Consider the following 43,883-nt stretch of genomic DNA (forward strand, 5'->3'; position numbering starts at 1 on the left):
TGACGAGACCGGACGAAAAGACACCTCCGACTCGCGCGATTTCGCTCGGTGTTCCAAGGATTGAGACTTCGAGGGCGGAGATGAAGCTGCCGGAGGGTTGGGGCGTTGAGTTGCCAGAGGCGGTCCATCAGAAGTCAGCCTATGCGACGTATGACGAGACGTACCGGTTTGAAAAAGGAACTCTGTATACGGAGCGGCGAATCGAGGTGCTGCAGGAAAAGGTTCCGGTCAGTGATTGGAAGAGTTACAAGAAGTGGGCGGATACGGTTGATCTGGGAAATGATCAGTATGTGCAGCTGACCGGGATGGCGGGTAAGGCAGTGGTGGATGCTTCGGCCGGATCGGCCCCTGGAAATGAGGAGGCGCAGAAGTTGGTGGAGGAAGCCTATAACGAGATTCAGATGGGCCATCCGGATGCTGCAAAGACCAAGTTGGATAAAGCTAAGGAGCTGAACGGAAGGCAGGTGTGGTTGTGGAGGACCTATGGATTTCTGGCATACTCCCACGGTGATGTTTCTGCTGCAATTGAAGACTTTCAACAAGAGGTGAAATTGCATCCGGAGCAGCACGCGATGTATGGGCCTCTTGCGGAGGCAGAGATTAGGTCGGGTCGGGTCGCAGAGGCAAAAGAGACACTGAAAAGTTGGGCCGCCGTCGATAAAAGCAATTCGCTACCTTCGGTGAGGTTGGTACAAGTGCTCTTAGACGAGAAAGATGCGAAGGCGGCAGTGACGGAGGCAGAATCGGCTATTACCAAGCTTCCAGCCGAAAATAAGAACGATGGAGCTCTTCAGTTGGAGTTGGGTCGCGCAGAGCTACAGGCTGGAATGAAAGATAAAGGTCGTGTGACACTCCTTGCGCTAATGCGCAGTACAGAGGATCCGCTGATGATGAACAACAGCGCCTATGAGTTGGCAGACGCTGGTTTAGAGCTTGAGGCCTCCGAAGCAGCTACCCGGACTGCACTAGCGAAGATGGAGGAGGAGAGTAAGACTTGGACGCTTGATGAAAGCCCACAGATGCTGGCTGCCAAGTCGCGATTGATTGCTGCGACGTGGGACACTATGGGATGGGTTCTTTATCGCCAAGGGAAGACGGAAGAGGCGGAGAGCTATCTTGGAGCGTCTTGGAGGAATGATCAGAGTGCAGATGAAGGAAAGCATCTGGCGGTGCTTCTAGAGAAGAAGGGTGACAAAACCGCGGCTTTGAATATGTACGAACTGGCGGCCGCAACAATTTCGGACTATGACGCGACGGGCGCGAAGAAAGCTCCAGGGGAGCAGAAGATCGAGTTACAGAAGGACGCGGAGGCGCTGAGGAAGATAGGCGTGATTTCGTCGACGCATGACGCGCATAAAACTCTCCAGGAACAAAGGACTCTCCCGCTGGGCGCGGCGAAGGGCCTTTCTGGGAGGGCTGAATATCGCTTGTTGATGAACGATGGCAAGGTGGTTCTAGCAAAAGCGGTGAGGAGTTACGGTTTGAGTGGTGGAGAAGAGCGGTTGAAGGCGTTGCCGGTAGTAGGGTTTATGCCGGCGGGTTCGCAAGCCAACCTTGTGCGGACGGGGATGATGGACTGCCATGCAAATGTCTGTGAGGTGGTGCTGGAGCCTTAAGCCGCGGTGGATACGTTTGGGCTGGGTGTCGGTCGTTCTATCAGATGGGTGGATGCTGGTATCATCAAGCGCAATTGTATGAGTGAAGATACTGAAGTTCGGAAGCCGAAGTTTCGCGAAAAGGGCAGGCTGATGTCGGCCTCGGAGATCGAGCGTACGCTGGTGCGGCTGGCGCATGAGATCGTGGAAAAACATGGCGGCAGCAAGAATGTCGGCCTGGTGGGGATCAAGCGGAGAGGCGTTCCGCTGGCGCGGAGGCTGGGAGGGCTCATCGAGAAGATCGAGAAGCATCCGGTGGATGTGGGCGTGCTCGATATCAGCTTTTATCGCGATGATCTTTCGACGGATGGGCCGCGGCCGAAGGTGACGCCGGGGGCGATCGGGTTCGATGTGACGGGGCGCGACATTATCCTGATGGACGATGTGTTGTATACGGGGCGGACGATTCGGGCGGCGCTGGATGCACTGTTTGATTATGGCCGGCCGAAGAGTGTTCGGCTGCTGGTGCTGATTGACCGTGGGCATCGCGAGCTGCCGATCGAGGCGACGTATGTGGGACGGCTGATTCCTACCTCGAAGCGGGAGATTATCGAGGTAAAGCTGAACGAGATCGATGGGCAGGAGCAGGTGCTGCTGGTTGAGCTGGTGGATTGAGTTCTGCCGGACAGAGATTCGCTCCAGGCCTTAAGATGAATTCGATGACGATATTAGATGCGGGCACGGTTGCGGCAGGGTCGTTACTGACGGTGGCGGGGTTGTCGGTGGAGGAGGTTGCTGCGATTCTGACGGCGACGGACCGGCTGGAGCGGATGGCTGCGGCGGAGCGAGTGAAGATACTCGCGGGGCGGCGGATTGCGCTGCTGTTTTATGAGTCGAGTACGCGGACCAGGACTTCGTTTGAGTTGGCGGCGAAGTCGCTGGGTGCGATGACTACGCTGGTGAGCGATAAGTCTTCGTCGATTGAGAAGGGCGAGAGCCTGAAGGACACGGGGCTGACGCTGCGGGCGCTGGGGGCGGAGTGCATCGTGCTTCGGCACGCGAACTCGGGGGCGCCGTATCTGCTGGCGAAGATGACGGGGCTGCCGGTGTTGAATGCTGGAGATGGGATGCATGAGCATCCTTCGCAGGCGCTGCTGGATCTGCGGACGATGCTGGCGCGGCTGCCCGGGATGAGTGGGCGGCTGGTGAATGCGAAGACGCTGGATGGCGTGACGGTGGTGATTACAGGGGATATTTTGCACAGCCGGGTGGCGCGGTCGAACGCGATGCTGCTGCCGAGGCTGGGCGCGAGGGTGGTGTTGTGCGGGCCGAAGGAGTTGCTGCCGGAGGATGCTCTGGGGCTCGGTGCGGGGGTTGAGATTGAACGGGATTTTGATAAGGCTTTGAAGCAGGCTGCTTCGCAGGGTGCGGCGGTTGCGATGATGCTGAGGATTCAACGGGAGCGGCTGGCGGGGTTGGAGCTGGATCTGGGTGACTATATCTCGCGGTACCAGTTGGACCAGGAGCGGCTGACGGCGAAGGCGCCGGAGGCGCTGGTAATGCATCCGGGGCCGATGATTCGCGGGTTGGAGATAGCGGGTGAGGTGGCGGATGGGCCCAACTCGGCGATTGAAGACCAGGTGCGGCATGGGTTGGGGGTGCGGACGGCTTTGCTGGCGAGGGCGTTGGGTGCGGGTGGATTCGAGAGTGTAACGATATGAGTGACGTATTGATTTTGAACGGACGGCTGGTGGATCCGGCGAATGGTATGGACGTTGAGCGGGATCTCCTGTTGCGGCATGGACGGGTGGCCGCGGTGGAAAAACCGGGGGAGCTGCGCGCGATCAAGGGCAAGGAGATCCTTGATGCGAAGGGGATGATCGTCGCGCCGGGGCTGGTGGATGTGCATGTGCATCTGCGGGAGCCGGGACAGACTTACAAGGAGTCGATCAAGACGGGGACGACTGCTGCTGCCGCCGGCGGATTTACCAGCGTGGTGGCGATGCCGAATACGGTGCCGGTCAATGATTCCGTTGCGGGCCTGGAGTGGATGCTGGATGCTGCGCGTGGGGCCGTGGTGAAGCTGTTCGCTATGCCGGCGGCTACGTTTGGAAGCATGGGTGAGGAGATTACGGATTATCACGAGCTGCAGCGGGCGGGGGCTGTAGGGTTTACCGATGATGGCAAGCCGGTACTGCATGATCGGGTGATGAGAGCGGCGCTGGTGGCGGCTGCTGGGATTGGGGTGCCGATCTCGCAGCACGCGGAGGATACGCGGCTGACGGGGGGATGCAGCATGAATGCCGGGCCGGTGGCGTTTCGGCTGGGGCTGCGCGGGATGACGGTGGAGGCGGAGTCGAAGATTGTGGAGCGGGATATCCGGTTGTTGCGGGATATCGAGCGGCATGATGGGTTGCGGCCGCATCTGCATGTGCAGCATGTGTCGACGGCGAAGGCGATGTCCCTGATACGCACTGCAAAGGCAGACGGTCTGCATGTGACGTGCGAGGTGGCACCGCACCACTTCGCGCTGACCGAAGAGGCTGTGGGCGAGTACAACACGAATGCAAAGATGAATCCACCGTTGAGGAATGATGCGGACCGGCTGGCGATGATCGATGGCTTGATGGACGGGACAGTGGACTGTATTGCGACCGATCACGCTCCGCACGCGCTGTTTGAGAAGGAGCAGGAGTTTGAGCGGGCACCGAATGGGATTACGGGGCTGGAGACGGCTCTGGGGCTTGCGCTGCGGGTGTTGCATCAAGGGCGCGGGATGTCGATCTCGCGGGTGATTGAGTTGATGAGCGCGCAGCCTGCGGGGATTGTTTCGCTCGAGGGACGTGGCGCGTTGAGCGTGGGTAGCTTTGCGGATGTGGTGATTTTTGATCCGGCAGCGGAGTGGAGTTTTGCGGTGAAGGACTCGCGATCGAAGTCGCGTAATACGCCGTTCGACGGGGCTTCGATGCTGGGCCGGGTAATGGCTACGATTAGCGACGGACGGGTTGTGTTCAAGGGGTAAGAACGCAGATGCGGCTGCATCGGAAGAGCGCGCTGTGAGATCTAAAAGCTAAAAGAAGAGTTGTTTGCGAGGTACGTTTATGCCGGATTACACGAAGAGTGAAGAGGCCATCTCCCGGCTATCTCCTGAGGAGTTCCAGGTCACCCAGAAGAACGGAACCGAGCGGCCTTTCGAGAACGCTTACTGGGACCATGACGAGCCGGGACTGTACGTGGACATCGTCTCGGGTGAGCCTTTGTTCACGTCCCTGGACAAGTTTGACAGCGACTGCGGTTGGCCAAGCTTTACCAAACCAGTGGCGCCAGAGCATGTGGAGGAGCGGTCCGACAGCACCTACGGGATGAACCGTACCGAGGTGCGATCCGTTCACGGCGACAGCCATCTCGGACATGTCTTCGATGATGGGCCGAAGGAGGCTGGCGGCCTGCGCTATTGCATCAACTCCGCTTCGCTGCGTTTTATTCCTCTCGATGAGCTGGAGAGCGAGGGCTACGGAAAGTTTCTCGATCTGTTTGAGAAGAAGGATAAGGAGTAATCAGATGGCGACATCGAATGAGCGTGCAGTACTTGCGGGTGGTTGTTTTTGGGGGATGCAGGACCTTTTGCGCCGCTACCCAGGCGTGATCTCTACGCGGGTGGGATATACGGGTGGTGAGGTGCGGAACGCGACGTATCGCAATCATGAAGGACATGCTGAAGCGATTGAGATTGTCTTCAATCCTCAGCAGATCAGTTATCGCAAGATTCTGGAGTTTTTCTTTCAGGTCCATGATCCGACGACGTTGAACCGCCAGGGGAACGATACAGGGACAAGCTACCGTTCGGCGATCTTTTATGCGACCGACGAACAGAAGAAGATTGCGGAAGATACTATCGCCGACGTGAACGCTTCTGGATTGTGGCCCGGCAAAGTGGTGACTAAGGTGGTGCCAGAGGGTGATTTCTGGGAGGCCGAGCCGGAGCATCAGGATTACCTGGAGCGCATTCCCAATGGATATACGTGCCACTTCATTCGTCCGAACTGGGTTCTTCCCAAGCGAGCTGTCTAAAGAGGCTCTTCGCATCGCTTCGGCAGCATCTCAACTGCCGAAGCGATGCGGCTAACTGACGATCTTCGTGCCGACGGTGAGGGAGTCCTGGCGTTTTATCAGCAGGAAGTAAGCTGCGATGGCCACCAGCATGAATCCTGCTCCGGAGAGTGCTTTGGAGACTCCGAAGATGGGGATGAGTCTTCCCAAGGCCAGAGCGCCCAGGGGTATTCCGCCACGGAACGCTAGGTTGTAGACGCTCATGACTCTTCCGCGCATCTCGTCGGTTGCGATGAGCTGCGCGAGAGAGACCATGAGGGACGCGGAGGCCATGATGGCCGCTCCTCCCAGGAAGATGAACAGGCAGGAGAGAGGAAGCCATTTCGAGAGAGCAAAGCCGACGGTAACGAAGCCGAGGGAGATGAGAATCAGCAGGGTGATGCGGCCCTGACCTTTTAGCTTTTCCATAGCGGCTACGGTGAGGGCACCGCATATGGAACCTGCTCCTGAGCAAACTAACAGCAGGGTGTAGGTCTTCGGGCCTTGATGGAAGACGTTCTGCACGAAGACGGGCAGGAATCCATTGAGTGAAAAGCCGAACAGAGTGGTGCAGAAGGCAAGCACCACCAGTGCGCTCATCCCGTCGCGCTGTCGTATGAACTGGATGCCCTCCTTCATGCTAGTAAGGACGCGCACCCGGGTTTTGGGCGGGACGAATTTGAAGTGGATCATGAAGAGCGAGATGATGACCGCGAGGTAAGAGACGCCATTGAGCGCGAAACACCAGGTTGCGCCGAGCGTGCTGTAGGCGATGCCGCCGATGGTCGGGCCGAGGATTCGAGCCAGGTTGAACTGGATGGAGTTCATGGCGATGGCGTTGGCGAGGTCTTCCGTCGGGACCAGGGTGGGGAGAATCGCAGAGTAGGCCGGGCCGCCGAAGGACTGTCCTAATCCCACGACGAAAGAGAGGGTGAGGATGTGCCACACCTTGACCAAATGAGTAAAGAAGAGAGCTGCGAGGAGGAAGGCGCATGCCATCTGGATGTACTGGGAGGCGAGCAACATCTTTCGCCGGTCCAGACGGTCTGCGAAGACTCCGCCGAAGAGCGAGAACATCATGATGGGGAGTTGCCCGAGGAAGAGATCGAGGCCGAGATAGAAGGGGTCTTTGGTGAGATCGTAGACCAGCCAGCTTTGCGCAAACTGCTGTACGAAGGTGCCGATGGTGGAGGCGCATGCCCCCATCCACATCAGGCGGAAGTCGCGATACCGGAAGGCTCTGAAGATACGTGCAAGAAATGGAGGGAGTTGAGCCATTAGAGCAATGGCTCCTTGCTTCGATCGGTATTACACGAGGCTTTTGTTCGCAAAGAAAAGGCACCTTCAATTCGCTTGGACAGGGAGTCTGTACTTAGGTACAGATGAGTTGCGTTTCACGCGGTCGCACTTTCTCCGTTTGGAGAGGAGATCCGCCTGCTTGGTGGGGCGCGAGATGAAAGTTCATAGGCTTGCGTTCAGTGGGGAGATAAGACGTCCAGTCTTCTTCTGATTATCTCTGATCCTTCACTGGGGAGCGAAAGATGAGATGGCTGCCTGCTCTTCGTCAAACACCTCAAATAACGGCAAAAGATTGCACATTTTTAAAACCTGCGTTACCTGTTTAGACGGATTCACGAGCTTTAGGGAGCCGCCTGCTTCTTTGGTGGAGCTGAGAATCATGACCAAGAGGCCAACACCGCTGGAATCCATTCTGGTAACGCCGGTAAGGTTGAGCACGAACTGGCGTCCCCCGTGAGCGGCGAGATTTTCCATCTTGGCTCTGAGAGCGTTGACTGAAGCTCCGAGGAGCAGGGGACCGTTCAGTGTGATCGCTTCCACTTCGCCGTATTTCAGGACGTTCATCGCAAAATCGCTCAACGTCGACTCCTTAGGCATTGATTGCCATCGGCGCGTGACCTGCAGCAAAAGACCGGTATTTTGGCTTGTCTCTTGCAAAAAAATCAACACACCAGCCTGCGGCAGGATAACATCTAGCGACACTACAAGACACTGCTGGATGGGGACATTGGTGAACGACTCGGCTGGTGCGTCTCTGCTGGAAAGGTTTTCAGCCTCTCTGCTCGCTGAACTAGAGAGCGGCCCCAGAGCGCGCATTCTGGCATCGGGTATCTCCGATCTGCTGCAGGAGTCATCCGTTCTGGTGTATCTGCTCGACGAGAGGATATCGGCGTGGCTGCTGAAGGCGGCGATCGGCGATGTATCTGTTGACCGAGGTGGCGTTCCGATGGATTCGGGCGGACTTGGTGCGGTAGCGGCGGAGCGGACGGTGTTGCACTTCGACGGCGAAGGGCTGAGTCGCGAAGACTTTGCGCATCTCGATATTCGTCAAAGCTTCAACTCGCTTACTTATGTTCCTCTTCTTCTTGGCGAGCAGTTACTTGGCTGCGTAGAGATTGTGAGTTTCTCCGAACCGCCTACGACATCTGCGATGGAGACCATTGTCGAGATGGCCGATTGCGCCGCTGTTGCCCTGGGCACGGCGCTGCTGTATGAGTCGGAGCGCAATGCCGGGCTGTCGTCTGTGCTGCGGCTTACACAGCTCTACGATATTGAAAAAGTGTTCAACGCGACGCTTGAGATGCGGGAGCTGCTGCCTGTGATCACTTCAAAGGTGCAGGACCTGACGGGCGCTACCGGGGTGAATCTGTGGATGGTGGATCAAGACGATCTGCTGCTGGTGCAACAGGCTGGAGAGGATCCTGCGGTTGCGGTGGGAGACCGGCAGGGAGCCGGCGATGGCATCGTAGGAGACGTCGGTGAGACGGGCGAAGCTGTTGTGGTGCAGGCGGAGGACGAGGCGCTGCAGAGGCGGAGTTCTGTTACTGAAGTTGCAGCTGTTTCGCTGATGGCCGCGCCTTTATTGAAAGACGAGACGCTAACGGGTGTTCTGGAGGTGGTGAGCTACGATCCGGATTTTATCTTTAGCGAAGATGATCTTTTCACCCTGACGCAGGTGGCTGACTCGGCTGCGCAGGCACTTCACAACTCTTCGCTTTTGCAGGCGGAGCGCAAGATCGAGGTTCTCCAGACCCTGGTCAGTATTAGCCAGGAGATCACCTCCACTTTGAATCTGCAACGAGTGCTGCAGGCGATTGTGAATCAACCGCAACTGGTGATTCCTTACGAGCGTGCGGCGATTGCGCTGGAGCAGAGAAACAAGATCAATGTGCAGGCGATCTCGGGTGTGACGAAGCTCGATGCTTCGAGCCCGGAGGTCGGGGCGCTGAACGGAGTGTTGAACTGGGTTGCGGGGCTGGAGACGGAGATTTATGTCACGCAGCAAGGCGATGAGATCAGCGATACACGGCCGGAGACACGCGAGAAGTTTCGCCGCTACTTTGAGACGACGGGCTCGCGGAGCTTCTATGCGATTCCTCTGGGGGATGACGAAGGAAGACTGGGGATTCTTTCGTTTGAGAGCCCCGATGCAGAGTTTCTGACCACGCTGCATTTCGAAATTATCAAGATTCTGGCGAGCCAGGCGACGCTGGCTTTGAGGAATGCTTCGCTTTATAAAGAAGTTCCCTTTATCGGAATTCTGGAGCCGCTGATAGAGAAGCGGCGCCGTTTTATGGCGATTGAGAGGCGCCGCCGCGGGCTGATTCTGGCGTCGGTTGCTGCGGTGTTGCTTGCGCTGATCGCAGTTCCCTTCCCGATGCGCGTTGTGGGGCAGGCACAGGTGAGCCCAGCGCAGACCGAGTATGTCCATGCGGAAGAGGACAGTGTGGTGCAGAAGGTTTTTGTTCACGAGGGGGATGCGGTGGTTCGTGGAACGCCACTGCTTCAGATGACCGATTGGGGCCAGAGGGCGAGTCTTGCTGCGGCGCAGGCAAAGTACAACACGGCCATGGCAGAGATGACTCGCGCACTTACGAATAACGATGCGACGACTGCGGGGCAACGACAGGTGGAGGCGGATTCGATGCGTGGCGAGGTGACGCGGTTGAGCGACAGACTCTCCCGCACGACGCTACATGCGGAGATAGCAGGTGTTGTTGCTACACCTCACGTTGAAGACCTTGTGGGGAAGAAGCTATCGAGCGGCGACCCGTTGATCGAGCTGGTGAGTACAGAGAGCGTGGTGGTGGATGTTGCCGTGCTGGAGCGAGATGTTGAACTGCTCAAGACTGGAGCATCAGCCAACATCAAACTTGAGTCGTTCCCGACTGCGACTTTTCATGGGACGGTGAGTGTGATCAGCCCGTCGGGTAAGACCGTGGGCGAGGACCATGTCTTCTTTGCGCGAGTCGCTGTGCCTAATCCAAAGGGAGATATCAGGCCAGGGATGCAGGGTCTGGGAAAGATTCGCATTGGGGCGCGCCCCTTGGGATATGTGCTGTTTCGCGACGCTGCGTTGTGGATATGGTCAAAGCTGTGGAACTGGTTTAGCTAGTGAGGATCGGGATGAAGCATCTCTTTGCGGTTGCGATTGCGGCGGTTCTCTTGTCGGCGAGTGTTGGTTGCTCGCCGAGTAAAGCACAGCTTGCCGCCCCGCCGGTGCAGGCAGCGCGTCCGATGCAGGTATCCGATGCTCAACCTAAGAGGGATGTGCGCCCGTCGCGCGAGCTCGTCGTCAGCGGTCCTATAACGGTAGAGCAGCAGCTGGATATCGTGGCCCTCCGACCTGGGGTGATCGTGGCGCTGCCGGTGGATGTAGATTCGGTGCTTCAGAGAGATGAGGTGATGGCCCGGCTGGATGCGCGCCAGTTGGAGGCCGACCGCAATACTGCCAAGTACAAGATGGAGAGTCTTGAAGCAGACCTCAAGAACTGGCAGTCGGAGCTTCAGGTTCGCGAGACGGATATGCGGCGCGCGGAGGAGATGCACAAAGAGGGCATCAATACGCAGGAGGCGTACGACCATAGCAAGTACGAGGTGGCCGCAAGCCAGTTTGAAGTGGAGCGACAACGCGGAGAGATGCTGAGTGCGAAGGCTAATCTGCAATCCATCGAACTGGAGCTGGAGAAGACGAGGATTGTGGCGCCGTTCAAAGGAGTGGTAGCGCAACGCTATGTGCGGCTTGGTCAATACGTGGCGACCGGCGATAAGCTTTTTCGCGTGATGGGGGCGTCACCGCTCGAAGTGCGGTTCACGCTGCCAGGGGGCGAGGTAGCTCTTTTAAAGAGGGGAGAGTTGATCACGGTGTCGCCAACGGCTGAGTTTGAGCAGACTACGACTGCGACGGTGACGCACATCAGTCCCGTGGTTGATCCGGGCAGCGGCACGATCGAAGTGACAGCCGTTTTGAAACAGAGGCTGCCGGGACTGATCCCCGGCACCATCGCTTCCGTGCGGATTGCGAGATGAATCTTGCCGAAGCGTTTAATGCAGCGCTTCCAGACCTGCCTGCACGCAGGAGCCGAAGTACGTATCCGAAGCTCGATCCAGCGCTGGTAGCTCGGGAAAATATCGAAGATGGTCAGCCGGTGATTGCCGCGCTGATTCGCGGGACCGATAAGATCTTCCGCTTCACTTACGAGCAGTGGCAGATTATTGAGTTGTTCGATGGGACGCGCTCTTATGAGGAGGTTGCTGCTCTGCATACGGAGCAGTACGGCGTGGCTTACAGCGCCGATGATCTAAGAGAGTTTGCCGGCACGCTGGACGATATCGACTTCTGGTACAAGACACCGCTGGAAAAGAATATTGCGCTTCGGCAGAAGCTTGAGAGCGGGCGGCATCAGCATGCTCATCGCAAGTCGAAGTGGGGCGATATCTCGCACATGCAGTTTTCGGCGTGGGATCCCGACAAGTATTTCAACCGCATCTATCCTTACGCCCGATGGATTTACACCCGATGGTTTACAACGCTCACGCTTCTGGTCTTCGCGTTTATGCTGGCTTTATTTGTGGCGAACTGGGACCAGATTGGGCGAGATACGGTGCAGTTTTATACCTTTACGGAGAAGAGCGCAGGCGATCTGGCGGAGTTCTGGATCTTGTTTTTGATTCTCGGCTTTTTTCACGAATCCGCGCATGGACTGACCTGCAAGCACTACGGGGCCGAGGTCCACGCGATGGGGTTTCATCTTATCTTTCTGACGCCTGCATTTTTCGTTGATGTGAGCGAGGCCTGGGTCTACGCCAGCCGTTGGCAGCGATTGGTTACGATCATCGCGGGCATATGGGTTGAGATGATCTTCTGCGCGATCGCGACGGTGGTGTGGTGGGGAACTCCGGTGGGAAGCAGCGCGCACGATCTTGCCTACAAGATTATGTTGCTGACCGGGATTGCTGTGATCGTCGTGAATATGAACCCACTGATCAAGCTCGATGGGTACTATGCCTTCTCGGAGATTCTGGGATTCTCGGATATCAAGGAGAAGTCGACGGCGTATCTGTCGGGGCTGGTGCGGGGGAAGATCTTTCGACTTCCGGTTGAGGTGGAGTATGTGCCGAAGCGCAGACGGCCGGGATACCTGCTGTATGCCGTTCTCTCTGGGATCTATAGCTACAGTCTCCTCTATACGGTGATACGGTTCACTCACAACGTTTTTTTCAGGTACAGCCCCGACTGGGCGTTTCTGCCCTCCCTGGCGTTGGCGCTGGTGGTGTTTCGTTCTCGAATTCGTACCCTGTTGAGGTTTGCCCGGACTGTGATTCTGGATAAAAAAGACCGAGTTCTTTCGTGGCTGACAGCTACCCGCGTGGCCGTTGTCGCGGCTGTGCTTCTGGTTCTGCTGTTCGTTCCTTTTTTGCATGAGACGGTGACCGCCAGGTTTGTGTTGGAGCCCAGCCGACGGGAGACAGTTCGAAACCTTGTGCGTGGCCGTGTTGCGGCGGTGCTTGTTCATGAGGGACAGGCCGTTTCCGCTGGAGAGCCGCTGGTCATAATGCAAAATACACAGCTGGAGTCCGGGCGTGCGAGGGCGCAGCAGGAGTTTGCTCTCACCGATGCGGAGCGTGTGCAGGCTCAACTGACTCAGACAGATCTGGGCCTCGCCTCTCAGGAACATGCTCGCGCTGGAATCGAGCGGACGATTGCGCAGGAGGAGACCGGGCAGCTTGCGCCGCGCGCTCCGATGGCGGGTGTGGTGATGACCTCGCGTGTGCAGGATCTCGCGGGAAGTTATCTGGACGAGGGGGCAACGATCGCGGAGATCGGTGAAACCGCGAAGATGCGAGCCCGGATGTTCGTTCGAGAGTACATCGTGCCTCGAGTGCAGCCTGGCGCGAAGGTTCATCTGCTGGTGGATGGGCGGTTTTCCTCGACGTACGCGAAGGTTGAGGATCTGCAGCCGGCACCGGAGGCCCTGGCGCCTGCGCTAGAGATGATTCAGAGTGCAAAGAGCGTGAAAGAAGATGGCGTGCTTCGCTATTACGTGGTCGATGCGTTGATCCCGAATGACGGCTCGCTGCACGATGGCATGACCGGGACCGCGCGGATCACAGTACAAAGTCGAAGCGTTGCGGGCCTTCTGGGCAGAGAGATGCGCGAGTTTTTTGATCGCAAGATCTGGTGATGGAGAGGCTTTAAGCAGAAGAGGAAGAGCCGAAGCTCTTCCTCTTCTGTGCGGATGGAATACCGCGATACGAGAACCAAGACGACTGCCAAACGAAACAACGCGGTACCCGCCACAGGCCAATAAACTTCGCGAAACTTACTAAAGGGCGATGTTCTTCGAGAGCGCCCGCTTGGAAAGCGAGATGTTCTTGGACAAGGACATGTTCTTTGACAAGGAGATGTTCTTCGACAAGGACGCCTGCTTGGAGAGCGAGATATTCTTCGAAAGAGCAGCCTGCTTGGAAAGCGAGATGTTCTTTGAGAGAGCCGCGTTCTTGGATACGGCTACGCGACTGGCAACCGGGCTGCTCGAAACCGAGACGCCAGAGTTTGCGGTCTTGTTGACTGCGGGAGACTTCTTGGTCGACTCAAGATTGCTGATCAATGATTTCTTCTGGATCGCCATGATATTTATCCTTTGAATGCTTGAATCAGCTTGAGAGATTCGCCAGTAAGCTGTTGCTTTTGATAAGGCAATCTGCATGCCAAACTCTGGAAGACCTTACGGTAGCGGAAAATTCAAAGAATTGGCTGCTTTTTGCGCTGAGGGTAGGTTAGCGGAGACAGGGACTGGGATGTAATGTGTGCGAAAGAGTTAAAATTTAACCTGATGAGGGGTTAAATATCTACCCCTCAAGACCGATCTGGTACTTGCGGCAGAGGTACTTCATCTTTTCTTTGGGGATCTGCAGCAGGGCGGCGGCTCCGTTCTTGGTTCCTGCCCGGCGTAGAGCTGCCATCAGATAAGCGACCTCGATGCGAGCCAGCTCGTCGTCGAGATCAAGTCCGCCGGCAGGCACAAGAATTTCGTCGTGATTCGCGGTGTTCTCGTAGATCACTTTTTCAGGGAGATGCTGTACTTCGATCAGCTCTCCATCGACCATCAGGGCGAGGCGCTGAGCCAGATTTTCCAGCTCTCGGACGTTTCCCGGCCAGGTGCTCGTCTCCAAGACCTGGAGGGCCTCGGGGGAAAAGTACTTCTGGGGCAGATCTCCTGCGGTGCAGTACATCCTTAAATAATGGTCGAGCAGCAGAGGCACATCGCCTGTTCGCTCCCGTAGAGGTGGGAGAAAGACGGGAATGACGCAGATACGGTAGTAGAGATCCTCGCGAAACTGGCCCGCTTTTACCATCTGATCCAGGTTGTCGTTGGTGGCCGCGATGAGCCTGAAGTCGATCTTTCGCGGACTCTTGCCGCCGATGCGTTGGACCACCTTCTCCTGGAGTACGCGCAGAAGCTTGCTCTGGAGGGGCAGGCTGAGAGAGCCAATCTCGTCGAGGAAGAGCGTGCCGCCGTCGGCCAGTTCGATCTGTCCGGGGTGCGCAGCGTGGGCCCCGGTGAAGGATCCTTTTTCATGGCCAAAGAGTTCGGACTCCATCAGTGTTTCAGGCAATGCAGCGCAGTTGACACTGATGATGGGTCGATTGCATCGAGGGCTTAGCGAGACGATGGCGCGCGCCGCAAGCTCTTTTCCTGTTCCGCTCTCGCCGCGCAACATGACGGTGCTGTTGCTGGAAGCCACGCGGCGGAGGATCTCATAGACGCGCTGCATGGCTTCGCTGCCACCGATCATCTCGCAGAAGCTGTTCTTCCGCGCAATTTCGCCACGTAGCTGGTTTGTTTTGAGCCGTTCGCGATGCCTGGCACCCTCTTCCAGCAAATACTCGCGAAGTTCAGGAAAGTCCACCGGGGCCAGGAGGAACTCATCTCCTCCCGCTTTTTTTGTACGCTGGCGCGCGTTTCGCAAGGGGGTGCGTGAGATGGCGAGGCACAGGATCTGTGGCGCTGCCGTGCGCACCGACTCGATATAAGTAAAGACATCGGTTTCATCGGGGACTATGGTGTCGAGATCGATGACGACGATTTCGGGGGTATGCTCTGCCAGGCTTTGAAAGAGGGAGGTCGAGTCCGGTGCGATACGGATGAAGAAGGCAGGAGCCAACTCCAGGCCGATGTCGACAAGGGCCGCATCGTCGCTTGTTGCAAACAGCAACTTGATCGCTTCATGGGATGCTGCTGCAGTTGCAATCGTCGCCACGCACAGCCTCAGTTGGAAGAGTTGTCTGGAGATTATATGAAAGCTGGGCTCATTATGGGGTTCTCATGAGATTTTGTCTCGATCCTTCGGGCAGGCCATTGCGGCAAATGCCGTAAAAGCCAATCTTGAGAGTCGGAACAGAACTGTATCCGGTTTCGTATAGTGGCGCATGAGAGTTCTTCGACAGGCTGCTGCTGTGATCCTGGTGTTGCTCGGGATAGTGGGGATGCGGGCTAGTTTTGCCTCAATCACCTATGAGGTGGGAGCGCGTGCGCGTGTGTTCAAGCCGGGACATGCGCGGAACTGGCGAGGCGCGAAGACTGAAGCGCTGGTGACAACGATCTGGTATCCGGTGAGCGCAGTTGCGAGGCTGCACGAAGAGCCGCAGGTGATTGGGCCGTCTGATAAACCGCTGTTTTTTGCCGGTGCTGCGGCGGTGGATGCTCCGATTGCAGAGGTGCCGGAGAAGTTTCCGGTGGTGATGTTGTCGCACGGGACGGGTGGGTCGGCGATGCAGATGGCGTGGCTAGGCACGGTATTGGCGCGGCATGGATATATTGCGGTGGCGGTGAATCATCCTGGCAATAATGCGCTAGAGCCATATACGGCGGAAGGCTTCGCGCTGTGGTGGGAGAGAGCAATCGATATCAGCGATGCGGTGGATGCGCTGCTGAAGGACTCTACGTTTGGGCCGCGAGTAGATGCGACACGGATCGGTGCGGCAGGCTTTTCGATTGGGGGATATACGGTTCTGGAACTGGCGGGGGCGCGGACGACGCAGGCTGATTTTCTTGCGGCCTGTGCGGCAGAGCCTACGCTGCCGACCTGCAGGGTGCCGGAGATGAAGAACTTTGGCAGCCCGGAGGACATAACGGCGCGGGTGAAGGCTACGAGTGCGGAGTCGCTGGCACGGGGCGGGGATAGCTATCGAGATCCACGGATACGGGCGGTGTTTGCAGTGGCTCCGGCAGTGGGGCAGGCGTTTCGGGAGGATGCATTTCGGGAGGTAGGTATTCCCGTGGCGATGGTGGTGGGGGCTGCGGACCCGATCGCGCCTGCGGCTGCGAATGCGGCGAAGTTCAAGAAGCTGATGCCGAGGTCAGAGCTGACGATTTTACCTGGAGAGGTGAGCCACTATACGTTCCTCGATACCTGCACGGATGCTGGCAAGGCGAAGCTGGGAGTGTACTGTGCGGATGCTGCTGGAGTGGACAGAGAGAAGGTCCACGCGACAGTGACGAGTATGGCGGTGAAGTTCTTTGACCAGAACCTGCGCTAGTGCGTTGCTGGTGTCTAGTGGGTGTGAAAGATGCGCTTGTTGACGTCGGGCCAGAACTCTTTATAGAAGAAGTTGAAGCCGTCGATGATGTCGCTGGTAAGCCACTTTTGACCGACTTTGGTCCATGTTCGGTACTTGGTCGGGTAGTAGAGGCTGGAGATTCCAGACGCTGCGCCGGAGCCAATAATTTCGGCGAAGTTGAAGGTAGCGTCTCCGTCATCTTTGCGGGAGATGACGACGCGAGAGACGGCATAGAGGGCGCGTTTGCGGAAGCCGCCGTGGCCGAGAGTGTAGAAGCGGTTGTCCTGTTTGAAGATGATAGGGCCAAGGCCGCCGACCCAAAAGTTTTCGTCCGCAGTGTCGGCCAGTGTGTGCCAGTAGTAACGACCGTATCCCTTGAGGCCCTGATGGAACTCCGGGTAGGAGGCGCTATTCATGGCGAAGCCTGCCTGAATACCGGCGATGAAGAAAGAGGAGTAGTCGAAGGTGTCTTTGCCGGCGATGAGGAACTTTTCCTTCGGGGTCATAGGCGGCAGCTTCGTATCGGCAGAGACGGACCGAAAGTTGGGGACGATGCCAAGGATGCGTTTGGTCTGCTGGGTGCCATTGGGGCTGACGGCGTTGGGGTCGGTTGTCTCAATGGGCTTCGAAGGAACAGTTGATTGCGTGGATTGCGGGTAGAGCAGGGCGCTCGGTGCATCTGGAAGATCGGCGGTGGTGAGGGTTGATGGCTCGGCGGGCTCGGATGGTGCGGCAATGCTTGAGGACTCTGGGGCTGGAGCGGGTGCTGAGGCTACGAGTGTGGGCTGCTGTGCGTTCAAAGCCACGGGTGTCCCGGCAATCGCTATGCAGAGAGCGATGCCAAGCTGCAGGCCAGTCAGCCTGAGCTGGTCGATAGTACAAGAGAACATACCGTTTTGACGCATTCTTTGAGGATAGTCCTTTTGCGGGGCCGTGGAGGCGGAAATCGGCTCGCGGCTTCATGTAAGGGCCTGGATCGACAACGGAGACCGGCTAGAGAATACCCGCTTTTTTAGCGACGGAGGTGAAGGTTTCCAGAGCCTGATCGATCTGCTCGCGGGTGTGTTCGCTGGTCATGATGGTGCGGATGCGGGCTTTACCTTCCGGGACGGTGGGGAAGGCTATGCCTGTTGCCATCACACCGGCGTCGAAGAGGGCGCGGGAGAAGTCCATGGTGCGGCGGCCATCGCCGATGATGATTGGGGTGATGGGGGTTTCGCTTTTTGGGGTGGTGTTGCCGCCTACATCGAAGCCTGCGTCGGTGAGCTGCTGTTTGAAGTACGCGGTGTTGGCCCAGAGGCGGTCGATGCGTTCGGGCTCGGCTTCGAGGATATCGAAGGCGGCGATGCAGGTGGCGGCGACTGAGGGCGGGTGCGAGGTGGAGAAGAGGAAGGGGCGGGCGCGGTGGTAGAGGTAGTCGATGAGATCACGGCTGCCGCAGACGTAGCCGCCAAGAGCTCCGATGGCTTTGGATAGCGTGCCGACCTGCACGTCAACTTTGTCGGTGGCGTGAAAGTGATCCACGGAGCCGCGGCCGTTGCGACCCAGGACACCTGAGGCGTGGGCGTCGTCGACCATCATGATGGCGCCGTACTTCTCGCAGAGGTCTGCGAGTTTGTCGACGGGGCCGATGTCACCGTCCATGGAGAAGACGCCGTCGGTGATGAGGAGCTTGCGGCCGGGTTCGTTTTGGACTTCCTGGAGGAGCTGTTCGGCGTGGGCGATGTCTTTGTGGCGGAAGACTTTGATCTTGGCTTTGGAGAGACGGGCACCGTCGATGATGCTGGCGTGGTTGAGCTCGTCGGAGAGGATGAAGTCTTCTTTGCCGAGGATGCTGGAGACGGTTCCTGCATTGGCGGCAAAGCCGGACTGGAAGACGACGCAGGCTTCGACACCTTTAAAGGCGGCGATCTTTTCTTCGAGCTCCATGTGGATGTGCATGGTGCCTGCGATGGTGCGGACGGCACCGGAGCCTACGCCATACTTTTTTGTTGCGGCGATGGCGGCCTCTTCGAGGCGTGGGTCGTTGCAGAGGCCGAGGTAGTTATTGGAGGCAAGGTTGATGACGCGCTTGCTGTCGTAGGTGCAGACGGGGGCTTGCTGATCGTCGAGCACGCGCAGCTTGAAGAAGGTGCCGCGCTGGCGGAGGTCGTCAAGCTGGGCGGTGAGATGGGCAAGCTGGGGGCGTCTAGCTGCAACGGTAGTCATGAAATTATCTTAAACCTTTTCGGGCTGGGCGGTCTTAGGCCCCGAATGAGCATCTTACGAGCTGAATTGCTGCGCAAGGTTCTATTTTGCGGCAGTAAATTATTCGAACAAGACTCTTGAACCAAGATCGAGGACACTGATGAAGAACGTTCACCCTTCAGAAAAGATTGCCGCAGCGATGATGCTGGCGCTTGTGATGCTGGCCGGCTGCAAGTCGAAAGAGAACGCTGCGATTGATCAGGCGAAGAAGCAGGCAGCGGCTTCGGGACAGGCTCAGCAGGTGATATCGACCGACGGTAACGGCAATGTAACGACGACGACGGTGCAGCCGCCAGCGCCTGGACAGACGGCGCAGTCCGTAACGGCGACTACGACACCAGCAGCTGCGGCAGGGGCGGTGCCGGCGAATACGCCTGCTACTGCGCCCGGAAGTGCTGCTCCTGGGGATGTGGCTACTGGAGCAGCGGTGGCGCCGGGTCAGACGGATGCGTCGGGACAGCCTGTGGCTGCGCCTGCTCCTGGGGGTGCGCCGATTGTGCGTCCGGCGGATGTGAATATTGCTGCGGGGACCAGCTTGACGATTCGGATCAATCAGCACATCAGTGTGAAGACGAGCCGCGCAGGTGATCGGTTTACCGGAGAGGTTGAGGAGCCGGTGGTGGGAAGAGGCGATCACGTGGTGATTCCGCGAGGTACGCCGGTGAGCGGCGTAGTGGTGGCTTCGCATCGGAGAGGACACTTCAAGGGGTCTTCGATTCTGGAGCTTCGGCTGACTTACCTGACGCTGAATGGGTCGCGATATGCGCTGGATACAAGCGATTTGACGCGAACAAAGAAGGGGAAGGGCAAGCGGTCGGCAGCGATTATCGGCGGCGGGGCTGGGGCTGGAATGCTGGTTGGCGGCATCGCTACGGGTGGGGTTGGGCTGTTGGTTGGTGGGCTTGTGGGTGGGGGCGGCGGGACTTTGCTGAGCGGCTTGACGGGGAATCGGGATATTGAGATTCCTGCTGAGTCGATTGTGCGGTTCAAGCTGGCGGATAATCTGGTGGTTCAGCCTTCCTGATTTTTTGAAAAAAAGTTGAGCCCCGGGACGACCCGGGGCTTTGCTGTTTTTGTTGAGTTTTTGAGGGGTGTTTTGGGAAAAGAGGGTGTTTGGAGGTGGTTTTTCGGTGGTGTGAACGTGGTGGAGTGCGTGGTGGATGTGGTGTTTTGGCAGCGTGTTTTCTGGTGCTAAAAGATGCGCCAACTTTTCTTGATTTTTTTTGCGTCTATTTGGTTGAGCTCAGATGTTGCGAGACCAGGGTGCTTGCCTGGTGGATGATGTCGGCGTCGCCGCCGCAGCCGGGGAGCCAGTGCATGTTTGGCTCGCGGCGGAACCAGGTGAGCTGGCGCTTGGCGTAGTTGCGATGGCCTTGCTGGGCCTGGGCGATGGCCTGCTCGCGGGTGAGTTCGTTGCGCAGGACGGCGGCGGCCTCTGCGTAGCCGAGTGAGGTGAGGGGACGGCAGGCTTCGCCGTAGCGGGCGATGAGGCGCTCAGTCTCTTCGACGAGGCCGCGATCAAACATGGCGGCGGCGCGATAGTTGATGCGCTCGTAGAGGAGCGGGCGGGGCGGGTTGAGGCCGAGGCGGAGAATGCGGTAACCGGTGAGGGCGTCGCGACCCTGCTGCCACTGGGCTGTCATGGGGGTGCGCTTGTTGGTGCTGTGGCTTTGAGCGGTTGCGAGGGAGACTTCGATGGCGCGGACGACCTTGGGGACGTCGTTGGCATGGATGGCGGCGGCGGCAGTGGGGTCGAGGCGCGTGAGGATGCGGTGGAGGTAGGCGGGGCCGCGGGTGGAGGCAGTCTTGCGGAGGCGGTCGCGCTGGCCGGGTTTTTGCGGGGGCTCGGGGAAGAGGCCGTCGATGAGTGCGCGGAGGTAGAGGCCGGTGCCTCCGGCGACGATGGGGATGCGGCCGCGTTCGGTGATGCCGGTGAGGGCTTCGCGGGCGAGGCGGCTGTAGTCGCCTGCGGTGCAGGCCTCATCGGGCCAAGCGATGTCGATCATGTGGTGGGGGACGAGGGCGCGCTCCTCGTGCGAGGGCTTGGCGGTGCCGATCTCCATCTCGCGGTAGACGGCGACCGAGTCGCAACTGACGATCTCGCCGTTGAAGTGCTGGGCGAGATGGAGAGCAAGGGAGGTTTTGCCGCTGGCGGTGGGGCCGATCAGAACGATGAGGGGATGGTCAGGCGGGTTCACCATAGGCGCCACCAGCCTGGGTGGAAGATCGTGTGCACGCCTGCACGAAGGATGCTGAAGAGGAGGACGACTGCGGCCAGCATGAGAAGGCCGCGAATCTGGCGACGGCGTTCGTGTTGGAGTGGAGTTGCGATGGGGATGGCCGTCTTTTTCGATGATAGATGATGATGGGTTTTTGGTCAGGGTGGAGGCGGATCGCGCGTGGAGGGGATTGGCACCCGGTGGGTAAAGGATGTGGGAGAGGAGTACGGTTCGCGCGCTGCGCGAATGCCCACATCTCAAAATCGAGATATGGGGCACCCAGTCTTCGTCTCAGGATCGGGATATGGGGCACCCGGTTTACTTCTCCGGCATCGAGGATTGGCCAGCCTGGCGTGCGGGCTGTAGTTGCTCAAAGGAGAGGTTGGGTGGGATGCTTGAGAGATGATGCGGAAGAAGATGGTTGGCGCGATCGCTGGGTTGGTGATGGGTTGCTGTATCGGTGTGGCTGCGCAGCAGGAAAAAGGGTACTGGCGCGCGGAGAGTTCTACGGCGCAGTCCATTACCGGTGATATTGGCTTCGGTGGGGAGAAGATATCGATCAACTTCACCGGCTTTGTGATCGCCCAGATACGGGCGCTGGAGCCGGGTGAGGTGAGCGCTGTGTTCGATGCGGACAGCAGCGCCGCCGGCAGTGGCAATCTCTACAGGCTGGACATCCCGGCTACGAAGAAGTTTCTGCATAAGAACAACCTGTGCGGCACTGAGGATGTGCAGTGGATGGCTACGTTCGTTGCCGGGCGCTCGTTGAAGGTTGCGTTTTTCTCGGGTGCGAAGATGCCGGTGTTCGCGTTGAATGAGATCGCGAATTCGACGGATCTGTGCGGCACGTTTTCTTATGTGCGGTAGTTGGTTCGGATATTCATTCCGTTGGGCCTGCCGGACGGGCGTCCTCCGCGGACGGCGGTCACTTCGTGACTTTTATACCTTTTCCGGTGATTAGGGGAGAGGCTTGTTGGTGAGGAAGTCGATGCGGAGCTCGAGGTTGGGGCCGTGGAAGCTGGCGGGCAGCGCAGGGAACTGGCCCTCGCCTGTGATGGCACCCCAGCAGGCTTTATCGATGGATTGATCCTGGCTGGAGCCGTCGAGGTTCATGGCGGCGATGCGTCCATCCGGGAGGATGGTGAAGCGGATGAGGGTTTCGCCCTGCTTGTTAAGAGGCGGACGGGCCTCTTCGGGGATGAGGGGGATCCAGTTGCGCTTGATGTCGCTAAGGATGCGGCGGATGTAGGGGCCGAAGTCTACGCCTTGGGTGTCGGAGAGGATCTCTGCGCCGGTGCCCATGCCGGCGTGACTACCGGAGGGGGCGCTGCCGTAGTCGCCGCCACCGGTGCCCCGGGATGCGTTTTGTGCGGCCTGACGGATGGCGTCACCCGCGGACTGGTTGGGATTGCCGAAGTTGGGCCGGGTGGGGGCGGGCTTTGGCGCTTCAACGAGAGCTTGCTGAGCCGGCTGCTGGGTGGGTGCTGGCGTCGGGGAGGGAGGCAAAGGCGTCGCCTGCTGGGTGGGCGCGGGTTGCGTCACCTGCGGTAGGGGAGTGGGCGCCGGGGCTGCAGGAGTGGGTGGAGCGGCCCTGCGCATGGCCTGGAGCTGCTTGAGCATCTTCTTGTCGACTACCGGCTGGGCGGGTTGCGGTTTTGGAGCACTGGGTGCCAGGTGGGAGAGATTTTTGGGGTCGTCGAGACGGGTCAACTCGCGCTCTTTGAGCACCTGGGCGGGGCTGATGAGGCGGGGCTGATGGAAGAGGACGCGCGGGCCGTAGAAGAGGAACCAGCCGATGGCGAGGTAGATGATGATCGAGATGTAAATGGACTCGCGGAAGCGGGCTTTGGAGCGCTCGTCGTCGAGGGAGTCGAGGAGATGGATGAGCTCGTGCTCTTCGAGTTCGCCGAAGCGGCCTGTGCGCACCTTGACGGTCTGAGAGGGAGGTGCGGCGTTGGGCGGGGTCTCGAGTGAGGGCATGGGCTATGTGTTCTGACGGCTGCGGGATGCGAAAGTTGCGTAGCGGTATTAATTGGGGATGCCGGTGGGGCGCACCGGGTTCGAAGACTTACTTATTTTCTCATTAGTTTGATGCTGATGTTGGTTTAAGAGGGGACATAGAGTTTCCTGAGACGAGACGAAACCGTAGACTGGAAGAATGAGTTCAAAGTTTGCGCCGGATGTTCGCGCGGTGGTGCTGACGGTCAGCGATCGCTGTTCCAGAGGCGAACAGATGGATCTTTCAGGCCCGGCGGTGTGCGAACTGCTGGAAGATGCTGGTGTCGGCCAGGTGCTGAGCGAGATGCTTCCGGATGAGATCGAGCAGATCGCAGAGGCGCTGCGACGTAACGCGAAAGTTGTAGACCTGATTGTGACGACGGGGGGGACCGGGTTGTCGAAGCGGGATGTGACGCCGGAGGCCACGAGGATGGTGTGCGAGCGGCTGGTGGAGGGGTTGGCGGAGCGTATGAGGGCCGATGGGTTGCTGCAGACGCCGCTGGCCGCGCTGAGCCGGGCGGTGTGCGGGACGCTGGGGAGTGCGCTGATTGTGAATCTGCCGGGGAGTCCGTCGGGGGCGAGGAGTTCGCTGGCGTCGATTCTGGAGGTGCTGCCGCATGCGCTGGATCTGCTGGCGGGACGTGAGGTTCACGAGGGGCCGGGGCATCATGGCGCGCATGGCGATTCCGGGGTGCGACGGTGACGATGCTGGCGATGATTCCCTGGAAGAAGATCGGCGTGGGGCTGCTGAAGGCCAATGCCTGGCTGCTTGCGGTGCTGAAGCCGCTGGGTGTGTTTGGTGTGCTGATTGTCTCGATTATTGACTCTTCCTCGTTGCCGATGCCGCTGGATGCGATGGTGGTGGAGTACGTGGTGCGAGACCACTCGAAGTTTCTGATCTACTGCTTTGTGGCTGCGCTGGGCGCGGCTATTGGCAGCCTGCTTCCTTATTATTTAGGGCGGGCGGGCGGCGAGCTTTTTCTTTTGAAGAGGATCAATCGGGATCGCTACGAGCAGCTGCGAGACCGGTTTGAGAAGCAGGAGTTTCTTGCCATCATGATTCCGGCGATGATGCCTCCGCCGTTTCCGGTGAAGATCTTCGAGCTGGCGGCGGGTGTGTTTGAGATGAAGCCGCTGTGGTTTTTTTCGGCGCTGCTACTGGGCAAATTTGTGCGGTTTGTGGTGGTGTCGCTGATCATCATGGTGTACGGTCCGGCGATCTTCCACACGATGATACGAACGCTGCACCATCATCAGGATTTGATGATGGTGGCGGTGGCGGTTCTGATCCTGCTGCTGGTTATTTATGTGATGCGGAAGGTGTTCGACCGGCGGCGCGGGACTAGTCTTCCTGTTGAAGAAAACTAGGACGGTTGTGTCGTTTAGTGCTGGATGCGGTGGTCCATCTCCATGCTTACGATGCGGCGGTCGGCGTTGAGGGTGACGATGCCTGTGAGTGGGGGATTCTCGCGTCCGGCGAGGAACGGGGTGTCGTAGAAGAAGCGCAGGTCGCGGAAGGTGACGGTGGTGAGGCCGTCGTCGTTGGTGCCGGTGTCGGTGACTACGGGATACTGCGACCAGTCGAGATAGACCTCGCCTAGCCAGCTGCGTTTTGCGACGAGGGTGGCGAGGGTGGTGGGGGGCTTGTAGATGACGTCGGCCTGGGTGCTGGTGGTGACGGCTTCGGTGAGGGTGTCGACGGTTGCGAGCTGGTAGAACTGCGGGGTCTCGGCGATGGTCTGCCAGTGGAAGGGATTGATGGGGTAGGGGCTGGCGAAGACGCGGGAGACGAGGGCCTGGTTGTAGTCGGCTGATTGGGCGAGCTGGAGGGCTTTTGCGTGCTCGACGAAGCGGAGGCCCCAGAGGGCAACGATGGCGAGGAGGGCGAAGATGGCCCAGCCGCGACCGCGGAAGGATGGCTTGCGGGCTCCTACTTCGCTGTTGATGAGGCCGAAGAGCGCGGGGGCGATGAGGGCTACGAGCAGGAGCAGGAAGATGATGGGCTCGAAGATGAAGACGATGGAGCCGGCGTACCAGCGGGGGTTGAAGGGGAAGAAGGGGCGGAGGCCGTAGTTGTTGGTCCAGTCGAGGAGGAGATGGCTGAGCAGGGCGATGAGGGAGAAGGCGTAGAGCAGACCCCAGCGGATGGGGGCTTGCGGCTTGGGTGGGATGTGGGTGGTGGTGGGGTCGTATGGCTCGGTGGGCGCGGCTTGCGGGGCCGGTTTTCGGTGGGAGCGCCAGCGATGGAAGAGCCAGACAGCCCCGACGATGATGGCGGCTTCGAAGGGCAGGCCGAGGAAGGTGTGGGTCCAGCCGCGATGGTGCTGGAAGGATGCGATGGGGCCTCGGATGGACCAGAGGGTGTCGAGGTCGGGGGCTTCGGCGGCGAGGGTCATGGCGAGAGTGGCGTAGGCGGCTTTTCGATTGAAGCCTGAGCGGGCGAGGACGGCGCCGGTCATGAGATGGGTGATGGGTTCCATGTGTTTCTGATAGTAGCTTGTCCTGCCGGACGGGCCCACTGCGCGTGGAGCGGTCACTTCGTGACTTTTATACCGGTCTCGCAACGACTGTCATTCGCGGGCCTCCCGTTGGTCGGTGCGGAATTTTGCTCCGGAGCTTCGCGACGGCCTGAGGTTTCGATTGGCCACGGCAAGGTATACGTGTCACGAAGTGACCGCTCCACGCGCAGTGGGCCCGTCCGGTAGGACAATGCATCTTCATGGCTTGTTAGAATCGTAAGGAAATGTCTACTTTGACTGCGCTATCGCCCGAGATTCTTGCCAAGTACCAGCCTGTTATCGGTCTGGAGGTTCATGTTCAACTGCTGACGGAGACGAAGGCATTTTGCGGCTGCGTGAACAAATACGGTGGTGAACCGAATACGCACTGCTGCCCGACCTGTCTTGGGTTGCCGGGGGCGCTGCCCGTGTTGAATCGCAAGGCCGTGGAGTTTGCAGTGCTGGCGGCGAAGGCGATCCACTGCGAGATTCGCGAGACGAGCATCTTTTCGCGGAAGAACTATTTTTATCCGGACTCGCCCAAGGGGTACCAGATCTCGCAGTTCGATAAGCCAATTGCAGAGCATGGATGGATCGAGGTGCCTTCGTTCGATATGAGCGGAGCTGCGGTGACGAAGCGGATTGGCGTGACGCGGCTGCATATGGAAGAGGATGCGGGCAAGAGTATTCACGATGGGTTTGCGGATTCGGTGTCGAAGACCTACATCGATCTGAACCGGTGCGGGACACCGCTGGTGGAGATTGTGAGTGAGCCGGATCTGCGGACGGCTGATGAGGTGTTTGAGTATCTGACGAAGCTGAAGGAGATTCTGCTTTATACGGGCGTGAGCGATTGCAATATGGAAGAGGGCTCGCTGCGCTGCGATGCGAATGTGAGCGTGATGCTGAAGAAGGACGCGGCAGAGTTCGGGGCTAAAGCCTACGGTACCAAGGCCGAGGTGAAGAACGTTAACAGCTTTCGATACATTCGCGCTGCGGTGGAGTACGAGATTGAACGGCAGATTGGCGTGATTGAAGAGGGTGGGCGCGTGGTGCAGGAGTCTCGGCTGTGGAATAACGCGGAGGGACGGACTTACTCGATGCGGAGTAAGGAGCAGGCGCATGACTACCGGTATTTTCCGGAGCCGGATCTGCCGCCGCTGGTGGTGGGGGTGGAGTGGCAGGCGGAGATTCTGAAGGGAATGCCGGAGCTGCCGGAGGCTCGGCGGGCGCGGATGATTGCAGAGTATGAGATCTCGGCGCAGGATGCGGCGACGTTGACGGCGACGCGTGAGTTTGCGGACAGGTTTGAAGATGCGGCGAAGAAGGCGAAGAGTCCTCGGCGCGTGGCGTCGCTGCTGACCAGCGAGTTGACGATGCGGTTACGGGCGGCGGGGCTGGAGCTGGAGCAGTCGCCGGTGTCGATGGCGGGGATTGTGATGGCGGCGGATCTGGCGGAGTCGGGCGAGCTGTCGAGCAAGATGTTGAAGCAGCTGCTGGATTCGGCGTTTGAGAAGAATGAGGATTTCCCTGTGGTGTATGAGCGGGAGAAGCCGCAACAGATCTCGGATACGGGTGCGATTGAAAAGATGATCGACGAGGTGATCGCGGGGAATGCGAAGCAGGTGGAGCAGTACCGCGGGGGGAAGAAGACGGTGGCTGCGTTTTTTGTGGGGCAGGTGATGCGGCTGTCGAAAGGACAGGCGAATCCTGCGCTGCTGAATGAGTTGGTGGCGAAGAAGCTGGATGCGTTAGGGCCTTTGTAGAGATAGGTCCTGCCGGACGGGCGTCCTGCGCGGACGGCGGTCACTTCGTGACTTTTGTACCGGTCTTGCAGCTTGCGATGATTCATGGGCCTTCCGTTGGTCGGCGCAGGATTTTGCTGCGGAGCATCGCGACGGCCTAAGGTTTTCGATTGGCCACGACAAGGTATACGTGTCACGAAGTGACCGCCGTCCGAGCAGGACGCTCGTTCGGCAGGACATGGTTTCTAATGAGTGGATGCCGTTGTCACTATCCAAAAGGTTCCATCGTGGAGTGTGCGTGAGTATTCTTCTTGCTCTGTTCGGGTGTCGGAGTGATGCTCCGTACGTTGTGCCGGAGGAGCCGATGCCGCCGAATACGGTGCTGCTGTCGCAGATGATGCGGGAGCTGTCGGCGACGCCGGGGTTTACTGACGCGATGCTCGCACAGCTGGATAAGGATGGGAAGAAGGGCCCGGCGTTGATGACGCCTGCGCTGATGAAGCGCCTTCGCGAGTTGATTCTGGGGAAGGACTGGCAGGGGCTGGACCGTTTTCCGGGGTGGACGATGCAGGCGATCAATCCTACGGTGAAGGTTGCCGGCAGGCTGGTCGCAAAAGATCCCGAGGCGCGGGATGAGGCAGCGGTGCATCCGGGGAGTTCGGTTAGAAGCGCGAATACGAAGCCGAGTTCGACGCAGCAGGGTGCCGTTCAGAATGGGAGCGGTCTGAAGCAGTACATCGACCTGGGTGAGGTCTCGGAGACGAAGGACAAGGTGGTGAGTCTGGATGCGCCTTCGACGCTGCCGGGGTTTACGACGGATGGTTTGGTGAGTGAGCTTGGAGCGGGGGTGGTGCGGGGGGATGGTGCGAATCCTGCGCTGGCACCGATGCATGCGGAGAGTCAGCGGCTCGCAGATGTGTTGAACAGGCTGAGTCTGAATGGGCTGGATGGATCTGCTCCTGTAACGGTTACAGTTGCGGGGCAGAGTGCGAAGACGCCGCAGGAGCTGGTGCAGGGGCTGCTGATGACGGGCCACTCGGTGACGGTGGCGGATGCGCGCTACTTTGCGAACTTCGGACACTTTCATTACAAGGGTCAGGAGGTGATGATGCCGTTCTGGGTGGATTCGCAGATTCGGATTCCGGGAGAGAAGCGGTCGCTGCTGGTGCCGGTGAGCCATGCGGAGTATGAGTGGGAGGTTCGTGGGCCGAAGGTGAATGCGACGGTGAGCTGGTACTTCGGCATCGATGGCAAGGCGGAGTTTCGCACGATGGATACGCTGGACCAGGCGTGGGTGCTGGGGCGTCATGCGCATGAGTATCGCAATGCGCATGCGGTAGAGGTGACGCGGCTGGTGGGGAGCATGACGGTGGCGTATATGCGTCAGCATCTGGCGCGGCCGGAGCTTCCGTTTGGCGGGTACTATCCGCTGGGGGTCTGCCAGGACGGGGTGGCGGCGATTGAACGGAAGATGACCGGCAACGATACGTTGTTTCCCAACACTGCGGATGGCAAGCTGTTTGACGATCCTCGCGATGCGGAGATCAACGCGATGATCAAGGCGATTCCGAAGGACCGGAGTGATGGGGCGCCAGAGCCAGCACGAATCTTCGGGTCTTTGCCGACTGCGGATTTTATTACGATTACGATTCCGGGGCTGGCGGCTGACCTTGAGATGGTGCACGCGGCGTGGCAGGATGGGTCGCTGGAGCGGACGTCTTCCTGGATACGGAAGGTGACGTTGAGGCTTGTCGGAGTGGCGAGTTTAGGAGCGTTGGCGGCGGTTGTGGTGTGGCGAAGGAGACGGAATCGGTGAGGCTGTGTTGATGGCGTAGCGGATGCTGCACTGTTTCTCGTGCAACGCAGTGAAGGTGTTGTGGAGTCTTAGATAGCTGGAGGAACTTATGGCTACTAAGAAGGGGGCGGCGAAGAAGTCGGCAAGTAAGAAAGCGACGAAGAAGACAGCGAGCAAGAAGTCGAGTGTGAAGAAGACTCCTGCGAAGAAGGCAGCGAAGAAGAGTTCGACACGGAAGTACAGTCCTTCGGCCAGCAAGAATGTTGAGACCGAGATGCACGAGATGAAGAAGGGTACGCTTAAGAGCAGTAGTGGGCAGAAGGTTACGAATCCAAAGCAGGCGATTGCGATTGGTTTGTCGGAGGCGCGAAGAGCGGGGAAGAAGGTTCCTCCGCCACCGAAGAAAGGATAAGAATGAGCGAGGTTGAGAGGTATCGCGCGATGCTGGAGGTCGCGTTGGAAGAGGCTCGCACCGGTCGGAGAGAGGGTGGTGTTCCGATCGGTGCGGCGTTATTTGATGGGGATGGAAAGCTGCTGGCCTCGGGCCGGAATCGGAGGGTGCAGCAGGACGATCCGTCGGTGCATGGAGAGACGGATGCGTTTCGGAGGGCGGGGCGGCAGCGCTCTTACAAAGACAAGGTGATGGTGACGACGCTGGCGCCCTGCTGGTACTGCAGCGGGCTGATTCGGCAGTTTGGGATTCGCACGCTGGTTGTGGGGGAGAGCAGAAACTTTGCTGGCGGGGTGGAGTGGCTGAAAGAGTTGGGGGTGAAGGTGATCGATCTGGATTCGCAGGAGTGTTCGGACCTTTTGACGGGGTTTATTGCGGAGAAGCCTGAGATCTGGAATGAAGATATTGGTGAGGAATAGTTCGTCGTTCGATGTGAAAAGATAGGTAGATGAGTACTGAGGTACAGAGTGGGTTTGGGTGTCGTGTCTGCGGCGAGCGGCATGTTCTTTCGTTGAGCTACAGCGTGAAGGCTCCGATGGCTGCCGCGGCGATTCCGGTGGAGGAGCTGGACCAGCGGGTGGTAATTACTCCGGATCAGTGCGTGATCGATGGGAGAGATTTTTATCTTCGTGGGCGCATTCTCGTGCCGGTGATTGGACTTGAAGAGCCGTTTGTGTGGGGGATCTGGGCTGAGGTTAGCCCGAAGAGCTTTGTGAGGACCAATGAGCTTTGGACCGTCGAAGGACGCGAGCAGGAGGCGGCGTTTCCTGGTTGGTTGAATACGCAGCTACCGGTGTTTGGCGATACATACAATCTTGAAGTGAGTGTGCAGACGCAGCCAGTGGGACAGCGTCCGCAGTTTCGCGTTGTGGATCAGGATCATCCGCTGGCCGTGGAGCAGAGGGACGGGATCACGATGGAGCGGGTGGAGGCAATTGCGGAGATGATGCTGCATCCTGTCCTGCAGAACGGGCGTCCTGCGCGGACGGCGGTCACTTCGTGACTTTTATACCTTTTTGTTGCCTCGCAATTGCGAGCCACGCTATGCCGCAGAGGATATACGCGAGGTAGACGTAGGGGAGCCAGTTGTAGGGGTGGTCCGGAACTGGGTAGAGCGTTCCAGCCAGTGCAAGCAGGATCGCGAAGATGGCTGCGATGGAGAGAATGAGCGGTGCCTTTGCGAGTTGGTGGTTGCGCTTGAGGTAGAGGGGCAGCGCCAAGGCGGCTAGGCCGTACGTGGTGAGGAAGCCGTAGACGGCGAGAGAGCCCATCCATCCGTAGATGTCGGAGCCTGCCACGCCACGAAGGGCGAGGACAGTTACAGGGAGAGCTGTGAGAAGGCCTGAGACGAGGACGGCTGAGCCTGGAGTGGCGTTCTTGTGATGGGCGATGCCGAGTTGGCGGTGAACGAGGCCGTTGTGGCCCATGCGCATGAGGACGCGGGCGGCAGCGGTGGTGCAGGCGAGGGTACAGGCGAACATGCTGACGAGAGCGCCGAAGTCGATGAAGGGGCCGAGGACGGTGACGCCTGCGAGATCGGCGAGGACGCGCATGGGAGCGGTGGATTGTCCGAGGTTCTGATGCGCGGCGTGCATGCCGAGGGTTTCGAGGTAGGCGCAGAGGATGAAGAAGAGGCCAGTGAAGATGGCGCTCTGGATGACCGCGCGAGGGATGGTGCGGAGCGGGTTTGCGGCTTCGGCACCGAGGGTGGTGGCGCTTTCGAAGCCGACGAAGCTGAAGAGGGCGAGGACGACGCCGAGACGCACTCCGGAGGCTGTGACTCCCTGGAGATGGAGCTGGGCGTGGTCGATGTGGAGGCCGTTGCGCCAGAGTAGGAGGGCGAGGACGATGGCGATGAGTGCGACGGAGATGGCCTCGATCCAGAGCATGAGGCGGGCGGAGACCTGCACGTCGCGGTAGGCGATGAAGGTCGAGACGCCGACGCAGAGGATTGCGAGGAGGGCGGTTGGAGAGGATCTTCCGCTAAGGGAGAGGAGAAAGACGTTGGCGTAGTTGATGAAGCCACCTGCGACTGAGGCTCCGGTTGCTATGTAAGCGAGAAGGAGCGCCCAGCCGGCGATACCGCTGACCACAGGCGGTAGTGACGAGGTGGCGTAGGTGTAGAGGGAGCCTGAGCAGGAGGTGTATCGGGCGAAGCGGCTGATGCAGAGGGCGATGAGCAGGACGGCAGCGGTGGCGAAGAGATAGGCGAGCCAGGTTCCGTTGCCGGCGAGGACGAAGACCAGAGGAATGGTCATGGTGGGAGTGGTGGTGGGAGCGATGGTGGAGATGGATTGAGCGAGCGTCTCCATGGGCGAGAGTATGTTTGCGCGCAGTCCGGGGGGAGCGAGTACGGGGGCTTCATCGACTGGGGCGAGTGCTTGCTCCATGGGGACGGGTCTCCTGTTGCGCTGGATGTGGAGCAGATACGAGTGCAGATCTTTCAAAGCTGCTGAGTGCAGGGCAGTTCGCTCAATGACGGAAGGAGTTAGTCAGAGCATAGTCGAAGATCGCTGGTGTGCGAAGGGGAAGGTTTGTGGCAGGCGGGATAGCCGCCCTCGCGCGGCTATCTCTTGTCTCGCTACTTCTTGTCTGAGGATGAGCTGGAAGCGGAGGACGAACTCGAGGTCGATGCTGCTGGAGCGGAGGCAGGCGCAGAGGCGGCCTTGCTGGATGAGCTGTCGGAGCTGGACTGCGAATTCGAATCAGAGCCGGACTTTGAATCCGAACTCGACTTTGAATCCGAACTTGATTTTGAGTCGCCGGTCTTAGAATCACTGCTTGATCCTGAGCTATTGCTGTCGCTTGAAGACTTTGGCTTGGCGTTGCCGTAGCCGTCGGCGTACCAGCCGCCGCCTTTGAAGCTGACGGCAGGGGCGGAGATGACACGCTCGAGGTGTCCGCCGCAGTGCGGACAGATGGTGATCTCCGGGTCAGAGAACTTCTGGATTTTTTCGGTGTGCTTGTGGCAGGTGGTGCATTCGTATTCGTAGAGCGGCATGGGTTCCTGTCTATTTGTGTTGCTAACACTAGTTTACTGTCTCGCGGCTCTACATGGTTTCCGGTTCGCCGAGAGGTTGCCGATCGGGAAGCATTCTTCGATGGAGGATGCGCGTGATCAAGATGCCGTAAGCAGTTTGGCGGTAGAAGAGAATGTGACTGCCCTATTCCATGCGGCGTAGGCCAGGATGAGATGGCGCGTGAAGTCGACCTAACTACGGATTGTTAGAGAGTAAGAGACAGCAGTCCTCGATTTGATCGAGGTAGTGGCTCACTTGAACCTTTCCCCATCTTTCTAGAGTGTATTGACCAATGCCTAAGAGGTCCGATGTGGCCTGAGCGGAATAAGAAAAGGTCACGAGCGATGTTTTCTTGGCGGAAGACTTAACCGTCTCCGCACATCGGCGAAGACGTCGCCTTCTGCGACGCCGCTGGCATCTCCTTCGTCGAGAGCTTTGTTGAGGGCGGCCAGCTTTGCGTCGTACTCTTTTTCTTCGCGCTCGAGATTTCGCAGTGCAGCGCGAACAACCTCACTGGCGTTCTCATACCGACCATTTTCGATCTTCGCGGTGATGAAGCTGTCGAGTTCCTGAGTAAGGTTGACGTTACGAGTAGGCATGACTCCTCCTGAAAAAAAGATACGCCGATTGGCAAAGATTGCCAATCGGCTTAAATGATGTTGATAGGAAGCGGGTTAGAGTTTGCCTAGTTCGACGAGGCGGACGCTGGCGATGGCTTCGACCTTGCGCAGGGCATCGATGGCGGATGCGGCGGATGCGGCTTTTGGGACGTCGATCTGGACGACCGCGAGTGCCTGACCTTGTGGAACGCGATGGCTCTGACTGGAGTGTGCGCGGCCGAGTGCGAAGTTGGCGATGTTGACGCCGTGCTCGCCTAGGATGGTGCCGATGCGGCCGACGACTCCAGGGACGTCGTGGTTGCGGATGGAGACGAGGGTGCCGTGGAGCGGGGCTTCGATGTCGATGCCATCGTAGGTGAGCAGGCGGGGCGAGGTGCCGTGGAGGACGGTGGCGGAGGCGCTGGCGTCTCCGTCGGAGGAGTGGAGCACGATCTTGAGGGTGGAACCGGCGCCACCGGTGGTGAACTCCTTTTTATCTTCCTGGATGCGGATGCCGCGCTCGGCTGCGATGGCGGCGGCGTTGATACGGTTGGCGGTGCTGCCTCCGTCTGTTCCCGAGAAGATGCCTGCGATGGCGGCGTTGCGGATGAGGTCGGTTTTGCCGGAGGCGATGCGTCCGGTGTAGGTGAGCTGGATGTTTTCCAAGTTGCCCGGGGTGGCGTGCGAGAGGAACTGGCCGAGGCGTTCGGCCATCTCGATGTACGGAGCGACCTCTTTGTACTCCTCGTGCGAGAGCGAGGGAAGGTTGACGGCATTTTGGACGACGCCGAGTTTGAGGTAGTCGCGAACCTGCATGGCGAGCTGGATGCCGATGGCCTCCTGCGCTTCGTCTGTGGCTCCGGCGATGTGCGGGGAGAGGAGGACGTTGTCGAGGTTGTAGAAGGGCGAGTCTTTGAGCGGCTCCTGGTGGAAGACGTCAAGGGCTGCGCCGCCGACGTGGCCGGATTTGATGGCGTCGGCGAGGGCCTGTTCGACGATGAGTTCGCCGCGGGCGCAGTTGATGATGCGGATGCCCTTCTTCATGATCTTGATGGAGGTCGCGTTGATCAGGCCTTCGGTCTGGGTGGTGAGGCCGACGTGGAGGGTAAGGTAGTCGGACTCTTTGAAGATGTCGTCGATGGGGACGAGGGTAACGTTGTTTTCGCGGGCGATGACTGGGGCGACGAAGGGATCGTAGCCGATGATCTCCATGCCGAAGCTGGCGGCGCGGCGGGCGACTTCGAGGCCGATGCGACCGAGGCCGACGATGCCGAGGGTTTTTCCGCGGAGCTCCTGGCCCTGGAGGGATTTCTTATCCCATTTGCCGGCGTGCATGGTGGCGTTGGCGCGGGGAATGGAGCGGGCGAGAGAGATCATGAGGCCGAGAGTGAGCTCGGCGACGGCGACGGCGTTGGCGCCGGGGGTGTTCATGACGACGATGCCGCGATGGGTGGCGGCGTCGGTGTCGATGTTGTCCACGCCTACGCCGGCGCGGCCGATGACGCGGAGTTTAGGGGCGGATTCGAGGAGCTTGGCGTCGGCCTGGACGGCGGAGCGTACGACGAGAGCGTCGGCATCGGCTAGCTCGGCGGCGAGGCCGTTTTTGATCTGGTCGGGGGTGACGATCTGCCAGCCTGGTTCTTGTTGGAAGACGGCGAGGGTGGCGGGAGAGACTTTTTCGGCGATAACAATCTTCATGAATCCTCTGGTTCCTTTTCTTTTTGCGCGAAGCAAGGTGGCCGCATTCGGCGGTTTGGGACGGTGAAGATGAAGGATGTTGCCAGTTACCAGTGTACTTGGGGAGGTGCGGAGCGAGAAATGGTAGCCGGTGGAGCGGCTCAGACGAAGAAGTGGGGGACGAAGGAGCTGAGATTGTCGGTGATGGGGTTGAAGGACTCGCGGACGCCGAGGCCGCAGCAGTCCTGGTCGATCATCCATAGGCCTAGGACGGTGTGGCGATGGTCGAAGACGGCGTCGGGGGCGAGGGCTTGCACGATTTGTTTGCCGTTGTAGGGGCCGGGTGTGGTGGCGATGTTTGTGCCTTCGCGGACGAGAGTGATGTTGGCGCCTTCGCGGGACATGAGGGGCTTGCGTACATAGTTGCGGAGCTGGGTTGCGTTGCGGGCGTCGGCGAAGTGAGATTCGAGCAGCAGCTCGTGGTTGGGGTAGAGCTGCCAGAGGATGGGCAGGATGCCTTTGTTGGAAAGGAGTATCTTCCAGATCGGCTCGATCCAGCGGGTGCTGGGGTAGGTATCGATGGCGTGTGGGGCGAACTCCTCCTGAAGCATGGCCTCCCAAGGGTAGAGCTTGAAGATGGAGAACATGGGCTGCTCATCGGGATCGAGGAAGAGCTGCTGCTCGTCGTTCCAGCCGATCTCGTTCATGAACATCTGGAGGGTTTCGAGGCTGGCTTGCTGCGCGGTGTCGCGAAGGTAGGTGACGGTGAGCTGGTCCTCCGCGTTATCTAATGCCGCGAAGTAGATGGGCTTGGAGAGGTAGGGGTCGATGTCTTTCCACTTGGCGATGAGCTTTTCGTGGATGGAGTTGAACTGGTCTGGCTTGGCAGAGACGAGAGACGACGGCATGTCCTTGAGCCAGTGCCACTGGATGACGGAGGCTTCGAGGAGTGAGGTGGGGGTGTCGGCGTTGTACTCGAGGAGCTTGGGAGCGTTGCCGGATTGCGCGCCTGCCCAGCTTAGATCGAAGCGTCCGTAGAGAGCGGGAGGTTCGTTGTTCCAGGCCCATTCGATGGCTTCGATGGCGAAGTCGGGGATGTCGAGTTCGGCGTAACGCTTCTCATCGATGATGTGCTGGGCGGCTGCGAGGCACATCTCCTGAAGCTTGTTGCCGGCGGCTTCCAGGGTGTCGATCTCGGCGGCGGTGAAGCTGTAGGCGGCGGACTCGTCCCAGTAGGGCGTGCCGTTTTCAAGAGTGTGGAAGGTGAGACCGACGGATTCGACTTTCTGCTGCCAGTTGTCGCGAGGGGTAAGGGTGATGCGCTGCATGGAACTCCTGAGTCTGGTGTGTCGCTACGAGTTATTCGCCTGCGCTACCGCCGTGGGCGCTGCTTGAACCGGTGCTATGGCTGCCGCCTTCGGAGAAGGAGTTGCCGAAGCCTCCGCGAGTGGTGATGCCGGAGCGGGTGGCGTAGCTGCGACCGAAGGATGGGGCGTAACTGCCACCGCCGACTACGCTGCCGAGGCCGTAGCCACCCCAGCCTCCATAGTAATAGCGGTATGGCAGAAAGAAGTGTGGGCTGTTTGAGGGGTATTGCTGCGCTCCCTGCTGGTTGGGGAGGTTAGCGCAGAGGCTGTCGTCGACGACGTGGTTCTGCTCATCGACGCAGCGCTGCATCTGGGGCTTGCAGCCGGTGAGCATGGAGAGGGCAGCGGCTGCGAGGAGTGGAGCGGCGACTTGGTTTGAGCGGCGCATGGTGGCTCCGGTGTCGTTGAAAGAGTAGCAGGGACTACTTCGATGTGGGCGCGATTTTGATCTCGAAGATGGTGGGCCACTGCTTGCCGGTGACGAAGAGGCGGTCTCTCTTTGGATCGTAGGCGATGCCGTTCAGGACGGATTCGTCGTTGACGCGCTGGTCGGCGGGGAGGAGACCTGTGAGGTCGATCCAAGCGATGATGTGGCCGTCGGTGGGCGAGATGCGGGCGATGCGGTCGGTGTGCCAGATGTTGGCGTAGATCTCGCCTTTGATGTACTCGAGCTCGTTGAGCTGGTCGATGGTTTTGTGGCCGTCTTTGACGATGATGTGGTGGGTCTCGGCGAAGGTGGCGGGATTGCGGAAGCGGAGGGTGGCGGTGCCGTCACTGGTGATGAGTTCTTTGTTGGTGCGGGTGATGCCCCAGCCTTCGCCATCGTAGTGGAACTGGCTCACGATGCGGAGAGAGAACCGATCCAGTACGAAGCCGGTGTGTGATTGCCAGGTCCATTGGAGGAGGTTCGGTCCCCAGTCGATGATCCCTTCGCCGAAGTACTGCGACGGTAGATCGAACTGCTGTACGGGGGTGCCGGTCTCGGGCTGCGTGACGACGATGCCGGAGTGACCGTTCAGGCCGATGCCTTCATAGAAGAGGCCGTTGAGGTAGAAGAAGCCTTCGGTGTAGCTGCCGGTGGAGTGAGGGTATTTTGCGATGACTTTGTAGCTGTAGATGGGAGCTGCGAAGCCTGGGATGGCGAGCATCAGGAGGAGTGCGGACTGGATCAATGTTTTAGGAAGCATCGGGCTGACTCTCGCAGAGTTTACATTCCTCGTCGAATCCTAATTATCTGAACAACCGAGCTTGTCAGCATTTTGGGGTGACAAGACGAGCAGGCCGGGTATAGTATCGTCCCCGCTGAGAGGCGCACGTCTCAGACTGCGACCCTTTCGACGGTCTCAGTCTTGAAGCGCAGATGCCCGGGCATGGCAGTACGCCCCTTTCGCAGGCCCCGGGCCCTACTACCAGACAAATGGCGCAAGGCTGGAAGACCGGCCTTTGTGCGCGCTTACTGCGATTTCAACTGAGGAGATTTCCATGAAGAGAGCTAGATTTGCTTCGTCGTTCTTGTGTGCCGCTGTTGTTGCGAGCGGCCTGTCGGGAGTTCAGATGCTGGCGCAGCTGCCGGCGAACGCAACGTTGTATGCTTCGGGGCTGCAGGGGCCGAGGGGACTGGCGTTTGGAAGCGATGGGACTCTTTACGTCGCGGAAGCCGGGCTGGGCGGGACCGTGCTTACTTCACCCAAGACGTGCATGCAGGTGCCGAACATTGGACCTTATAAGGGAGGATTGACTGCGCGGATCTCGAAGATCGATACGAGCGGGACCAGGACGACGCTCAGCAGCGGACTTCCCTCGGCGGTGGACATCATGGGTGATGTGTTGGGGGTTGCGGACGTAGTGTTTCAGAACGGAAACCTGTATGCCGTAACGGCGGGAGGAGGATGTTCGCACGGAAACACGGCCTTCCCGAATGCATTGCTTGAAGTGAGTCTGAAGGACGGGAGCTGGAAGACGGTTGTAAATCTGAGTCATGCGCTCGTTGAGTTTCCGGCGAAGATTACGAGCCCGGATGACTTTGAGCCGGATGGATCATGGTATGGCCTCATCAGCTCGAACGGTAGCCTGCTTACCGTGGAGCCGAACCATGGACAGATTTTTTCGGTTGCCAGTGGTGGCAGGGTGAGCCAGGTGATCGATATTTCAGCGTCGCAGGGCCACATTGTGCCGACTTCACTGGTGGTGGAGCAAGGCGTGCTGTACGTAGGCAATCTGAATCTGTTCCCGATAGATCCACAGTGGGCGAAGGTGATGACGGTGGCGAGAGGTGTCTCGATTCAGAATCCGCTGCCAGGATTTCCCGGGACACAGGAATCATTTTCGAACTGGAACGTTGTGAGTTCGATGGCTGGGTTTACGACGATCGTTTCGATGAAGATCGGGCCGGATGGATTGCTGTATGTGCTGGAGCTCTCGGATGCCGCAGGAAATCCGACGCCGGGCGCAGGGAAGGTTGTAAGGGTTGCACGCTCGGGGGTCATTCAGGACGTGGTGACCGGGCTGGCAGTGCCGACGGGCATGACGTTCGGGCCGGATGGACGGCTGTACGTGTCGAACCTTGGGGCAGCTCCGCAAGGAACGCCGGGGCAGATTCTGCGGATCGAGGTGCCGGCTGTGCAGTAGTGATTAGCTGAAAAAAGGCAAGCCCGGGGTTGGTCCCGGACTTGCCTTTTTCTCAAACCTGGTACGTCTGTGGTGCGGCGGTCATTTGGCGTGTTCGGCGAAGAAGGTTTGGGCTGCGATGAGGCCTTTGCCGAACTCAAAGTTGGGGGCGGGGAACTTGGTTTTGTGGATGACTTGCTCGAGGGCACCGAGGATGGCGATGGTGTCCATGTAGTCGAAGAAGCCGATGTGGGCGATGCGGAAGAGCTGGCCCTTCATCTCGCCCTGGCCGTCGGTGACGATGGCGCCGAATTGGGATTTGAGGCCCTTGACTAAGGTGCCGGAGTCGCTGCCTTCGGGGGCTACGATGGCGGTGGCGGCTGCGGCTTCGTAGCCTACGGGCGCGAAGAGTTTGAGGCCGAGTGCGGTGGCTGCGGCGCGGGTCATGGCGGCGCAGGTGATCGCGTTGTCGACTAACTTCTTGCGGCCTTCGGCTAGGTCGCCTTCGGGTTTTTCGGGTGTGCCGGCTTGTGCGGCGATGTAGTTCAACGCTGCGCCCAGAGCGGCGATGAGGGCTACTGACGGCGTGTAGGCAGATTCGCCCTTGGCGGCGTTCTTACGCTCCTTGCGGAGGTCGAAGTAGTAGCGCGGGTTGTAGGTGGATTCCATACGATCCCAGGCGCGGGCGCTGACGGCGAGGTAGCTGAGGCCGGGGGGAATCATGACGGCTTTTTGTGAGCCGCCGATGAGGACGTCGATGCCCCAGGCGTCCATGTCGAGGTGCGAGGTGCCGAGGCCGGTGATGCCGTCGACGATGAGGAGAGCTTCGGAGTTTTCGGATTTGAGGAGCTTGGCGATGGCTTCGATGTCGTGGCGGACGCCGGTGGAGGACTCGGTGGCCTGAACGAAGACGGCACGGGTTTCGAGGTGGAGGTTGGCTTTGACTTCGTCGAGGGAGAAGGTGCTGCCGTAGGGGGCGCTGACGACGTCGACGTGGCAGCCGAAGGCTTTGGTGATGCCGGTCCAGCGCTCGCCGAACTTGCCGGCGGTGAGGACGAGGACGCGGTCGCCGGGGGAGGTGAGATTGGAGACGGAGGCTTCCATGGCTCCTGAGCCGGAGCTGGAGAGGATGATGACGTCGTTTTTGGTGCCGACGAACTCTTTGAGCTGGGAGAGGACGCGGGTATACATCGCGCGAAACTCGGGAGTGCGGTGGTGGATATCAGCCGCAGCCATGGCGAACTGGGCGGCGGGGAGGAGAGGGGTCGGACCAGGGGTGAAGAGGCGCGTTTTGCGGATCATGGGTTTATTGTAGCGGGGTCCTGCCGGACGGGCCCACTGCGCGTGGGGCGGTCACTTCGTGACTTGTATACCTTTTCGGTGAGTAGATTTCTCTGGGCCTCGCGATGCTCGGCGCGGATGGTGGATTGCTGCGTTTCCTTATAATGAGGGATTGATTGGATGGAGATGCGATGACGATTGGCGAGAAGATTCAGACGGATATTGTGGTGGCGATGAAAGCCAAGGACGAGCACAGGTTGACGACGCTGCGGATGGTGAAGTCGGCACTGAGGAATAAAGAGATCGACAAGCGCGAGAAGTTGACCGATGCCGAGGAGTCGCAGATTCTGACGACGCTGATCAAGCAGCGGAGGGAGTCGGTGGAGTCGTTTACCAAGGGCGGGCGGCCGGAGCTGGCGGCGAAGGAGCAGACGGAGATCGGGATGATTGAAGGCTATCTGCCGCAGGCTGCGGGGGAGGACGTGATTCGCGGGGTGGTGCAGGGAGCGATTCACACGATGTCTGAGGGTGGGATCAAGCCGACGCCGAAGGAGATGGGCGCGGTGATGAAGGTGGTGCAGCAGAGGATTGCAGCAGATGGATTGCGAGCGGATGGGAAGTTGGTCAGTGAGATGGTGAAGGCGGAGCTGGCGAAGTAAAAGTTCTGTCTCGATCGAGACCGACGGCTGAAGAGCGTGTAAGAATCGTCTCCAACAACTAAAGGAGTGGATCAATTTTTCCTAAGGAGTTCTCTTTGATGATGTCTGCTCCTGTAAAGCTGGGCGAATCGGACGGGGTTTTGTCGCGCGTGTTGCCGAGCGAAACGGGGAAGACTCAGGGTGTCATTGCATGGTCAAGTCTGGTGTTTGCAGTGCTGCAAAGCGTCTGCAGCTTCTTCGTTGCACTGGATGGTCTGCGTCTGCTGATCGGCGTGGGGGCGCTGGCCAGTGTTGTCGGGGCAGGAGAGCAGTGGGATCGATTGCACACGGACTGGATTCGAGTGCCCATGGTGGTGCTGGCGCTGGTGGGAGCGTTGTTGAACCTGACGGTGCTGTTGCATGTGCGGCATCTGCGGAGCCGTCCGGCCGCGCAGTGGCGTCAGAAGCTGTTGACGCCTCGGAAGAAGAGGATGGAACGAGTGCAGTTTGTGCTATCGCTGGCTACGCTCGCTCTAGTTGCGGTGGAGCAGATATCGCATTGGCACACTTTTCATCGGCTGTGATTGTGATCCAGAGCTGCCGTTAGGCTTCTTTATCTTCTCGATTGATAAGCCAATTCGCCGTACGGGTTATTCGCGGATGATTTTGACGAAGATGCCGTCGGGGAGGGTGGCGCCGCCCAGGAGGTGGATGGAGCCGTCTTTGGTGAAGCCGCGAAGCATGGTGTCCGCCTTGGCGTAGGGGTTGGGTGGGGCTTCGGATTTGGCTGGGTACGGGTTGGCTTTGATCGGTGGCGCGGACTGGCTGGTGCTTGAGCCAGTGGCTGGGCTTCGGCGCATGCCGCGGTCCATGGCTTCGTTGGCGAGGCGGTCGGCGTCCTTGTTTTTGTGGCGGAGGGCGTGAGAGATCTCGAAGGCTTGGAGTCTGGCGATGCGGTTCTTCGCCTCCTGCCAGAGCGGTTTGAGATCGGGGGAGTTGACCTTGTATTTGCCCTGAATCTGCTTGACCATCAGCTCCGAGTCCGAGACGACGCGAAGGCGCGGATGATTGTGATCGAGCGCGTACTGCAGGCAGCCGAGCAGGCCAGAGTACTCGGCGTAGTTGTTGGTGCGCATGCCGAGGAATTCGCTGAGTTCCGCGAGAACTGTGCCTTTGTCGTCTTGAATGAGAGCGCCGTAGCCGGAGGGCCCGGGATTGCCACGGGCTCCGCCGTCGCAGTGGGCGTTGATCCAATCTGCCTGTTGGGGAGTAGAGGGGGCAGAGATGGGGGTGTCAGAGAAGAGATTAGGAGCAGAGGTCTGGCGGGGAGGCATTGGGTGAGTTTACCGGATGGTGGGGCCAAGTGACTTCGGCAGGGCGTGTGGATCGAGACGGCCTGAACTATGACTGAGGCAAAGACGAAATACGGGGTCTCTCCATTGCGGCGGTCAAGTGCGCCGCCTTCGGTCGAGATGACGAGCGTTATGGGTTGGTGGGGTAACAGCTCCCCATGCGGCAAAACGCTGCTTAGGTCGAGATGACGAACGTTATCTGGTTGGGTGGAGTAGCAACTACCACTGCGGCGGCCAAGTGCGCCACCTTTGATCGAGAGGGCAAGCGTTATGGGTTGGGCTGCTCCTTTTGTGGGATCCGGTGATGCTCACCTTTTAGTAGTTTGGGGGTCTATTGGGGTGTACTCGATTTCCTGACTCCGGAGTCAGAACGATGAATGCAGAGGTCGCTGGATTGAATCCTGGCGGTGAGTTGTCTTCACCGCTTGCTTTGGGGCTCCGAAAACGTCACATCAGCCCGTTTGCCGCAGGACTGTTGGGCGCAACCGCTGTAGAATCGTTGCCAGCGATGGCAAAGGCAGCGGCCCAACCCGGAACCAGGAATGGCGGCAAGCTGACGCAGGCGCAGCTCGATGCGCGGGCGCAACAGCGTACCGAAGACGATGAGCTGATTCGGGAGGCGCAGAAGGGCCAGCGAACCGCTTTCGATGCGCTCGTCCGGCGATACGACCAGTCTGTGCTTCGACTGGCGCTGCATATGCTTGGAAATGAGCAGGATGCGCAAGATGTCCACCAAGAGGCCTTTATCAAGGCGTACCGCCACCTGGGAAACTTCCGGTTCGAGTGCAGCTTTTATACGTGGCTTTACCGGATTGTTACGAACCTTTGCCTGGACCAGCTGCGGAGGCGAAAGAGCCGCAGGGAAGACCCGGCGACAGTGCTGGATGCCAGTGGCGATGAGATGGACCTGATGGCTAACATCACGGACGACCGGGCTATGGCTAACCCGGGACGTGAGCTGGACCGGAAGGTAATGAGCGAGCGGATCAGCGAAGCTTTGGGCAAGCTGACGCCGCGAGAGCGAACGGTCTTCGAGCTGAAGCACTACCAGGGGCTGAAGCTGCGGACCATCGGCGAGATGTTGAGCACGACGGAAGAGACGGCGAAGAACACTCTGTTCCGGGCCACGCGAAAGCTGCGGGCTAATCTGGCGGAGTTGCGGTAACGCCGGCAAGAGTTGTGGAAGTTTGTTGCAAACGATAGGGCAAGGGCGCAGTCAGAGCCCACAAGAACAAGCAAAATTTGAGGCTGGCTGAGGTAGGACAATGAATTGTGAGAGCGCAAAAGACTGCATCGTTTTACTGAACTACGGCGAGCTGCCCGATGAGCTTGCTGGGGGGCTGGAACAACATCTGATGGAGTGCGAGGGGTGCCAGGCGGAGTTGGAGGCGGTTAGGCTCTTTGAAGAGCGACTGGCCTTGCTCCCGGTGCTGGAGCCTTCGCCAAATCTGTTGGCGCAGTCGCGGATGCGACTTGACGATGAACTGGATATGATTCCGCCGCATGGGTTTCTTACGCGGTTGAGAACGAACTTCTTTCGGTGGCTTGGGCATGTGCAGAGCGCGCCGGCGTTGGCGACACTGCTCTTGGGGGTTGGATTTCTAGCAGGCAACTTTACCTTGCGTTACGAGCTTGCGCACTCGCTGAAAGAGAAGCCTCCCGTGATTGTCACTGGTTCGGATGGAGGCATCGAAAAGGGCGTTATCGCGAACGTGACCGGGATCACGCAGACGCCGAACTCGGAGCTGGTGCAGGTGAGCTACAACAGAGTGATTCCTGAGACGATGGAAGGTTCGCTCGATAGCCCGGTGATTCGGAACCTGCTGATGGTGGGGACGAAC

General features: G+C 59.1%; 42 protein-coding genes and 1 pseudogene (1 of these 43 cut by a window edge). 26 read left to right on the plus strand and 17 right to left on the minus strand.

Going from position 1 to position 43,883, the window contains the following annotated elements; all coding sequences use genetic code 11:
* The 6 genes from GSQ94_RS14245 to msrA form a co-directional block, all read left to right on the plus strand.
* Nucleotides 1–1,616, plus strand: partial view of a DUF3857 domain-containing protein gene (locus GSQ94_RS14245; protein ID WP_158944532.1) — the 3' portion only. It extends 1,498 nt beyond the left edge of the window; the window shows 1,616 of its 3,114 coding nt (coding positions 1,499–3,114); its start codon lies off the left edge, out of view; its stop codon occupies nucleotides 1,614–1,616.
* 78 nt (nucleotides 1,617–1,694) lie between these two features.
* Entirely contained in the window at nucleotides 1,695–2,270 is a 576-nt protein-coding gene (gene pyrR / locus GSQ94_RS14250; protein WP_256369977.1) for a bifunctional pyr operon transcriptional regulator/uracil phosphoribosyltransferase PyrR, read from the plus strand.
* A 35-nt stretch (nucleotides 2,271–2,305) separates the two neighbouring features.
* Nucleotides 2,306–3,316, plus strand: a complete 1,011-nt coding sequence (locus GSQ94_RS14255) for an aspartate carbamoyltransferase catalytic subunit (protein ID WP_371417522.1) — start codon at nucleotides 2,306–2,308, stop codon at nucleotides 3,314–3,316.
* On the plus strand, nucleotides 3,313–4,617 hold the full coding sequence (locus GSQ94_RS14260) for a dihydroorotase (protein ID WP_158944534.1): 1,305 nt from the start codon (nucleotides 3,313–3,315) through the stop codon (nucleotides 4,615–4,617). Before GSQ94_RS14255 ends, GSQ94_RS14260 begins: the two co-directional genes overlap by 4 nt.
* A gap of 79 nt (nucleotides 4,618–4,696) precedes the next feature.
* Complete coding sequence (msrB, locus tag GSQ94_RS14265) at nucleotides 4,697–5,152, plus strand: peptide-methionine (R)-S-oxide reductase MsrB (protein WP_158944794.1); 456 nt, start codon at nucleotides 4,697–4,699, stop codon at nucleotides 5,150–5,152.
* Between the two features lie 4 nt (nucleotides 5,153–5,156).
* Nucleotides 5,157–5,666, plus strand: coding sequence for a peptide-methionine (S)-S-oxide reductase MsrA (msrA, locus tag GSQ94_RS14270; protein ID WP_158944535.1), 510 nt, complete (start codon nucleotides 5,157–5,159; stop codon nucleotides 5,664–5,666).
* A 51-nt stretch (nucleotides 5,667–5,717) separates the two neighbouring features.
* Here the strand turns inward: msrA and GSQ94_RS14275 are convergent, their stop codons facing one another.
* Nucleotides 5,718–6,962 (minus strand): MFS transporter, encoded by a 1,245-nt coding sequence (locus tag GSQ94_RS14275; RefSeq protein ID WP_158944536.1) that lies wholly within the window; start codon nucleotides 6,960–6,962, stop codon nucleotides 5,718–5,720.
* A 246-nt stretch (nucleotides 6,963–7,208) separates the two neighbouring features.
* Nucleotides 7,209–7,685 carry an STAS domain-containing protein gene (locus GSQ94_RS14280; protein WP_158944537.1) on the minus strand — a complete coding sequence of 159 codons (477 nt, stop codon included), beginning with the start codon at nucleotides 7,683–7,685 and terminating at the stop codon, nucleotides 7,209–7,211.
* Between the two features lie 16 nt (nucleotides 7,686–7,701).
* Here GSQ94_RS14280 and GSQ94_RS14285 point away from each other — a divergent pair, with 16 nt between their 5' ends.
* The 4 genes from GSQ94_RS14285 (at nucleotide 7,702) to GSQ94_RS14300 (ending at nucleotide 13,631) form a co-directional block, all read left to right on the plus strand.
* The gene (locus GSQ94_RS14285; protein ID WP_158944538.1) at nucleotides 7,702–10,098 is read left to right on the plus strand and encodes a GAF domain-containing protein; all 2,397 of its coding nucleotides are present in this window, start codon (nucleotides 7,702–7,704) and stop codon (nucleotides 10,096–10,098) included.
* Between the two features lie 11 nt (nucleotides 10,099–10,109).
* Nucleotides 10,110–11,012 carry an efflux RND transporter periplasmic adaptor subunit gene (locus GSQ94_RS14290; protein ID WP_158944539.1) on the plus strand — a complete coding sequence of 301 codons (903 nt, stop codon included), beginning with the start codon at nucleotides 10,110–10,112 and terminating at the stop codon, nucleotides 11,010–11,012.
* The gene (locus tag GSQ94_RS14295; protein WP_158944540.1) at nucleotides 11,009–13,168 is read left to right on the plus strand and encodes an efflux RND transporter periplasmic adaptor subunit; all 2,160 of its coding nucleotides are present in this window, start codon (nucleotides 11,009–11,011) and stop codon (nucleotides 13,166–13,168) included. Before GSQ94_RS14290 ends, GSQ94_RS14295 begins: the two co-directional genes overlap by 4 nt.
* A gap of 151 nt (nucleotides 13,169–13,319) precedes the next feature.
* Nucleotides 13,320–13,631 (plus strand): hypothetical protein, encoded by a 312-nt coding sequence (locus GSQ94_RS14300; protein ID WP_158944541.1) that lies wholly within the window; start codon nucleotides 13,320–13,322, stop codon nucleotides 13,629–13,631.
* Between the two features lie 204 nt (nucleotides 13,632–13,835).
* Here GSQ94_RS14300 and GSQ94_RS14305 read toward each other — a convergent pair whose 3' ends face one another.
* Nucleotides 13,836–15,248 carry a sigma-54 dependent transcriptional regulator gene (locus GSQ94_RS14305; protein ID WP_158944542.1) on the minus strand — a complete coding sequence of 471 codons (1,413 nt, stop codon included), beginning with the start codon at nucleotides 15,246–15,248 and terminating at the stop codon, nucleotides 13,836–13,838.
* A gap of 169 nt (nucleotides 15,249–15,417) precedes the next feature.
* On the opposite strand from GSQ94_RS14305, the gene GSQ94_RS14310 reads away from it, so the two are divergent.
* A complete protein-coding gene (locus GSQ94_RS14310; protein WP_158944543.1) occupies nucleotides 15,418–16,527 on the plus strand; it encodes a dienelactone hydrolase family protein in 1,110 nt (369 codons plus the stop codon).
* Between the two features lie 14 nt (nucleotides 16,528–16,541).
* On the opposite strand, the gene GSQ94_RS14315 is transcribed toward GSQ94_RS14310, so the two are convergent.
* Both GSQ94_RS14315 and GSQ94_RS14320 read right to left on the minus strand, forming a co-directional pair.
* Complete coding sequence (locus GSQ94_RS14315) at nucleotides 16,542–17,438, minus strand: hypothetical protein (protein WP_158944544.1); 897 nt, start codon at nucleotides 17,436–17,438, stop codon at nucleotides 16,542–16,544.
* 103 nt (nucleotides 17,439–17,541) lie between these two features.
* Complete coding sequence (locus GSQ94_RS14320; RefSeq protein WP_158944545.1) at nucleotides 17,542–18,756, minus strand: glycine C-acetyltransferase; 1,215 nt, start codon at nucleotides 18,754–18,756, stop codon at nucleotides 17,542–17,544.
* Between the two features lie 139 nt (nucleotides 18,757–18,895).
* Between GSQ94_RS14320 and GSQ94_RS14325 the strand changes: the two genes are divergently transcribed.
* The gene (locus GSQ94_RS14325) at nucleotides 18,896–19,819 is read left to right on the plus strand and encodes a hypothetical protein (protein ID WP_158944546.1); all 924 of its coding nucleotides are present in this window, start codon (nucleotides 18,896–18,898) and stop codon (nucleotides 19,817–19,819) included.
* A 205-nt stretch (nucleotides 19,820–20,024) separates the two neighbouring features.
* Here GSQ94_RS14325 and miaA read toward each other — a convergent pair whose 3' ends face one another.
* Nucleotides 20,025–20,996: a tRNA (adenosine(37)-N6)-dimethylallyltransferase MiaA gene (gene miaA, locus GSQ94_RS14330; RefSeq protein WP_158944547.1), complete on the minus strand. Its 972-nt coding sequence runs from the start codon at nucleotides 20,994–20,996 to the stop codon at nucleotides 20,025–20,027.
* Between the two features lie 420 nt (nucleotides 20,997–21,416).
* On the opposite strand from miaA, the gene GSQ94_RS14335 reads away from it, so the two are divergent.
* Complete coding sequence (locus GSQ94_RS14335; protein ID WP_158944548.1) at nucleotides 21,417–21,881, plus strand: hypothetical protein; 465 nt, start codon at nucleotides 21,417–21,419, stop codon at nucleotides 21,879–21,881.
* A gap of 90 nt (nucleotides 21,882–21,971) precedes the next feature.
* Here GSQ94_RS14335 and GSQ94_RS14340 read toward each other — a convergent pair whose 3' ends face one another.
* Nucleotides 21,972–22,994 (minus strand): TonB C-terminal domain-containing protein, encoded by a 1,023-nt coding sequence (locus GSQ94_RS14340; RefSeq protein ID WP_158944549.1) that lies wholly within the window; start codon nucleotides 22,992–22,994, stop codon nucleotides 21,972–21,974.
* Between the two features lie 178 nt (nucleotides 22,995–23,172).
* Between GSQ94_RS14340 and GSQ94_RS14345 the strand changes: the two genes are divergently transcribed.
* A complete protein-coding gene (locus tag GSQ94_RS14345) occupies nucleotides 23,173–23,715 on the plus strand; it encodes a MogA/MoaB family molybdenum cofactor biosynthesis protein (protein WP_158944550.1) in 543 nt (180 codons plus the stop codon).
* Nucleotides 23,716–23,726: 11 nt separating this feature from the next.
* Nucleotides 23,727–24,380, plus strand: a complete 654-nt coding sequence (locus tag GSQ94_RS14350; protein ID WP_254063876.1) for a YqaA family protein — start codon at nucleotides 23,727–23,729, stop codon at nucleotides 24,378–24,380.
* 14 nt (nucleotides 24,381–24,394) lie between these two features.
* On the opposite strand, the gene GSQ94_RS14355 is transcribed toward GSQ94_RS14350, so the two are convergent.
* Nucleotides 24,395–25,492 (minus strand): metal-dependent hydrolase, encoded by a 1,098-nt coding sequence (locus GSQ94_RS14355; protein WP_158944552.1) that lies wholly within the window; start codon nucleotides 25,490–25,492, stop codon nucleotides 24,395–24,397.
* Between the two features lie 263 nt (nucleotides 25,493–25,755).
* On the opposite strand from GSQ94_RS14355, the gene gatB reads away from it, so the two are divergent.
* From gatB to GSQ94_RS14380, 5 genes are all read left to right on the plus strand, one after another.
* Nucleotides 25,756–27,276 (plus strand): Asp-tRNA(Asn)/Glu-tRNA(Gln) amidotransferase subunit GatB, encoded by a 1,521-nt coding sequence (gene gatB / locus GSQ94_RS14360; protein ID WP_158944553.1) that lies wholly within the window; start codon nucleotides 25,756–25,758, stop codon nucleotides 27,274–27,276.
* Between the two features lie 277 nt (nucleotides 27,277–27,553).
* A complete protein-coding gene (locus tag GSQ94_RS14365; RefSeq protein ID WP_254063877.1) occupies nucleotides 27,554–29,071 on the plus strand; it encodes a hypothetical protein in 1,518 nt (505 codons plus the stop codon).
* Between the two features lie 88 nt (nucleotides 29,072–29,159).
* Nucleotides 29,160–29,462, plus strand: a complete 303-nt coding sequence (locus GSQ94_RS14370; RefSeq protein ID WP_158944554.1) for a DUF6496 domain-containing protein — start codon at nucleotides 29,160–29,162, stop codon at nucleotides 29,460–29,462.
* Between the two features lie 2 nt (nucleotides 29,463–29,464).
* Nucleotides 29,465–29,920 (plus strand): nucleoside deaminase, encoded by a 456-nt coding sequence (locus GSQ94_RS14375; protein ID WP_158944555.1) that lies wholly within the window; start codon nucleotides 29,465–29,467, stop codon nucleotides 29,918–29,920.
* Between the two features lie 29 nt (nucleotides 29,921–29,949).
* The gene (locus GSQ94_RS14380; protein WP_158944556.1) at nucleotides 29,950–30,504 is read left to right on the plus strand and encodes a DUF2199 domain-containing protein; all 555 of its coding nucleotides are present in this window, start codon (nucleotides 29,950–29,952) and stop codon (nucleotides 30,502–30,504) included.
* Here GSQ94_RS14380 and GSQ94_RS14385 read toward each other — a convergent pair.
* On the minus strand, nucleotides 30,494–31,891 hold the full coding sequence (locus tag GSQ94_RS14385) for an APC family permease (protein WP_158944557.1): 1,398 nt from the start codon (nucleotides 31,889–31,891) through the stop codon (nucleotides 30,494–30,496). The genes GSQ94_RS14380 and GSQ94_RS14385 overlap by 11 nt on opposite strands.
* Nucleotides 31,892–32,089: 198 nt before the next feature.
* Between GSQ94_RS14385 and GSQ94_RS21455 the strand changes: the two genes are divergently transcribed.
* The gene (locus GSQ94_RS21455; protein WP_254063911.1) at nucleotides 32,090–32,335 is read left to right on the plus strand and encodes a hypothetical protein; all 246 of its coding nucleotides are present in this window, start codon (nucleotides 32,090–32,092) and stop codon (nucleotides 32,333–32,335) included.
* Between the two features lie 74 nt (nucleotides 32,336–32,409).
* Here GSQ94_RS21455 and GSQ94_RS21460 read toward each other — a convergent pair.
* From GSQ94_RS21460 to GSQ94_RS14415, 6 genes and pseudogenes are all read right to left on the minus strand, one after another.
* Nucleotides 32,410–32,502, minus strand: a pseudogene (locus GSQ94_RS21460) (FmdB family zinc ribbon protein); the annotation flags it as partial.
* 354 nt (nucleotides 32,503–32,856) lie between these two features.
* Nucleotides 32,857–33,120 carry a type II toxin-antitoxin system ParD family antitoxin gene (locus GSQ94_RS14395; RefSeq protein WP_158944559.1) on the minus strand — a complete coding sequence of 88 codons (264 nt, stop codon included), beginning with the start codon at nucleotides 33,118–33,120 and terminating at the stop codon, nucleotides 32,857–32,859.
* A 75-nt stretch (nucleotides 33,121–33,195) separates the two neighbouring features.
* Nucleotides 33,196–34,818: a phosphoglycerate dehydrogenase gene (gene serA / locus GSQ94_RS14400; RefSeq protein WP_158944560.1), complete on the minus strand. Its 1,623-nt coding sequence runs from the start codon at nucleotides 34,816–34,818 to the stop codon at nucleotides 33,196–33,198.
* Between the two features lie 140 nt (nucleotides 34,819–34,958).
* Nucleotides 34,959–36,125, minus strand: a complete 1,167-nt coding sequence (locus GSQ94_RS14405; RefSeq protein ID WP_158944561.1) for a glutathionylspermidine synthase family protein — start codon at nucleotides 36,123–36,125, stop codon at nucleotides 34,959–34,961.
* Between the two features lie 31 nt (nucleotides 36,126–36,156).
* Nucleotides 36,157–36,552, minus strand: a complete 396-nt coding sequence (locus GSQ94_RS14410; RefSeq protein ID WP_158944562.1) for a hypothetical protein — start codon at nucleotides 36,550–36,552, stop codon at nucleotides 36,157–36,159.
* Between the two features lie 34 nt (nucleotides 36,553–36,586).
* Nucleotides 36,587–37,351 (minus strand): glutaminyl-peptide cyclotransferase, encoded by a 765-nt coding sequence (locus GSQ94_RS14415; protein ID WP_158944563.1) that lies wholly within the window; start codon nucleotides 37,349–37,351, stop codon nucleotides 36,587–36,589.
* Nucleotides 37,352–37,646: 295 nt separating this feature from the next.
* Between GSQ94_RS14415 and GSQ94_RS14420 the strand changes: the two genes are divergently transcribed.
* On the plus strand, nucleotides 37,647–38,792 hold the full coding sequence (locus tag GSQ94_RS14420; RefSeq protein ID WP_158944564.1) for a ScyD/ScyE family protein: 1,146 nt from the start codon (nucleotides 37,647–37,649) through the stop codon (nucleotides 38,790–38,792).
* An 81-nt stretch (nucleotides 38,793–38,873) separates the two neighbouring features.
* Here GSQ94_RS14420 and GSQ94_RS14425 read toward each other — a convergent pair whose 3' ends face one another.
* Nucleotides 38,874–40,073 (minus strand): alanine--glyoxylate aminotransferase family protein, encoded by a 1,200-nt coding sequence (locus GSQ94_RS14425; protein WP_158944565.1) that lies wholly within the window; start codon nucleotides 40,071–40,073, stop codon nucleotides 38,874–38,876.
* A 170-nt stretch (nucleotides 40,074–40,243) separates the two neighbouring features.
* Here GSQ94_RS14425 and GSQ94_RS14430 point away from each other — a divergent pair, with 170 nt between their 5' ends.
* Together GSQ94_RS14430 and GSQ94_RS14435 are read left to right on the plus strand one after the other, a co-directional pair.
* Nucleotides 40,244–40,711 carry a GatB/YqeY domain-containing protein gene (locus tag GSQ94_RS14430; RefSeq protein ID WP_158944566.1) on the plus strand — a complete coding sequence of 156 codons (468 nt, stop codon included), beginning with the start codon at nucleotides 40,244–40,246 and terminating at the stop codon, nucleotides 40,709–40,711.
* Nucleotides 40,712–40,809: 98 nt separating this feature from the next.
* Nucleotides 40,810–41,274: a hypothetical protein gene (locus GSQ94_RS14435; RefSeq protein ID WP_158944567.1), complete on the plus strand. Its 465-nt coding sequence runs from the start codon at nucleotides 40,810–40,812 to the stop codon at nucleotides 41,272–41,274.
* A 66-nt stretch (nucleotides 41,275–41,340) separates the two neighbouring features.
* Here the strand turns inward: GSQ94_RS14435 and GSQ94_RS14440 are convergent, their stop codons facing one another.
* Nucleotides 41,341–42,024: a ribonuclease HI family protein gene (locus GSQ94_RS14440; protein WP_158944568.1), complete on the minus strand. Its 684-nt coding sequence runs from the start codon at nucleotides 42,022–42,024 to the stop codon at nucleotides 41,341–41,343.
* A 391-nt stretch (nucleotides 42,025–42,415) separates the two neighbouring features.
* On the opposite strand from GSQ94_RS14440, the gene GSQ94_RS14445 reads away from it, so the two are divergent.
* Together GSQ94_RS14445 and GSQ94_RS14450 are read left to right on the plus strand one after the other, a co-directional pair.
* A complete protein-coding gene (locus GSQ94_RS14445) occupies nucleotides 42,416–43,207 on the plus strand; it encodes an RNA polymerase sigma factor (protein WP_158944569.1) in 792 nt (263 codons plus the stop codon).
* A gap of 100 nt (nucleotides 43,208–43,307) precedes the next feature.
* The coding region (locus tag GSQ94_RS14450) for an anti-sigma factor (RefSeq protein ID WP_371417524.1) at nucleotides 43,308–43,883 on the plus strand (576 nt) is incomplete at its 3' end.

Origin of the sequence: Granulicella sp. S190, assembly GCF_009766095.1 — a bacterium.
Classification (GTDB): Bacteria; Acidobacteriota; Terriglobia; order Terriglobales; family Acidobacteriaceae; genus Edaphobacter.

Bases quoted from the DNA above. Each gene is read 5' to 3' on its own strand.
- serA (WP_158944560.1), bottom strand. From the start codon at position 34,818: ATGAAGATTGTTATCGCCGAAAAAGTCTCTCCCGCCACCCTCGCCGTC.
- GSQ94_RS14300 (WP_158944541.1), top strand. From the start codon at position 13,320: ATGTTCTTCGAGAGCGCCCGCTTGGAAAGCGAGATGTTCTTGGACAAG.
- GSQ94_RS14430 (WP_158944566.1), top strand. From the start codon at position 40,244: ATGACGATTGGCGAGAAGATTCAGACGGATATTGTGGTGGCGATGAAA.
- GSQ94_RS14370 (WP_158944554.1), top strand. From the start codon at position 29,160: ATGGCTACTAAGAAGGGGGCGGCGAAGAAGTCGGCAAGTAAGAAAGCG.
- miaA (WP_158944547.1), bottom strand. From the start codon at position 20,996: ATGGTGAACCCGCCTGACCATCCCCTCATCGTTCTGATCGGCCCCACC.
- GSQ94_RS14295 (WP_158944540.1), top strand. From the start codon at position 11,009: ATGAATCTTGCCGAAGCGTTTAATGCAGCGCTTCCAGACCTGCCTGCA.
- GSQ94_RS14435 (WP_158944567.1), top strand. From the start codon at position 40,810: ATGATGTCTGCTCCTGTAAAGCTGGGCGAATCGGACGGGGTTTTGTCG.
- GSQ94_RS14290 (WP_158944539.1), top strand. From the start codon at position 10,110: ATGAAGCATCTCTTTGCGGTTGCGATTGCGGCGGTTCTCTTGTCGGCG.
- GSQ94_RS14410 (WP_158944562.1), bottom strand. From the start codon at position 36,552: ATGCGCCGCTCAAACCAAGTCGCCGCTCCACTCCTCGCAGCCGCTGCC.
- GSQ94_RS14275 (WP_158944536.1), bottom strand. From the start codon at position 6,962: ATGGCTCAACTCCCTCCATTTCTTGCACGTATCTTCAGAGCCTTCCGG.
- gatB (WP_158944553.1), top strand. From the start codon at position 25,756: ATGTCTACTTTGACTGCGCTATCGCCCGAGATTCTTGCCAAGTACCAG.
- GSQ94_RS14255 (WP_371417522.1), top strand. From the start codon at position 2,306: ATGAATTCGATGACGATATTAGATGCGGGCACGGTTGCGGCAGGGTCG.
- GSQ94_RS14375 (WP_158944555.1), top strand. From the start codon at position 29,465: ATGAGCGAGGTTGAGAGGTATCGCGCGATGCTGGAGGTCGCGTTGGAA.
- GSQ94_RS14415 (WP_158944563.1), bottom strand. From the start codon at position 37,351: ATGCTTCCTAAAACATTGATCCAGTCCGCACTCCTCCTGATGCTCGCC.
- msrA (WP_158944535.1), top strand. From the start codon at position 5,157: ATGGCGACATCGAATGAGCGTGCAGTACTTGCGGGTGGTTGTTTTTGG.
- GSQ94_RS14285 (WP_158944538.1), top strand. From the start codon at position 7,702: ATGGGGACATTGGTGAACGACTCGGCTGGTGCGTCTCTGCTGGAAAGG.
- GSQ94_RS14310 (WP_158944543.1), top strand. From the start codon at position 15,418: ATGAGAGTTCTTCGACAGGCTGCTGCTGTGATCCTGGTGTTGCTCGGG.
- GSQ94_RS14260 (WP_158944534.1), top strand. From the start codon at position 3,313: ATGAGTGACGTATTGATTTTGAACGGACGGCTGGTGGATCCGGCGAAT.
- GSQ94_RS14345 (WP_158944550.1), top strand. From the start codon at position 23,173: ATGAGTTCAAAGTTTGCGCCGGATGTTCGCGCGGTGGTGCTGACGGTC.
- GSQ94_RS14355 (WP_158944552.1), bottom strand. From the start codon at position 25,492: ATGGAACCCATCACCCATCTCATGACCGGCGCCGTCCTCGCCCGCTCA.
- GSQ94_RS14440 (WP_158944568.1), bottom strand. From the start codon at position 42,024: ATGCCTCCCCGCCAGACCTCTGCTCCTAATCTCTTCTCTGACACCCCC.
- GSQ94_RS14405 (WP_158944561.1), bottom strand. From the start codon at position 36,125: ATGCAGCGCATCACCCTTACCCCTCGCGACAACTGGCAGCAGAAAGTC.
- GSQ94_RS14315 (WP_158944544.1), bottom strand. From the start codon at position 17,438: ATGTTCTCTTGTACTATCGACCAGCTCAGGCTGACTGGCCTGCAGCTT.
- GSQ94_RS14340 (WP_158944549.1), bottom strand. From the start codon at position 22,994: ATGCCCTCACTCGAGACCCCGCCCAACGCCGCACCTCCCTCTCAGACC.
- GSQ94_RS14445 (WP_158944569.1), top strand. From the start codon at position 42,416: ATGAATGCAGAGGTCGCTGGATTGAATCCTGGCGGTGAGTTGTCTTCA.
- GSQ94_RS14420 (WP_158944564.1), top strand. From the start codon at position 37,647: ATGAAGAGAGCTAGATTTGCTTCGTCGTTCTTGTGTGCCGCTGTTGTT.
- GSQ94_RS14385 (WP_158944557.1), bottom strand. From the start codon at position 31,891: ATGGAGCAAGCACTCGCCCCAGTCGATGAAGCCCCCGTACTCGCTCCC.
- GSQ94_RS14335 (WP_158944548.1), top strand. From the start codon at position 21,417: ATGATGCGGAAGAAGATGGTTGGCGCGATCGCTGGGTTGGTGATGGGT.
- GSQ94_RS14325 (WP_158944546.1), top strand. From the start codon at position 18,896: ATGAAGAACGTTCACCCTTCAGAAAAGATTGCCGCAGCGATGATGCTG.
- msrB (WP_158944794.1), top strand. From the start codon at position 4,697: ATGCCGGATTACACGAAGAGTGAAGAGGCCATCTCCCGGCTATCTCCT.
- GSQ94_RS14380 (WP_158944556.1), top strand. From the start codon at position 29,950: ATGAGTACTGAGGTACAGAGTGGGTTTGGGTGTCGTGTCTGCGGCGAG.
- pyrR (WP_256369977.1), top strand. From the start codon at position 1,695: ATGAGTGAAGATACTGAAGTTCGGAAGCCGAAGTTTCGCGAAAAGGGC.
- GSQ94_RS14425 (WP_158944565.1), bottom strand. From the start codon at position 40,073: ATGATCCGCAAAACGCGCCTCTTCACCCCTGGTCCGACCCCTCTCCTC.
- GSQ94_RS14350 (WP_254063876.1), top strand. From the start codon at position 23,727: ATGATTCCCTGGAAGAAGATCGGCGTGGGGCTGCTGAAGGCCAATGCC.
- GSQ94_RS14320 (WP_158944545.1), bottom strand. From the start codon at position 18,756: ATGACTACCGTTGCAGCTAGACGCCCCCAGCTTGCCCATCTCACCGCC.
- GSQ94_RS14395 (WP_158944559.1), bottom strand. From the start codon at position 33,120: ATGCCTACTCGTAACGTCAACCTTACTCAGGAACTCGACAGCTTCATC.